The organism is Pseudomonas sp. G34 (assembly GCF_031119625.1).
Lineage (GTDB): Bacteria > Pseudomonadota > Gammaproteobacteria > Pseudomonadales > Pseudomonadaceae > Aquipseudomonas.
Genome location: NZ_JAVHZV010000011.1, coordinates 1 through 53,263, shown reverse-complemented (window position 1 = coordinate 53,263; position 53,263 = coordinate 1). Strand labels below are relative to the sequence as shown.

Below are 53,263 nucleotides of genomic sequence, written 5' to 3'. Positions count from 1 at the left end.
CGTATCGCCACGCGCAACCTGGAATTGTGCTTCCCGCAAATGCCGGCGGAAAAGCGCAAGCGCCTGCTCAAGGAAAATTTCGCCTCCACCGGCATCGCCTTCTTCGAGATGGCCATGAGCTGGTGGTGGCCGCGCCACAAGCTCGCCCGCCTGGCCCATATCGAGGGTATCGAGCACCTGCAGCAGGCCCAGGCGCAAGGCCAGGGCGTGATCCTCATGGCCGTGCACTTCACCACCCTGGAAATCGGCGCCGCCTTGCTCGGCCAGGTGCACACCATCGACGGCATGTACCGCGAACACCGCAACCCGGTGTTCGATTTCGTGCAGCGCCGCGGCCGTGAACGCCACAACCTGGATGCCACTGCCATCGAGCGTGAGGACGTGCGGGCGATGATCAAGGTGCTGCGCGCCGGCCGGGCGATCTGGTACGCACCGGACCAGGACTACGGCCGCAAGCAGAGCCTGTTCGCGCCGCTGTTCGGCATCCAGGCGGCGACCGTTACCGCCACCACCAAGTTCGCCCGCCTGGGGCGTGCCATCGTGCTGCCGTTCACCCAGATGCGCCTGCCCAATGGTGCGGGGTATCGGCTGACCATCCATCCGCCGCTGACGGATTTTCCCGGCGAGAACGAAGAGGCCGACTGCCTGCGGGTCAACCAGTGGGTCGAGCAGGCCATTGTCACGTGCCCCGAGCAGTACCTGTGGGCACACCGGCGCTTCAAGACTCGCCCACCAGGCGAGCCTAAACTCTACTGACCACCCGCAGCGGAATCGACGAATGAAGCAGGACGCTACCGGCCACCCGGCCACTACCGGGCTCATCCTTTCAGGCGGTGGCGCTCGGGCCGCGTACCAGGTCGGTGTGCTCTCGGCGATCGCCGAGCTGCTGCCCGAGGAGTCGTCGCACAATCCCTTTCCGGTCATCGTCGGCACCTCGGCGGGGGCCATCAACGCCGTGGGCCTGGCCTGCGGCGCGCTGCACTTTCGCGAGGCGGTCAAGCGCCTGGGCAGCGTGTGGCGCAGCTTCCATACCGATCAGGTGTACCGCAGCGACTGGCCTGGTGTGCTGCGCCAGGCCAGCCGTTTCATCGGCCACAGCATGCTCGGCCTGGGCAAGCAGGTACCGGTAGCGCTGCTCGACAGCTCGCCGCTGGCCAGGCTGCTCGAGCGCGAGCTGGATTTTTCCGGCATCGCCGCCGCGGTTCGCCACCGCCAGTTGCGCGCCGTGGCGGTGACCGCGTTCGGCTACGAGTCGGCCCAGGCGGTGACCTTCTATCAGGGCCGGGCCACCATCGACCCCTGGTTCCGGCATCGCCGGGTCGGCGTGCCGACGCGCCTGGCGCTGCCGCACCTGTTGGCCAGCACGGCGATTCCGCTGATCTTCGAACCGGTAAAGATCAACCGCGAGTACTTTGGCGACGGCGCGGTACGGCAGATGGCGCCGATCAGCCCGGCACTGCACCTGGGCGCGACCAAGGTGCTGGTGGTGGGCGTCAGCGGCAACCCGGTCGGCAACCAGGCCGGCGGCGCGCCCGTGCCGGTGCCCGGTGGGGTGCAGCCGAGCCTGGCGCAGATTGCCGGGCACATGCTCAACAGCACCTTTATCGACAACGTGGAAAGCGATATCGAGTTGCTCGAACGCCTCAATCAGCTCGGCCGCCTGGTGCCGGCCGAGCAGCGCAGCCGCACCTACGGGCTCACCCCGGTGGAAGTGTTGGTGATCTCGCCGAGCCAGCCACTGGACGTGATCGCCGCCCGCCATCGCCGGGAGATGCCGGCGGCGCTGCGTCTGTTCCTGCGCGGCCCGGGCGCGACCCGCGACGGGGGTGGCGGGGTGCTCAGCTACCTGCTGTTCGAGCCGGGTTATTGCAGCGAGCTGATCGAGCTGGGCTACCAGGACGCGATTGCCAAGAAGGCGCAGATCCAGGCGTTTCTCGGGCTCGTGCCTGCCTGAGCCGTCGATCCTGGGTATCGCTGCGCTCCACCCAGGCTACCTCTCTGAATGCACGGGCTTTCAGCCGAAGCGCTGCAGCTGCATTTCCTGCAGGCGGCTCAGGGTGCGGCGGAACGCAAAGCCCAGATAGCCCTCGGTGTACAGCGCGTCCAGCGCGACCGAGGCCTCCAGATATAGCGGCACGCGGCGGTCGTAGCACTCGTCCACCAGGGCAATGAAGCGCCTTACGGCATTGTCGTGAACAGACAGCGCCGGCAGCTGGCGGTCACCGGCAACCACCCGCTCGGCGGCGTCCTCGGTGCCGCGGGCGATCCTGGCAGGTTGCTGTTGGGCGCTGAGGGCGGGCACATCACCCAGCAAAATGGCCTTGAAGCGATCACACAACAGGATGAAATCCTGAGCGTAGAGAGGCTGCCCGCACAGCTGCTCGAAGCTGCAATACAGGACGGCCCGGCTGTGGCACTGCACAGCGATCAGCCGGTGGTTGATGGCCAGCGGTTCATGGCTGGCAGGCTCGCCCTCGCTCAGCGAGGCGAACACCGCGGGCAGAGCGCTTTGCTGGCCTGCCTGGCGAACCCAGTAGCGTTGCCGCACCTGGCCGGGGTGCTGGCGGTGATCCTGCTGGCCATCCACCGGCACCACCTGCATGTGCTGCAGCAGGGCGTCGATGGCGGGCAGGAAACGCTCGCGATTATGGCCGCCGGCGTACAGTTGTTCCGGCGGCTGGTTGGAGGTGGCGACCAGCACCACGCCTTCGGCGAACAGCGAGCGGAACAGGCGCCCCAGCAGCATGGCGTCGCCGATATCACTGACGAACAATTCGTCGAAGCACAGCACACGGATTTCTTTGCCCAGCTCCCGGGCCAATACCTGCAACGGCTCGGCGGTGCCGGTCAGCTCGAACAGGCGGCGATGCACCCAGCCCATGAAGTGGTGGAAATGCTGGCGCCGGGCGGGTACCTGCAGCGCGTCATAAAAGCTGTCCATCAGCCAGGTTTTGCCACGCCCGACCGGGCCCCAGAGGTACACCCCCTTCGCCAAGCCGCCACCATGCAGGGCCTCGTAGCAGCCCTGCAACTGCTCGGCCGCCCGCTGTTGAGCGGCGTCGCTGACGAAGCCCTGCTGTTCGACGGCGAGGCGATAGGCCTGCAGCGGCGGGTGTGCGTTGCGGCTCATGCGTCTGGCGCCTGGAAGATGGCTTCGATAGGGCGTTCGAACAGACGGGCAATCTTGAAGGCCAGGGGCAGGCTGGGATCATAGCGCCCGGTTTCGATGGCATTCACCGTCTGCCGCGACACGCCCAGGCGTTCACCCAGTTCGGCCTGGGACCAGCCCTGCCCATTGCGCAATTCACGCACCAGGTTGATCACCGGTAGCGCCTCCAGCCGAGCCACGCGCCGAAGCCCCAGAGGGCGGCGAGCAGCGGCCACACGAAAAACATCGACAGACGCGGAAAACCAGCGGTCTCCAGGAAGCCATAGCTGAAGGTGATCAGTGCCGTGCCGACGAACGCCAAGGCCAGGGCTTCCAGATGGATCGCCCGGGCCAGTTCGTCGAGCTGGCGGATCTGGCGGATTACCGTGACGGCCACGACGACCATCGGCACCACGGGGATCAGCGCACACAGCGTGCGCAACGCGCTTGGCGGCATCAGCGTCTGGGCCAGGCTGCTGATCGCCACGGCAACGACGTAAGCTGTTATTGCCAGGCTGAAATGCACCACGAAGCGTTTGGAGTCAGTCATTGGGCTTACTCGAAATGGAAAGTTAGCTTTACATTATGGCGGGGCGATTGCTTGGTCAAGCAAACTTTACATGGCGGGTCGCGGCAATCTCCGCGCCACGCGCAAACCCGCCCAGGGCGCCGGTCGGCATCGGCTGGCCAGCGTTGCCGATATGCACCGCCCACGGGTAGGCTGCGTGCCCCGTTACCGAGGAGTCAGCTGATGCTCATTCGCCCACGCCAACTCACCGATGATGCCGAGCTGCTGGCCATCTGGCACCGCGCGGTAGTGGCTACCCACGGCTTTCTGAGTGCGGCTGACATCCAGCGGCTGCATCGCCAGGTGGGCGAGCTGTACCTGCCTGCGGTGGCGGTGCATGTGTGCGTGGCCGAAAGCCAGCGGATACTTGGCTTCATCGGCCTCACCGGTAGCCATGTGGAAATGCTTTTCGTCGACCCCGATTGCCATGGCCAGGGTGTGGGTTCGCGCCTGCTGGATGACGCCCGCGAACGCTGCGGGCCACTGACCGTGGACGTCAACGAACAGAACCCGGCTGCTCACGGCTTCTATCGCCGCTACGGCTTCCAGGACACCGGGCGCAGCGAAAGCGATGGCGAAGGGCGGCCGTTTCCGCTGATTCACATGGCGTATCGGGGCGGCACGGCCTGAGCATCGACAGGCAGCCGGGTGTCGTGAACCCGGATCGATATAACTGTTATAAGCAAATTCTTACTCGGTATATGTCCTTTCGCTCCAGATGGTTATCCTGCGCCGCTGGCAAATGAGCCGACAACGGCAATTGGGGCAGGTATGGATTTTGGCGGTTTGGGCTTCGTCGTCGCGGGGCTGGTGGTTGGCTTTATCGTCGGCATGACGGGCGTGGGCGGCGGTTCGCTGATGACGCCCATCCTGCTGTGGTTCGGCATCAGCCCTGCGGCGGCGGTGGGCACCGACCTGTTGTACGCGGCGATCACCAAGGCTGGTGGAGTGTTCGTTCACCAGCGCAACCGCAATATTGACTGGTCGGTGACCGCCTGGCTGGCCGCCGGCAGCGTGCCGGCCGCCTTGCTGACGCTGCTGGCGCTGACCCTGATCCCGGGCGATCAGCACGCCACCAATCAATTGATCAGGCATGCGCTGGGCATCGTGCTGCTGCTCACTGCCACGGCGATCCTGTTCAAGAAGCAGCTGTTCGCCTTCGCCAGCCGGCATGCCGGGGACGGTTTCCACTTCAGCCCCGGGCGCCTCAATGGGCTGACCGTGGTGGTCGGCCTGGTGCTGGGTTTCATGGTCACCCTGACCTCCATCGGCGCCGGTGCCCTGGGTACCGTGGCGCTGTTCCTGCTTTACCCGCTGATGCCCACACGCCGCCTGGTGGGTACCGAGATCGCCCATGCCGTGCCGCTGACCCTGGTGGCCGGCCTTGGCCATGCCGGCCTCGGCAACCTGGACTGGGGGGTGTTGGGCTACCTGCTGCTGGGCTCGCTGCCGGGCATCTTCTTTGGCAGCCACCTGTCGGGACGCGTGTCCGACAACCTGTTGCGCCCGTTCCTGGCGATCATGCTGATGGTGATCGGCTACAAACTGGCGTTCTGAGCCGCCTGATCAGGGCATGAGTGGCATTCCTGCAAGCGTGGAGCGCGGATGCCGGGGTGGCTGCCTGGCGGAAAGGCCGAACGAATGACGGCGGGCGTCTGTCCCCAACAGACACACCCACGATCAGGAGGCAGCATGCGCATCCAGCTCCCAACCCTCGGTTTCGGTGGCGCGCCGCTCGGCAACATGTTCCAGGCGGTGCCCGAAGAGCAGGCCCAGGCGACCCTGGAAGCCGCCTGGCAGGCCGGCATTCGTTACTACGACACCTCTCCCCATTATGGCGCCGGGTTATCGGAACAGCGCTTCGGAAAATTCCTTGGCGGCAAGCCGCGCGACGAATTCGTGCTGAGCAGCAAGGTCGGCCGGCTGTTGCAGCCAGCCGACCAGCCCGAGAACGCCAAGCCCTTCACCCATGAGCTGGCCAACCGGCGGGTGATCGATTACTCGGCCGACGGTGCCCGTCGCTCCATCGAGAGCAGCCTGGAGCGCCTCGGCGTGGACCGACTGGACCTGGTGTTCATCCACGACGTTTCCGCAGACCAGCATGGCCCCAAGTGGCGCGACTACTTCGCCGAGGCCATGCAGGGCGCGGCAGTGGCGCTCACGCGCATGCGCGAGGAGGGCATGATCGGTGGCTGGGGGCTGGGCGTGAACCTGGTCGAACCCTGCCGCCTGGCGCTGGAGCAGGCCGACCCGGACGTGTTCCTGCTGGCCGGCCGCTACACCTTGCTCGATCACCACGAAGCCCTGGAAACCCTGTTTCCCGAATGCGCCCGGCGTGACGTTGGCATCGTGGTCGGCGGGCCGTTCAACTCGGGGGTGCTGGCCGGCGGTGAGCACTTCGAATACGACCGCATTCCCGAAGCGGTGCGCCGCAAGACCGAGCGGCTGCGCGCGCTGGGCGAGCAATTCGGAGTCGATATCCGCGCGGCAGCGCTGCAGTTCTGCCTGGCCCATCCGGTGGTGCGCGCGGTCATTCCCGGCAGCGCCACACCGGCTCGCCCGGCGCAGTACGTCGCTCAGCTGCAGGCGCGCATTCCAGCAGCCTTCTGGCAGGCGCTGCGCGAGCAGGGCATGCTGCCCGAGAATGCGCCGCTGCCGTGCTGATTCAGCCCTGCTGCTCGGCCAGCGCCTGCTGGTAGACCGCCAGGTCGCTGGCCGAGAAGCAGCAGAACAGCACCCTGTCGATGCCCGGATGCTGAGCCAGTGCCTCACGTACGGTAGCCACGGCCAGGCGCGCAGCCGCCTCGATGGGGTAGCCGTAGATGCCGCTGCTGATGCTCGGGAAGGCGATGGAACGGGCGCCGCCTTGCTCGGCCACGCGCAATGAGTTGCGGTAGCAGGCGCTGAGCAGGGCGGCTTCGCCCTGATCGCCGCCACGCCAGACCGGCCCCACGGTATGAATGATGGACGCGGCTGGCAATCGGTAGCCCCGCGTCCGCTTGGCCTCGCCAGTCTTGCAGCCCCCGAGCAGCCGGCACTCGTGCAGCAGCTCGGGGCCTGCGGCGCGGTGAATGGCGCCGTCCACGCCGCCGCCGCCGAGCAGCGAGGAATTGGCGGCATTGACGATGGCATCGACCTGCAGCGTGGTGATATCGGCCTGGATGGCTTGCATATCAGCGGTCATTGGTAGCGCTCCCGGTGTGGCGCATGGGCACTCCGTTTGCCGTGGAATCTCTGGGGTGATTGGCGAATAATGCCGGCATTGGCCTTGCGCCGTCCATGACAGGAACCCGCCTTCCCATGAGCGCTACCTCTTCACCTCTGGTGCTATCCATCCAGTCCCACGTCGCCCTTGGCCACGTCGGCAACGACGCCGCGGTGTTCCCGCTGCAGCGCCTGGGCTTCGAAGTGCTGCCGGTGCACACGGTGCAGTTCTCCAACCACACCGGCTATGGGCAGTTCCGCGGCCAGGTGTTCGATGCCGAGCATATCCGTGAAGTGCTTGCCGGTTTGCGTGATCGCGGCGTGCTGTCGAAGGTTTCGGCGGTGCTCTCCGGCTATCTCGGCGATGCCGCGATCGGCGCGGTGATCCTCGAGGCGGTGGACGAGATCCGCCGTGACAACCCGGGCGTGCGCTACCTCTGCGATCCGGTGATGGGCGATGTCGGCCGCGGCGTGTTCGTCAATGCGGCGATCCCGGATTTCCTGCGTAACCTGGCGATTCCCTGCGCCAACATCATCACCCCCAACCAGTTCGAGTTCGAGCTGCTCACTGGCAGCAAACTCGACAGCGTCGACGAGGCCGTGCGGGCGGCGCGCCAACTGCGTGGTCGCGGCCCCGACGTGGTGGTGGTCACCAGCCTGGCCACCCCGGACATCCCGGCGGACCAGCTGTGCACCCTGGCGGTCAATGGCGAGGGCGCCTGGTTGGTCAACACGCCGCGTCTGACGCTGCATCCGCTGCCCAACGGCATGGGCGATGTATTCTCGGCCACCTTGCTGGCGCGCCTGCTATCGGGCCACGCTTTGCCGCAAGCGCTGGAGCTGGCCACTGCAACGCTTTACGCCCTGGTAGGGGCCACTGCCGAAGGCTCCCGTGACCTGCCGCTGGTCAGGGCTCAGGAGCAGATCGTCGAGCCAGCGCAGCGCTATGCGGCCAGCGAAGTGGTGAGCCCATGAACGGATATACCTGGTGTGCAGCGGCGCTGCTGCTGAGCAGCGTGCAGAGCATGGCCTGCGAGGTGGATACGGCGGCGGCGGTTCGCGACCAGACCTATGGCAATTTGGTGATCCCGGTGCGGGTCAAACCGGGCGAGCGCTGCGTGATCCTCGATCAACTCAGCGAGGAGGGGCGCAAGACGCGCATGGAGCTGTGGGTGCCAGTGGAAAAAATGGGTAACAGCACGCCCAGGCTGGGCCGCTGGAAGCGTGAGTACAAGGTCGCCGGGGATATCGCCAAGGTCGACCGCTTCGTCTACCTGGCGGGCGACAAGGCAGGGGAGGACTCGGTGGTGTTTTCCTCTTTGCATGGTGGCAAAGAGCGGCGCGCCGTCGAATACCGCATCAATATCCAATGACCCACCGCGTTGCCCGTCAGCACTTGTGCGGGCTTTCGCTCTTCAGCTCTTCGCCGCTGTTGAGGTCGCGGATGATCACCGTGGCGTCCGGATGGGCCGAGCACATGGCATTGCGCACGGTGTAGATGCCGCTGCCTTCGGCGACCATGGTCATGTTCTGGGCCAGCGGCTGGCCTTTGGCATCCTGCAGCGACAGCTGGTAGGTGCCGGACAAGGTCATGCAGCCGGTGAGCAGGGCGCTGGTGATCAATACGGCGGTGAGGCGTTTCATGCGTTCTTCCTTGAGCAGCACAAGGTTCACCGGGCTGTCTGGTGAACCTTGCTTGAGGATTTACTGGGAGATCGCCAGCTTCGAGTCGCGTACACCCTTCATCCCTTCGGCTTCGTCGACCATCTCGAGACCTGCGCCGCCGACGAAAACACCCATCTTGATGTACTGGCGAACGAAGTAGTTCTTGCCGCCCTCGGCCTGGAAGGTCAGGGCGTTGTCGCTGAACTCCGACTCGGTGGAGAGCACGTGTTTTCCAGGCGTTATTTCCTTGTAGAAATAAACCTTGTTGGCGGTCTCGCCAATCACCTTGCCGTCTAGCGAAACGCTCTTCTTCAACGCCTTGCCCGCAAAGCTGTTGCGGTAAATGTACAGGCCTGCCTTGTCGGCAGCCGGTGCACTGAACTGCTTCATGGAGGCGTCCTGTTCAGCCGGTGCCATCGGAACCGAAGAGCAACCGGTCAGAACCAGGGAGGCGAGTAGGGCAGAGCCGAGCATCAGTTTTTTCAACACGATCATCATCCTTGTCTGTCTTACGAGGGGTTATCGAGCCAGAGGCTCATGCGAAGCGCGGCAGGCTATTTCAGCTGCCGACGCGGTGCTCGGTAAAGCGGTAGTCCGCCTGGCAATCGGCGGTCGGGTCGGCGTTGAGGTTGACGTACTCGACGGTGTTCGCATCGACGAAGCGATAGTCGTAGACCTCGGTGGTTTTCACGCCGTCGGTGGTCAGGTGGTTCTTGCCGTGGTGGGCCGTCCAGGTGCCTTGTTCGGTCTGGATCAGGCGCGTTCTCTGCGCGTCGGCAAAGAAGCTGATCTTGAAGCGGCCGTCGGCCCCGAAGCTGGAATTCCAAGCGAAGAACTGGCACGGACCATTCTTGTCGCGCATGCCTTGCCATTCGCCGAGCAGGCGCTGGTCCAGGGGTTGGGAGGGGAGGTTGGAGCAACCGGCGAGCAGGCCGGCGAGGCTGGCGCCGATTAACAGCGTTTTAAGCATGCTGATAGTCCTTGATCGAGACACATCCATGGAGGGCGATGCTGCGCCCTGACTTTGCAACCACAGTGGCGGCATAAGTTGACGGCCATGGTAGCGAAAAGTTCGCCATGCAAACCAGTGTGCAGGTCACGTCTGGTTTTTCAGTGGCGCAGGGCCAGGGCCTCATTGGCGATGCGCGAAGATTTGACAATCCTCTGTCCATTTCATAATTTTATGCCCACGCAAACGTTTGCGTATCGATAACAACGACAATAATCATGGAGTTCGCCCATGTCCGGTTTCCGTCCTGCCCGGCTCTGCGCCGCCATTGCCCTTGGTGCCGCTGCCCTTGTCAGTTTCTCCAGTGCCCATGCCGCCGAAGGTGATACGCCCCGCGTTGCGCTGGTCATGAAGTCCCTCGCCAACGAGTTCTTCCGCACCATGGAAGATGGCGCCAAGGCCTACCAGAAAGAAAACCCTGCGCAGTTCGAATTGATCGCCAACGGCATCAAGGACGAGACCGATACCTCCGCGCAGATCCGTATCGTCGAGCAGATGATCGTTGCCAAGGTCGATGCCCTGGTGATCGCCCCGGCTGACTCCAAGGCCCTGGTGCCGGTGATCAAGAAGGCCAGCGATGCCGGCATCAAGATCGTCAATATCGACAACCGTCTCGACCCTGAAGTGGTGAAAAGCAAAGGCCTGGACGTGCCCTTCGTAGGCCCGGACAACCGCAAGGGCGCGCGCCTGGTCGGCGAGTACCTGGCGCAGAACAAGCTCAAGGCGGGCGACGAAGTCGGCATCATCGAAGGCGTTTCCACCACCACCAACGCCCAGCAGCGCACCGCGGGCTTCAAGGACGCCATGGAAGCGGCCGGCATGAAGATCGTCGGCGTGCAGTCCGGCAACTGGGAAATCGACCGTGGCAACGCGGTGGCCTCGGCCATGCTCAACGAGTACCCCGATCTGAAAGCGCTGCTGGCCGGCAACGACAGCATGGCACTTGGCGCGGTATCTGCCGTGCGTGCCGCTGGCAAGAAGGACCAGGTGCAGGTGGTCGGTTACGACAACATCAACGCCATCAAGCCGATGCTCAAGGACGGTCGCGTGCTCGCCACCGCCGACCAGTTCGCCGCGCGTCAGGCGGTGTTCGGCATCGAGGCGGCGCTCAAGCTGGTCAAGGGTGAGCCCACCGGCGCGAAAGACGGCGTGATCGAAACTCCGGTCGAACTCGTGACCAAGCCGTGACCCATGCGGTAGTGGCCGGCGAGACCGTTCTCGCCGCCCGCAATATCGGCAAGACCTACGTCCAGCCCGTGCTGGGCGGGGTCGAGCTGGAGCTGCGCGCCGGTGAAGCGCTGGCGCTGACCGGCGAGAACGGCGCCGGCAAAAGTACCCTTTCGAAGATTTTCTGTGGGCTGGAGCAGCCGACTACCGGCTCCCTGAGCTTTCTCGGCCAGCCCTACGCGCCGGCCAGTCGCCGCGAGGCCGAGCGCCTTGGCGTGCGCATGGTGTTGCAAGAGCTCAACCTGCTGCCGACCCTGACCGTGGCCGAGAACCTGTTTCTCGACAACCTGCCCAGCCGTGGCGGCTGGATTGCCCGTGGCCGCCTGCGCGAGATGGCGCGTGAGGCCATGGCACGGGTCGGCCTGGAGGCTATCGACCCGGACACCCCGGTCGCCGCGCTGGGCGTCGGCCATCAGCAGATGGTCGAGATCGCCCGCAACCTGATCGGCGATTGCCGCGTGCTGGTGCTCGACGAACCCACGGCGATGCTCACCGCCCGTGAGGTCGACCTGCTGTTCGAGCAGATCCAGCGCCTGCGCGACGCCGGTGTGGCCATCGTCTATATCTCCCACCGTCTCGAAGAACTGGCCAAGGTGGCGCAGCGCGTCGCCGTGCTGCGTGACGGCCAACTGGTCGCCGTGGAGCCCATCGATCGTTACAGCAGCGACGAGCTGGTCACCCTGATGGTTGGCCGCGATGTCGGCGACGCCATCGACCTGGGCGAACGGCAGATTGGTGCGCCGCTGTTGCAGATCAGCAATCTCAGCCGGCGCGGCAAGGTGGACGACGTGTCGTTCAGTGTGCGGGCCGGGGAGATCTACGGCATTTCCGGGCTGATCGGCGCTGGCCGTACCGAATTGCTGCGGCTGATCTATGGCGCCGACCGCGCTGACAGCGGCCAGGTGGCCATCGGCAATCCGCCTGTGCCGGTGCGCGTGCGCTCACCGGCTGAAGCGGTAGGCCATGGCATCGCGCTGATCACCGAAGACCGCAAGGGCGAAGGCCTGCTGCTCGGCCAGCCGATTGCCGCCAACCTGGCACTGGGCAATATGCCGGCGGTCTCCCGGCACGGCGTGATGCGCCCGGCGGCGGAGCAGGCACTGGCGCAGCGGCAGATCGATGCCATGCGCATTCGCTGCAACGGGCCCCATCAGGCCGTGGCTGAACTGTCCGGTGGCAACCAGCAGAAGGTGGTCATCGGCCGCTGGCTGGAGCGCGACTGCCAGGTGCTGCTGTTCGACGAGCCGACCCGCGGCATCGACGTCGGCGCCAAGTTCGAAATCTACGGCCTGCTCGGTGAGCTGGCCCGCCAGGGCAAGGCGCTCGTGGTGGTGTCCAGTGACCTGCGCGAGCTGATGCTGATCTGCGACCGTATCGGCGTGCTGTCCGCTGGCCGCCTTATCGAAACATTCGACCGCGACGACTGGAGCCAGGACCGTCTGCTGGCTGCCGCTTTTGCCGGCTACCGCAGCCGCGAAGCCCTGATCGGCGATGTCGCACCCCCGTTACAGGAGCTTTGCCAATGACCACTCCGTCCGCCACGCCCGCCAAGCGCAGTGGCACGCACCAGGGCCTGGGCACCTACCTCGGCCTGGCTGGCGCGTTGCTGGCGATGATCGTGCTGTTCTCATCGCTGAGCAGCCATTTCCTGTCCTACTCGACCTTCACCACCCTGGCCAACCAGATTCCCGACCTGATGGTGCTGGCGGTGGGCATGACGCTGATCCTGATCATCGGCGGCATCGACCTGTCCGTCGGTTCGGTGCTGGCCCTGGCCGCTGCCGTGGTCAGCGTGGCGACCCTCGGCTTTGGCTGGGGCATCGTGCCGGCAGCATTGCTGGGCATGGCCTGTGCAGCACTGGCCGGCAGCGTCACCGGGATCATCACCGTGGCCTGGGGCATTCCCTCGTTCATCGTCTCCCTCGGCGTGCTGGAGATGGCCCGCGGCCTGGCCTACCAGCTCACCGACTCGCGCACCGCGTACATCGGCGACGCCTACGCCTGGCTGTCGACGCCGTTCGCCGCCGGCATCTCGCCGTCGTTCGTGATCGCCTTGCTGGTGATCGCTGCCGCGCACCTGCTGTTGACCCGCAGCGTGTTCGGCCGCTACCTGGTGGCCATCGGCACCAACGAAGAAGCGGTACGCCTGGCCGGCATCAACCCGAAACCTTACAAGATCTCGGTGTTCGCCCTGATGGGCCTGCTCGCCGGCCTGGCCGCGCTGTTCCAGATCTCCCGCCTGGAAGCCGCCGACCCGAATGCCGGCTCCGGCCTGGAGCTGCAGGTGATCGCGGCCGTAGTCATCGGTGGCACCAGCCTGATGGGCGGCCGTGGCTCGGTGATCAGCACCTTCTTTGGCGTGCTGATCATTTCCGTGCTGGCCGCAGGCCTCGCGCAGATCGGCGCGACCGAACCGACCAAGCGGATCATCACCGGTGCGGTGATCGTCATTGCGGTGATCCTCGACACCTACCGCAGCTATCGCGCCAAGCGCCGGGGCTGATTCGTCGTGGCCACCATCAAGGACGTCGCCGCGCGGGCCGGTATTTCCTACACCACGGTGTCCCATGTGGTGAACGGCACCCGGCCGGTCAGCGACCCGGTGCGCAGCAAGGTCGAGGCGGCCATCGCCGAGCTGGGTTACGTGCCCAGCGGCGTGGCCCGCTCGCTCAGGGTCCGGGCCACCGGCACCATCGGCCTGCTGGTACCGAACGCCAGCAACCCGTACTTCGCCGAGCTGGCCCGCGGCATCGAGGACCACGCCGAGCGCAACGGCTACAGCGTGATCCTGTGCAATTCCGACGACGACATCGACAAGCAGCTGCGCTACCTGCGCGTGTTGCTGGAGCGGCGCATCGACGGGCTGATCGTCGCCACCGTGGCCAGCGACGCGGCCTTCGCCCAGGCACTGGCGGGTTTGAAAGTACCGCTGATGCTGGTCGACCGTTCCCTCGATGGCGTAACGGCCGATCGCGTGCAGGTGGATCATGAGCGCGGCGCCTACCTGGCGACGCGGCATCTTCTCGAGCTCGGCCATCGGCGTATCGCCTGTATCGGTGGGCCGGCCAGTACCCAGGTGGTGCAGCTGCGTGCGGCGGGTTACCGCAGAGCCCTGGCCGAAGCCAAGGTCGAGGCGCTGCCGGTAGTCGATTGCGCTTTTACCAGCCCCGCCGGGCACGCCGCTGCCCAGGTGCTGCTGGCGGGTGATGATGCGCCCACGGCGATTTTCGCCGGCAACGACATGATCGCCCTGGGCGTGCTGCGCGCCGCTGCCGAGCGCAACGTGAACGTGCCGCAGCAGCTCTCGGTGGTGGGTTTCGACGACATCGAAGTCAGCCGCTACCTGCACCCGGCATTGACCACGGTCGGCCAATCCATCGGCCAGCTCGGAGAGACCGCTGCCGCCCGGTTACTGGCACGTATCCGCACGCCCGGCCTGGCCGCCGAGCAGCAACTGATCGAACCCACCCTGGTGTTGCGCGAGTCCAGCGCAGCGCCACTGACTTGAATAGTTCGAAGCGCCCACGCGTTTCGCTGACGTAGAGGAACACCGGTAATGCACGCGAAGGTAGTTGTGGTGGGCAGCCTGAACATGGACCTGATCGTCCGCATGCCGCGCTTTCCCGTTGCGGGCGAAACACTGGCCGGGCACGGTTTTGCTACCGCGGCGGGCGGCAAGGGCGCCAACCAGGCGGTGGCTGCCGCGCGGCTCGGCGCCACGGTAGCGATGGTCGGCTGTGTGGGCGACGACGCCCATGGCGCCGAACTGCGAGCCGGCCTGCTTGCCGAAGGCATCGACTGCAGCGGCGTGGCGACGGTGCCTGATGTAGCCACCGGCATCGCGACGATCCTGGTCGACGACGCCGGCCAGAACGCCATCGTCATCGCGGCGGGTGGTAACGGCGAAATGACCGCTGAGCGCCTGGTTGATCATGATGGTTTGCTGGCGGCGGCGGATATCGTCATCGCCCAGCTGGAAATGCCCATGGCCACCGTCGAGGCCACCTTGGCGCGCGCTCATGCACTGGGCCGCACGGTGATCCTCAATCCGGCTCCCGCGGTTGGGCCGTTGCCGGAAAGCTGGTACAGCCTGATCGACTACCTGATTCCCAACGAGAGCGAAGCCGCGCTGCTGACCGGCATCGCCGTCGACTCACCGCAAAGCGCCCTGCAGGCTGCGGAAAAACTGTTGGCCAGTGGTGCCCGCCGCGTACTGATCACCCTCGGCAGCCAGGGCGTTTTCTACGCCGACAGCGAGCGCCATCTGCACCTGCCGGTCGAGCCTGTGGTGGCGGTCGATACCACCGCCGCCGGTGACACCTTCGTTGGCGGCTTCGCTGCCGGTTTGGCCGAAGGCCTGCCGCTGGAAAGCGCCATCCGCCTCGGCCAGCAAGCCGCCGCCCTGGCCGTCACCCGGCCGGGCGCACAGCCCTCCATCCCTTATCGCCACGAGTTGCCCGCATGAAGAAGACGCCCCTGCTCAACGCCGAATTGTCCGCCGCCATCGCTCGCCTGGGCCATGGCGACATCATCGTCATTGGCGACGCCGGCATGCCGGTACCCGCAGGTACGCCATGCATCGACCTGGCGCTGACCGCCGGCGTACCGGACTTCGTCACTACCCTGAAAGTGGTGCTCAGCGAGATGCAGGTGCAGGGCCATCTGCTGGCCCGGGAAACCCTGGAAGTCGCGCCCCTGGCGCTCGAGGCCATCGAAGCGCTGACCGCAGCCGGGGAGTTGGGCGAGCGGCAACTGGTCAGCCATGACGAACTCAAGGCCGCCTGTGCCAAGGCTCGCGTGCAGATCCGTACCGGGGAGTGCCGGCCGTACAGCAATATTGCGCTGATCGCGGGTGTGACGTTCTAAGAAGCTGTTGACGATCTTCTTTAACGCGCCGCCTGGGCTGCTGCAAGGCAGAAGCAGACGTAGGGTGGATGACGCTCTTTTCATCCACCATTGCGATCGCAGAGCAGTGGACGGGTCGGGCCGCGTAGGTGAGGCGTCGTCCACCCTACGACTGCCGGCAGTTCAGCGATCTATTGTGGGAGCGGGCCATGCCCGCGATTCGCGCGCATGAACAACTAGGCGTCCCCGCCCGTTCCCACCATTCGTAGGTTACGCATCATCTGCGCGCATCCCAGGTAGACGTAGGGTGGATGGCGCTTTTTTCATCCACCATTGCGATCGTAAAGCGGTGGACGGGGCGGGCCGCGTAGGTGAAGCGTCGTCCACCCTACGCCTTTGGGAACGATTTATGCCGTAATTTTCGCGGGCATGGCCCGCTCCCACAGGTGTGAGTCTTACTGCCGCTTTCACTACCTTGCTGCTATCGCGCTCAACTCCAGCTCAGTATCGGCCAGCCCTCGCGTTCGGCATGCTCGCGCAGCACCGGGTCCGGGTTGACCGCGTGGGGTTTGTCGACCCGTTGCAGCAGCGGCAGGTCGTTGCGTGAGTCGGAGTAGAAGTAGGCGCCGTCCAGGCTTTCGCCGTGTTCTTCGAGCCAGGCATGCAGGCGGGTGACCTTGCCTTCGCGGTAGGTCAGCACGCCCCTGGTCTTGCCGCTGTAATGGCCGTATTCCTCGTGCAGGTCGATGGCCAGCACCTCTTCGACCTTGAGGCGTTCGGCGATGGCGCTGACCAGAAAATGCGCCGAGGCGGAAATGATCAGGATGCGGTCGCCGGCCTGGCGATGGGTGGCCAGGCAGCGGGTGGCGTCGCTGAAGAAGATCGGCTCGATCACGTCTTCCACGAAGGGCTCGACCACGAAGGCGACTTCCTCCGGCGTGCGCCCCACCAGCGGCGACAGGCTGAAGGTCATGTAGTCCTCCATGGCCAGTTTGCCTTCGGCGTACAGCGCCATCAGCTGGTGGTCCTTGGCGATGAAACTCTCGCCGTCGACCCAGCCCAGGGCGGCCATGTGCTCGCTCCACAGGCTGGCGCAGTCGCCGTTGATCAGGGTTTCGTCGAGATCGAAAATTGCCAGGGCCATGAGGGTCTGTTTTCCTTTCAGTACGACCGCGCCGGTGCCTATTTTTTTGCGAGGCAAGGCGCGAGCTGCGAAGTTTGGTGGGCCAAATGAGTCAGCGAGAAACGCAGTATCGCGAAAAAATAGGCCCGTCCCAAGGGGGTGCGCGGGAAGTTTCACCCGCTGTCGTGACACGATGTGGGGCTGGTCCAACCACTGCCTGCGTCTTGCGCCTAACCGGGTGAAAGTTCTCGCTGCAACGCGGCTTGTGCTGAAAGGTGAACAGACCCTATCCCACCTCTTTTACGGCGCTCGCCGCGATATCCAGTGAGATCGGGTGGCCGTTGGCGTGCAGGTCGTCGGCGCTGCGGTTGAGCACGTCGACCAGCAGTTCCACGCCGCCGGCGTCCACCCGGTAGCGGATGATATTACCGAGCAGGGCGTGGCTGCGAATGATTGCGCTGATCGGGCCCTGGCCGAGCACGATGGCTTCCGGGCGGATGGCCACCTGGCTGCTCAGCGGGCGGCCGAGCAGGCGGCTGGCGGTGGGCGCGTCGAGCAGGTTGTAGTTGCCGATAAAGCCCGCGGTGAAGGCATCGGCCGGCGCGGTGTAAAGGGTTTCCGCGTCGCCGCTCTGGACGATGCGCCCGGCGTTCATCAGGAAGATGCGGTCGCTCATCACCAGCGCTTCTTCCTGGTCGTGGGTGACGAAAATGGTGGTCAGGCCGAGTTCCTGCTGGATGCTGCGGATCTGCTCGCGCAGGTGTTTGCGGATGCGCGCATCGAGGGCCGACAGCGGCTCGTCGAGCAGCAGCAGGCGCGGGCGGGTGACCAGCGAACGGGCCAGGGCGACGCGCTGGCACTGGCCCCCGGACAGCTGATGCGGGTAGCGGCCGGCGAAGTCGCCAAGCTCGACCATCGCCAGGGCTTCCTGCACGCGCTGCGCAGATTCGGCTTTGCCGACCTTCTGCATGCGCAGGCCGAAGGCGACGTTCTGCGCGGCGGTCATGTTGGGGAACAGCGCGTAGCTCTGGAACACCATGCCGATGCCGCGCTTTTGCGGCGCCAGCGGCACCAGGTCGTCGCCGCCGAGCAGGATCCTGCCGCCATTGACCTCGGTAAGGCCGGCGATGCAGCGCAGCAGGGTGGATTTGCCGCAGCCCGACGGGCCGAGCAGGGTGACGAATTCGCCTTGCTGGATCTCGGCGTTGATGTCGCTGAAGATCGCGGTGCTGCCGTAGTTCTTGTGCAGGTTCTGGATGCTCAGGAAGCTCATGCCTTGTCCCTGTTCAGTCGATTGGCCGCCCAGGTGAACACCAGGACGAAAAAGAAGTAGGAGATCACCAGGGCGCTGTTGAAGTGGCCGCTGCTGTTCTTCATGTTGTTGAGGTACACCTGCAGGGTCTCGTAGCGCGTGCCGACCAGCAGGTTGGCGAACACGAACTCGCCGAACAGAAAGCTGAAGGACAGGAACAGCGACACCATCAGGCCCTTGCGCAGGTTGGGCAGCACCACCAGGAAGGCGGCTTTCCAGGTGCTGGCGCCGAGCAGGTGGGCGGCGTCCATGAGGTCACGCAGGTTGATGGCCTGCAGGTTGTTGGTGATCGCGCGGTACATGAACGGCAGGGCGATGGTGAAGTAGCAGCCGATCAGGATCCACGGCGTGCCGACCATGGCCAGCGGGCCGGAGCCGTACAGCTGCAGCAGGCCCACGGCGGAGACCACCGGCGGCACGGCGAACGGCAGCAGGATCAGCACGTTCATCAGCGCGTCGAGTTTGGGGAAGTGGTAATGCACCACGAACAGCAGCGGCAGGATCAGCACCACCGACAGCGCCAGGGCGCCGAAGCAGACCAGCAGCGACTGGCCGAAGGCTTTCAGAAAGCGCGGCTCGCCCCACAGCTGCAGGTACCACTTGAAGGTCAGGCCGTCCGGCAGGATGGTCGCTGACCAGCTGGTGGCCAGGGAGTAGAGCAGGGTGCCGGCCAGGGGCAGCAGCAGGATCAGGAACAGCAGCCAGACCACCACGCGGTGATAGAGGCTGGCTGCTGGGGCATCAGCGCGGGACATGGTAGCTCCTCCTCAGCAGCAACTGATGGACGAGGGTGATCGCCGCCATCAGGCCGACCAGGATCATCGCCAGGGCGCTGGCCATGTTCGGGTCGAGGGAAATGTCCCCGGAAATCATCGCGGCGATACGGATCGGCAGCACGTTGAAGTTGCCGGTGGTCAGGTAGTACACCGTGGCGTAGGCGCCCAGGGCATTGGCCAAGAGGATCACGAAGGTGCCGAGCAGCGCCGGGGTCAGCACCGGCAGGCCGATGTGCCGCCAGAACGCCCAGGTGCCGGCGCCGAGCAAGGCAGCCGACTCGCGCCAGTCCAGGCGCAGGGCGTCGAAGGCCGGGTAGAGCAGCAGCACACCGAGGGGAATCTGGAAGTAGGTGTAGAGCACGATCAGGCCGTTCTTCGAATACAGGTTGAAGCTCTCGATCAGCCCGGCCTGGATCAGCAGCAGGGTCAACGCGCCGTTGAAGCCGAGCAGGATGATGAACGCGAAGGCCAGGGGCACGCCGGCAAAGTTGCTGGTCATGTTGGAAAAGGCGATCACGAAGTCGCGCAGTTTCGAATCCACCTGGCGCAGCGAGTAGCTGCCGATGATGGCGATGAGCATGCCGAACAGGCTCGACCAGAAGGCGATCTGCAGGCTGTGCTTGACCGCCTGCATGTAGAACTTGGAGGCAAAGGCCTTCTCGAAATTGCCCAGGCCCCAGCCATCCGGCGTGTTCAGGCTGTTGAGCGCGACCCACACCAGCGGGGCGATCTGGAAGGCGATAAAGAACACCGCAAAGGGCAGCAGGCACAGCAGGGCCAGCCATTTGCCGCGCGGTTTGTGAGTGGCGCTCATCGCAGCAGCTCCCGGCACAGAGGTTTGTCATGGGCCACGCCGAGCAGCTCGCAGAGGGTGCCGCACAGCTCCAGCTGCTTTGGCGCGGCCGATTCGCTGAGGCTGAAGGCATCACCGAGCACGAACAGCGGCACTTCGCGCTCCTCGGCCAGCAGGCCGTTGTGCGAGCGGTCGTCGTTCATGCCGTGGTCGGCGGTCACCAGCACCTGGTAGCCGGCGTCGAGCCAGGCCTGCAGGTAATTGGCGAGCAGGATGTCGGCGACCCGCGCCGCGTTGCGGTACTGGCTGCTGTTCAGGCCGTGCTTGTGGCCGGCGTCGTCGATGTTCATCGGGTGCACCAGCAGAAAATCCGGCGCGTGCGCCAGGCGCAGGCTCTCGGCATCGTCGAACAGGTGCGAGTCGGGGTAGTGGTCGACGTAGTAGAAATGCCCGTGCTGGATCGGCAATTCGGCATCGCTGGTATGCCGGTCGCGGGCGGCCACGAAGGGCGCGCGGTTATACAGCTCGCTGATCCAGTGGTAGGCGGCAGCCGCCGTGCTCAGCCCGGCGGCGCGGGCGTAGTGGAACACGCTGCGCTCGCTGCTCAGGCGCACCACGTGGTTGTGCACGACGCCGCTGTCGATGGGCGTCACGCCGGTAAGAATGCACTCGTAGAGCGGCCGCGACAGTGACGGCAGTTCGCACTCGAGTTTGTAAAGGGCGGCACGGCCGGCGGCGCGATAGGCCTGCAGGTGGCCGAGTGCATGCCGAGCGACCTCGAAATTGAGGCCGTCGAGAATGACGAGGATGACCTTGGACGGCATGGGTGATCCTGGAGGAGTAGGGTGGATGACGCTCTTCTCATCCACCACTGGGATATCAAAATGGTGGACGGAGCGTCAGCTACGCGCCCCGGTCCACCCTACAAGGCTGAGGCCTGGATCACTCCATATTGATGATCACGTTTTCCTGCCACTGCTGCGGCAGGGCCTTGGAGGTCGCTTCCCAGGCGGCGGCGTCCTTGATCGGCTTGACCTTGGCGTACTGCTCGTTGGGCAGCAGCTTGGCCTGCACTTCGGCCGGCAGGGTCAGGTGCTCGGCGCGGATCGGTCGGGCGTTGCCCTTGGCCAGGTTGATCTGTCCGGCGTCGCTGAAGATGTACTCGCGGGCCAGCTTGGCGGCGTTGGGGTGCTTGGCGTACTTGTTGATGATGGTGGTGTAGCCGGAGATCACCGAGCCATCGGAGGGGATCAGCACCTCGAAGCGGTTCGGGTCGATCTGGTCACGGTAGGAGAGGCCGTTGAAGTCCCAGACGATGCCCACTTCCACTTCGCCTTTTTCCAGGGTCTGGATGGTCGGGTTGGCCAGCGACAGGCGACCCTGCTCGGCGATCTCGGCGAAGAAGTCCAGGCCCGGCTGGATGTTCTTCTCGTCACCGCCATTGGCGATGGCCGCTGCCAGTACGCCGTTGACCGCTTGGGCGGCAGCGCTGACGTCGCCGATGGCCACGCGGTACTTGCCGGTTTTCAGGTCGGCCCAGCTTTTCGGCACATCCTTGACCAGTTGCTTGTTGACGATAAAGGCGATGGAGCCGGTGTAGGCGAGCGCCCAGTGGCCGTCCTTGTCCTTGGCCCACTCGGGAATCTGCTCCCAGGTGCTGGGCTTGTAGGGCTGGGTCACGCCCTGCTGCACGGCGATGGGGCCGAAGGCGGCACCGACGTCACCGATGTCGGCGCTGGCGTTGTCCTTCTCGGCGGCGAACTTGGCGATTTCCTGGGCCGAGCTCATGTCGGTGTCCATGTGCTTGAGGCCGTACTTGTCGCTCAGGTCCTGCCAGGTGTCCTTCCAGTTGGCCCAACTGTCCGGCATGCCGACGCTGTTCACGGCGCCTTCTTTGCGTGCGGCCTGTTCCAGTGCAGTCAAATCCGTGTCGGCGGCCATGGCGTGGGAAGCCAGAGCGATGGCGCTGCCCATCAGCGATGCCAGTAGCAGTTGTTTCATTGGAAACTCCTTTGCGATGCGAGGTTGGTCTAGATCAGCAAGAGCCAAGCCAATGTAGGCGCTGCCAATGACAGTTTTGTGTCGGCAGGGCCGCTGGCCACTCATCGGCGTTGCGCTTAGCAGGCCATTGAAAAACGTAGGCGAGGCAGCTAGTGCAAGGCAAAAACAGCGGGAAAGCGCAATTTACGTGCTGTAAATGAGCATTTTGAGGCTGTTTTTAACGCAGCAATGGCAACGTAGGTAGTTTTTCAACGGCCTGGTTAGAGAGCGTAGACCAGCCCAAGGCATTGAATTGCCTGGCATGGGCCATGCTTGCAGCCTGGCTGTCATCTACCGGTCATGGCGCTTGCCTAGGCTGCACGATAGAAAAGCAGCCGCGCAGATGGCTGCAGCATGCCCCGTGATGGGGCTGGTCTAGTCCAAAAGGAATCAGGGTGATGCGCGATGACACGCCGCGGGCCGTTACCACCATCTGCCGCGCGTTGCAGGAGCAGATCGAGCACGGCCTGCTGCCCGCCGGCTGCAAGCTGCCGGCCGAGCGCCGCCTGAGCGATCTGTTCGACACCACCCGGATCACCCTGCGTGAGGCGCTGGGGCAGCTGGAGGCCGAGGGGCTGGTGTACCGCGAGGAGCGCCGCGGCTGGTTCGTGTCGCCCGCGCGGGTGGCCTACAACCCGTCGGTGCGCACCCACTTTCACGCCATGGTCGCCGAGCAGGGGCGGGTGCCGGCTACCGAGGTGCTGAGCGCGCGGCTGATGCCTGCCAACGCGAACATCTGCCAGCTACTGGGCCTGTCGGGGCTGTCGAGCGTCTACCAGATCCGCCGGGCGCGGCGCATCGACGGGCGGCTGGTGCTGTATGTCGAGCACTACCTGAACCCCGACTATTTTCCCGACATTCTCGACTTCGACCTGACCCGCTCGCTGACCGAGCTGTACGCCAGCGAATACGACGTGCGCTACGGCCGCGTGCGCTTCGACATGGTGCCCACCGCGCTGCACGCCGAGGCTGCCGCCGCGCTCAGGGTGGCGCCCGGCAGCCCGGCGCTGCGCATCACCCGGGTCAATCGCGACCAGCGCGGCCGGCTGATCGACTGCGACCTCGAGTACTGGCGCCATGACGCGATCCACATCAGCGTGGAAGTGCCGGATTGAGCGCAGCGAGCAATGATCAGCGGGTTTTCGAACGCCCGGCGAACTTCTGGATCAGGTGAGTCGCCCCGGACACGATCAGCAGATCACCCGCCAGTATTTGCGTACCCGGCGTGGCGTGCTGGAAGTCCTGATTGGCGCGTTTCAGGCCCACCACCGTCACGCCATGGACTTCGCGAATGCCGGATTCGGCCAGGGTCCGGTTGTGCGTCGCTTGCGGGGCGTGGATCTTGGCGATGGCGAACCCGTCATCGAACTCGATGAAGTCGATCATCCTGCCGCTGATCAGGTGAGCAACCCGTTCGCCCATGTCCGATTCGGGATACACCACGTGATGGGCACCGATGCGCTGGGCGATGCGCCCGTGCTCCTCGGTCAGCGCCTTGACCCAGATGTCCTTTATACCCAGTTCGGTCAGCGCCATGATGGTCATCAGGCTGGCCGCCAGGTCCGTGCCGATACCCACGATGGCGTGGGAAAAATCCGCCACGCCGAGCTGGCGCAGCACCATCACGTTGGTGGTGTCGGCCTGCACGGCGTGGGTGATCAGGTCTGCCCAGTGATGGACCGGCTCGGATTCGCGGTCGATGCCCATCACGTCATGGCCCAGGCGCATCAGCGACTGCGCCACGGAACTGCCGAAGCGACCGAGGCCGGCCACCACCACGCTGTCACCCTTGGAAAAGGCGAATTGCTCGGTAAACAGGAATTTAGCCGACAATGGGATGCTCCTCTGGGTAGCGATAAGGCATGCGGCGCTCACCCATGGCCAGGGAAACCGCAAGGGTTACGATGCCGACACGGCCAACATACATCAGCAGGGTCAGCATCAATTGACTCGATTCCGGCAGGTCCGCGGTGATGCCCGTGGACAGGCCGACCGTACCGAAGGCTGAGACCACCTCGAAGATCACCTTGTCGGTGGCGATATCGGTGGTGCGCAGGATGAACAGCGTGCCGATCACCACCATCGCGCTGCCCAGCACCAGGACGGTAATGGCCTGGCGCTGAGCCGCCGGGCAGATGCGTCGGCCGAAGGCTTCGGTATCACCACGGCCACGGATTTCGGCGACCACCATCAGCAGCAGAATGGCCACCGTGCCCACCTTGACGCCGCCCGCCGTGCCGGCGCTGCCGCCGCCGACGAACATCAGCAAATAGTGCAGCGCCCAGCTTTCATGGGTAAGGGCGCCAATATCGATGGAGTTGAAGCCTGCAGTGCGCGCCGATACCGAGGCAAAGGCCGCTGACAGCAGCTTGTCGCCAATGCTCATCGGCCCGAGCGTTGCCGCGTTGGACCACTCGGAAAACAGCAGGCCAACGAAGCCGCAGAGCAGCAGCAGCGCGGTGCCGCTGAGGGTCAGCTTGGTGTGCAACGACCAGTGCCGAGGATCACGGAAGCGGTTGCGCAGGTCGTGCAGCACCGGGAAACCGATGCCGCCGATGACGATTGCAGTCATCACCGGCAGCAGGATCAGCGCGTCGCTGGCGTAACGCATCAAGCTGTCCGGGTGGATGGAAAAACCGGCGTTGTTGAAGGCGGATATCGCGTGGAAAAGCCCGCTCCAGGCGGCGTCGCCCAGGGGCAGGTCGTAGGCCAGGTGCAACCTCAAGGTCAGCAGCAGGGTGATCAGCAGTTCCATGCCGAGCGTGACCACCAGCACCAGCTTGGCCACGCTGCCTACATCGCCGATGGCCAGCGTGCGTGATTCCTGTTGCGCGACCATCTTGGTGCGTAACCGAAACGAGCGGTTGACCATCAGGCCGAGCAGCGTCGCCAGGGTCATCATCCCGAAGCCGCCGAGCTGGAACAGCACCAGGATCACCACCTGGCCGAACCCCGACCAGTAAGTGCCGGTGTCGACCACCACCAGACCGGTGACACACACCGCCGAGACGGCGGTAAAGAAGGCAGTGACCCAGGGCGCACCGATGCCTTCGGCTTGGGCAATCGGCAGCATCAGCAGGGCGGTGCCCAGCACAATCACCAGCAGAAATACCAGGGCGACGATCCTGGCGGGATGCAAAAGAGCCTTCATGGACGGGAGACCAGGCAGGGCAGGAAATGGAAAGCAGGGCTTGCCGTCATTGGATGGCGCTTCGAGCAGTGGAGGTGGGGGATGCTACCTTCGCGCAGTCAGGGCGCGCAGCGCGTGGCGGTAAAAATTACGTTTTTTTTACGATGCACGAGCGCCGCACGGAGGGCCGCTGGCGCCGTGTTCAACCGGCTGTCGGGCGCCTGCCAGAAGGTCTTCGGGGCCTGTTGTCGAGGTGCCGGGCCGCGCGTAGAATCGCCGCCGCAGGCCATCCTCATACTTATAATTTCCCGCTCTCCGCATCGCCACTCCCCGCTTTCCATAGCGTTGGAGCGCGAGCTGCCGTGTGCGTGTTCGTCGTGTATGGGGTTGTTTTTTTCCGTTCGCTGCTACAGCCGCTCGCTGCCATTCAGGCCACGGGCGCAAAGGCCGTTGTAGGCAGCGTTCCCCCATGCGTGGACTTACCCGAATGAACACACCCGAGCAAACGCACAGCGGCAGCTGGCTGAGCGTGATCGCCCTGGCGCTGGGCGCCTTCATCTTCAACACCACCGAATTCGTGCCGGTGGGCTTGCTGAGCCAGATCGGCCACAGCTTCGAGATGAGTACCGCCAGCGTCGGCCTGATGCTGACCATCTACGCCTGGGTGGTGGCGCTGGCCTCGTTGCCGCTGATGCTGCTGACCCGCAATATCGAACGGCGCAAGCTGCTGGCCTGCGTGTTCATGTTGTTCATCGCCAGCCACATCCTGTCGGGCATCGCCTGGAGTTTCAGCGTGCTGATGGTCAGCCGTATCGGCATCGCCCTGGCCCATGCGCTGTTCTGGGCGATTACCGCTTCCCTGGCGATCCGGGTGGCGCCGGAAGGCAAGCAGGCGCAAGCCCTTGGCCTGCTGGCGACCGGCAGTGCGCTGGCCATGGTGCTGGGTATTCCCCTGGGCCGGGTGATCGGCGAGGTGCTGGGCTGGCGCACCACCTTCACCACCATTGCCGTGGTGGCAGGCGTGGTGGTGCTGTGCCTGATGAAGAACCTGCCGCTGCTGCCGAGCCAGAACTCCGGCTCGCTGCGCAGCCTGCCGGTGCTGTTCAAGCGCCCGGCGCTGGTTACCGTGTACGTGCTCACTGCGCTGGTGATCACCGCCCACTTCACCGCCTATACCTATATCGAGCCGTTCGCCCTGGAGGTCGCCGGCATCGCCGCCGACATGGTCACCGTTCTGCTGCTGCTGTTCGGTTGCGCCGGGATCATCGGCTCCATCCTGTTCAGCCGCTACAGCGGTCGCTTCCCCCGCGGTTTCGTGATCGCGGCGATCAGTGTGCTGAGCCTGTGCATGCTGCTTCTGCTGCCCGTGGCCCGCGAACACGCCTACCTGGCGACCCTGAGCGTGGTCTGGGGCATCGCCATGATGTGCTTCGGCCTGGCGCTGCAGGCCAAGGTGCTGAACCTCGCCTCGGACGCCACCGACGTGGCCATGGCGCTGTTCTCCGGCATCTTCAATATCGGCATTGGCGGTGGCGCCTTGCTCGGTAGCCTGGTGAGCAGCCAGCTGGGCGTGGCCAACGTGGGCATCGTCGGCGGCCTGTTGGGTATCGGTGGCCTGCTGCTGTGCTGCGTGACCACCTACCGTTTTTCCCGGCCGCTCAAGGTGCAGCCGCTGTAGGGCATCTCCAAGAACTACCTGCGTTGTCAGCACTGCGTTTAAAACAAGCTCAAAATGCTCATTTACAACTCGTAGACTCCGCTTTTTCGCTTGTTTTTGCCTTGTGCTGACTGCCTCGCTACGTTTTTAGAGGCTCCCCATGAGGGTTTCAGGTCTGCCGGCTCAGCCATTCGTCCCGGCTGAGCGCCCAGGTTTGCGAGGCTAGCCGGCCACAGACGTAGTCACTCTCGCCGGTTTCCACCAGGTGCATGCCTTCGCGTATGGACAGTCGCTGCGAGGCGATGTTGTCGACCGCCTTGGGCACCTGCATAAGCGGGCGCTGCAGCACCTCGAACCAGTAGCGATTGACCGCCACACAGGCTTCGCCCATCAGGCCCTGGCGTTGCCAGGCTGGGGCGATCCAGAAGCCGCGGTTGTTGCCGGGCGTGTCCATCAGGCTGACCACGCCGATCACCTGCTCGGGTTCGGCGATGGGCCGCAGCGTCCAGTGCCATTCACTGCCAGCGGCCATGGCGGGCAGGGCGACATCACGCAGGTAGCTCAACGCGCCATCGTCAGGGTAGGGCCAGGGCACCTGGCTATTGAGGTAGCGCACCACCTCCCATTGGGCGAACAGTGGCTGGATCTGCGCGGCGTCGGCCAGTTGCAGGGGCTGCAACAGCAGGCGTGGGGTATGGAGGCTGGGGAAGGGCATGCGGGCAATCCATGGCGAGGCGTAGCGACCGATAGTGCCGGGCGCCGCCTCGTTTGTCATGTCGACTCAGGCCGTAGCAAGGACGTGCGCCAGGTGCTCGCGGTAGCGTTGCACGTCACGCTCGACATCCGGACGCTTCATCACGTCCACGCACAGGAAGGTCGGCAGGGCGCTCATGCCCAGGAACGCCTGGGACTTGTGGAAAGGGAAGTAGACCGCGTCGACGCCCTTGCCTTCGAAGAAGTCGCTCGGGTCGTCGAAGGCCTGCTGCGGGGCGTTCCAGGTCAGCGACAGCATGTACTGCTTGCCGTGGATCAGGCCGCCGCTGCCGTACTTCTGCGACGCATCGGAGCGGGTGCGGCCGTCGCTGGCGTACAGGCTGCCATGGCCTTCGGTGAACACTTCGTCGATGTACTTCTTGACGATCCACGGCGCGCCCATCCACCAGCCCGGCATCTGATAGATCACCACGTCGGCCCAGAGAAATTTCTGCACCTCTTCGGCGACATCGTAACCGGCGTCGATCTCGGTGGTCTTGAACTCGAAACCGGCCCCGTCGAGGTACGCGGCAGCGGTTTCATGCAGGGTGCGATTGAGGCGGCCATCGGAGTGGGCGAATTGCTTGCCGCCGTTGAGGAGCAGAATCTTCTTCATGCTGGGCTTCCCGTAACTGATTGAATGGCGCCAGGTTACGGGCTCTCGCGGGGGCGAAAAATACCTGTATGCGCAAATCATTAGTGACTCGAATGCATGAATGCAAGGCGATTGTTTGCGCTAGGGTGTGCAGCACCGCCACCACCGAGCACCTTTCATGTACGGATTCATCCTCCACGCCCACACCCGCCCGGAACGCGCCGACGACTTCGAGCAGTTGTTCCGCGCCTACGTCGAGCCCAGTCGCGCCGAGCCGGGTTGTATCGAGTACCACATGCTGCGCGATGCCAGCGACCCGACGCTGTTCATCTTTTTCGAGGTCTGGCAGTCCCGCGAGTATCTGGCGGTGCACAACGCCTTGGCGCATATGCGCGACTTCCATGAGCGGCGCATGGACTACCTGAACCGGGATTTCGAGATCCGCGAAATCCACATGCTCAGCCCGTCGTCGGCCTTCTTGTCGCCTGGCAAGTAAGCCCTTCGTTCAGCCAGCGTGATCCGCTGGGGCTGGACAACGGCAGCGGCTGGCGCCATGGTCGCGTCTTTGTTCGATCGAGAGCGGTACATGACCAAACGCGTTCTGCTGTATGTATTGCTGACGATCGTTCCGGTGCCTGCCGCATTGGCCTGCGCGCCGGGTGAAACCCGGGTGTGCCTGGGCGGCTGCATCTGCGTGCCGGACCCCAACGGCGTGCTCGGCCCGATGCAGGAGCGCGCCGGCACCATCACCGCTGCCGCGCTGGAAGGCTGGATCCTGCGCTCGCGCGAATCGGCGTTGCGCCAGGGGACCCTGCCGATTCCGCCAGCGATCCGCCAACAGCTGCTGCCGTTCTACGCAGCCGAACTGCTCGACTCGGTGCGCTACAAGGTCGGCGACCTCGACGAGCTGAGCGCGGCCCGCAACGTGATGCAGAACCCGGATATCCGCGCGGTCACCCTGGTCGACATCATCGTGTTTCGCGACGCGCACATGGCCGAACAGGATGCCGCCCTGTGGGCCCATGAACTGCTGCACGTGCAGCAGTACCGGGAATGGGGTACGGCGGGCTTTGCGGCGCGCTACAGCCGCGACTTCAACGCCGTCGAGGCGCCGGCCTATCGGCGCCAGGCCGAAATCGCGCGGCTGTTGCGCGAGCAGGCGGGAAACTGAGGCGAAATCAGCGGGCGGTTCTGCCCCGTAGCGCGATGATGCACAGGGCGATAGCGGCCAGGTTCAGGCTCAGCGGGTTGAACGCCTGGGTCAGCAGCGCAGGCGCGACGAGTGCCACATCCACCAGCAGCAGCGTCAGCGCCGCCACTGCCGCCCACAGCGGCCAACGCTGCCGGCGCAGCAGCACAATAAGCAGCCCCAGCAGCACTTCGCCGCCACCGGCCACTGGCAGGAGATGGTGAGGCAAGCCATGGGCGTCGAGCAGCTGCAGTTCGCTGGCATCGCTGAACAGCAGCTTGGGCACCAGCCCGTGGTAGATGAAGATCGCCGCCACTGTCAGGCGTGCCAGCCAGGCGTCAGTCATGCAGGAAACGCTCGCGGTCTTCGGGGCGCGGCACCTGACAGTATGGGTAGCGGCCAAACAGGCGGTAGCGATTGCGGGCGATGGGGTCATAGACCCAGTCACGCAGGCGGCGTGGTAGCACCCGCGCCACCGTCGCCCAGCGCCACGGGGCTGGCAGCTGATGCAGGATGGCCAGAATGGCGTCGCTGCGCTGCAGGGCCCTGCCGCCCTCGACATAAAGGAGCGTGTCGAAGTGATCCAGCGGCATGCCGAACCAGGCCAGAATCGCCTGGCCCTGGGGCGACTGCACGCTGCACAGCTTGAGCTTGGCGGCGCGGTCATGGCGTATCAGAAAGCGGCTCCAGCCGTTGCACAGCTTGCATACGCCATCGAACAGCACGACGCGATCACCCGCCTGCAGGTGGGGTGGGTAAGCCATGAATGTTCTCCACGCTGATGACCTGGCCAGCGTAACGCAACCGAGCGCTGAGAACGATATTTCCCCGGCCTGCCTGCGCGAGATTCAGGTCGAGGCAGGCTAGGTGATCATCGCCAGCGTGGCCAAAAAGCCTGCATTTTTCCTTGGCACCACTGTCAGTTTGTCTGCGGATTCGCCCACCCTTGCGCGCGGCATGTTTTTGCTTCGCAAAACCCCGATGACCCCCGTACCTACCTTCTATGCTGGATGGCAGAGCAGCCTGCAATTTCTGGCTGAGCGGTCCTCAATAATTCGGCAGGGCAGCCGATGAATTTCAACGTGATTGCCTTTTGGAGTAAGAGCATGTTCGGTAACCAGTGGAAAAAACAATTGCAGGCCAAGGATGCCGAACTGTCGCTACTCCGACAGCTGTACCACGGCATCGAGACCGAGATGATCATGCTGACCATCGATCCCGATTTCCGGATCATCGATTCCAATGCCAACTTCTCACGCTTCATTGGCCACGGGCCCGAGCAGTTGGCCAATCGGCCGATGAGCGACATCGTGCCGGCGTACGTGAAGAACCTGCCGTGTTTCAAGAACTTGAGCGAGGCCATACGCACCGGGCGCTCGGTCAGTGATCGCTACCGGTTCCTACGCGCCGATGGTTCACTGGTGTGGCTTCAGGCCTGCTGGCAGCCGGTGGTCGATGAGCGCGGTGCGGTGCGCCGCGTTCAGTGCTTTGGCAGCGAGATCACCGAAACCATGAATCGCGCCCGTGAAAACGAGGATTTCATCAACGCCTTGCTGCGCTCCACGGCGGTGATCGAGTTCGACCTCAGTGGCCATGTGCTGACCGCCAACGACCAGTTCCTGCACGGCATGGGCTATAGCCTGGAACGCATCAAGGGCAAGCACCACAGCATGTTCTGCGAGTCCCAGGAAACCCACTCCGCCGACTACAAGCAGTTCTGGGAGCGCCTGAACCGCGGCGAGTTCATGGCCGGACGTTTCAAGCGTATCGACAGCCACGGCCGCGTGGTATGGCTGGAGGCGACCTACAACCCGGTGCACGACACCCAGGACAAACTCTACAAGGTGGTGAAGTTCGCCACCGTGATCACCGATCAGGTCAACCGTGAAGAAGAGGTCAACGACGCGGCGGGAATCGCCTACGGCATTTCCCAGCAGACCGACACCGCCGCCCAGCGCGGCGCCCAGGTGGTCACCGACACGGTGCAGACCATGCAGCGCATCTCCGAACAGATGGGCTCGGCCTCCGAAGGCATCGAGGCGCTGGGCAAGCAGTCGGTATTGATCAGTACCATGGTGCAGACCATCGGCAGTATCGCCCAGCAGACCAACCTGCTGGCGCTCAACGCGGCCATCGAGGCCGCGCGTGCCGGTGAGCAGGGGCGGGGTTTCGCGGTGGTCGCCGACGAGGTTCGGCAATTGGCCAGCCGCACCAGCAAGGCCACCGAGGAGATCGTCGGCGTGGTGCAGGAAAACCAGAAGCTGGTCGACGCCGCCGTGAGCGACATGGCCAGCAGCCGCCAGCAGGCCGAAGCGGGGCTGGAATTGGCCAACCAGGCGGGCGACGTGATCGTCGAGATTCGTCAGGGCGCCAAGCAGGTGCTCGGCGCGGTGGAGCGCTTTGCCAGCCAGTTGAAATAAGCGCGGGGCCTGATGACGAGCCGCGCGTCTCGTCGTCAGGCCATCGGCGGCAACCGTCGCTTCACGGTGGTCTTCTTGACGATGGCGGTGTTGGTCAGCGCATAGACGTTGATGTGGTCGAGGATCTCGTCGAGCTGCTCCATCGAGCGTACGTGAAGCCGGGCGATAAAGCAGTCTTCGCCGGTGACCTTGTCGCACTCGGTGAATTGCGGCGTGGCCTGGATCTGCCGCTCCACTTCATGCAGCTGGCCGGGCAGCGGGCGAATGCGCACGATGGCCTGCAACTGATAGCCGAAGGCACGCGGGTCGACCTCTACGCCATAGCCTTGCAACACGCCTTTCTCTTCGAGCTTGCGCAACCGTTCGGCCACGCTGGGCGAAGACAGGCCGCTGATCTGTGCCAGCGCCTTGAGCGAGCGGCGGGAGTCTTCCATCAGCGCGTTGATCAGTTGCTGGTCTTTTTCATCGGTCATCATCGATCCAAAGGCATTTTGCGAAATATGCCTTGATACTAAAGTCTGCCTGCGGTTTTTGCCTCCGTTTTGCCATGGAGCGGCTGCACGTCGCTCGCCATACTTTGCGCACCACCTGAAGGAGCGTATCGATGGACAAGCAAACCCACAGAGGCACGCTGGAAATGGTCGCCGCCATGCTGATTTCCGGCACCATCGGCTGGTTCGTTCTGTTGTCCGGCTTGCCGGTTCTGGACGTGGTGTTCTGGCGCTGTGTATTCGGTGCGCTTACCTTGTTGCTGGTCTGCGCGCTGCTTGGCCACCTGCGCCCTGGCCTGCTGAACCGCGTTACCCTGATGTTGGCCGTAGTCAGCGGGGTGGCCATCGTCGGCAACTGGCTGCTGCTGTTCGCCTCCTATTCCCGCGCATCGATTTCCATCGGCACGGCGGTCTACAACGTGCAGCCGTTCATGCTGGTGATCCTGGCGGCGCTGTTGCTCGGCGAAAAACTCACCCTGCAAAAGCTCGCCTGGCTGTCGGTGTCTTTCTTGGGGATGCTGGCCATCGTCAGCGCCCACGACAACGTCGAGCAGGGGGGTGACGACTACCTGGTGGGCATCGCCTTCGCCCTCGGCGCCGCCTTTCTATACGCGGTGGCCGCATTGATCATCAAGAAGCTCAAGGGCGTGTCGCCGCACCTGATCGCGCTGATCCAGGTCAGCGTGGGCGTGCTGATGCTGGCGCCAGTGGCCGACCTCGCCACGCTGCCCAAGGGCGAGCAAACCTGGTCGATCCTGCTTACCTTGGGTGTGGTGCACACGGGCGGCATGTACGTGCTGCTGTACGGCGCCATCCAGAAACTGCCGACCGCGCTGACCGGCTCGCTGTCATTCATCTATCCGGTTGCGGCGATTGCGGTTGACTGGCTCGCTTTCGACCATCAACTGACCGCGCTGCAGTGGCTGGGCGTTGCCGCGATTTTGCTGGCGGCTGCGGGGATGCAGCAGGGGTGGCGTTGGTATCCGCGCCAAGGCGCTGGGCTCAGTCCGAAGCCCTGATCACCATCTTGATAAAACGCGATGGCACCTGAATCAGTTGCTTGTCCTCGGCAGTGCGTTTGAAGAGCAAGCTGTCGCCCATCAGCCACACCACGTGGACGTCCTTCAGTGAGCACTGGTTATCGAACGCCAGGGCCATTTGCGCATCGTTGTCGCAGTAGCTGCTATCCAGAACGATGCGCTCGGCCTGGTAGTTGCCCAGGCCGATGGCGCGTACGGTTTTGTCTGGCAACGCGGTTAAGAGCCCGCTGTAGAAGGCGATCAGCAGGGCAAAGAAGGTGGCGAAGTGCAGGGTGAAGCTCCAGCCTGCTACGAAGCTAATTGCACAAATTCCTCCTATTACGCTGATCAATACGGGTGTTCCATAAACTACAAAAGCGCGCAGCAGATCGTTGTCTATTCGATCGATGCCGGTGGCAGCGTCACGAATGATCAAGAAGGTGAATAACGCGACGATGATGTTTGGGACATAGGCCGACCAGATGTAGCGCAAAAAACTGTAGGCCCTCAGCTCCAGCAATTTCTGCAACAGCAGCCCTGCGATCAGGGTGATCAGCGCAGGAGCCAGAAACATCGCATGTTGAAAAAGCGATGTGTACGCGAATGTCATATACATCACGCATAGCGTGCTGGCAGCGAAGGGTGCGACGTAAACCAGGCCAATCAGAATGCCGACGAACCGGTAGGTCTGTGTGTCATTGGCCGGCCTTATATAGCGCAGTTCTTCCTTGATGGGCGGCGAGTTGACGAATCCATAGTGCAGCCAGGCGCCGGGCACCACCAGCAGAAGTACGTAAGTTCCGACCAGGACGAAGCCGAGCACGGCTGCAGCCAGCAGCAGCGAGGAAAACTGGAAGAGGTCGAAGGTCGGGTAGAAGCCGTGCCGGTTGAAATACAGCAGAAAGATCGCGAAGCCGAATAATGGCGGGCAGAATTTGGCGACGGGGGAGGCGTACCGGCTGAAAAAGCGCTGCGAACGTTCGATGACCAGATCGATCAGTTCGTCGCTGTCCATCGAGGGCTTATCCAGCCAGCGCGTCATACGGCTACTTCCTTGTTGGCACTGTGAGCGGGCCCATCAGTGGGCCCGCCATATGGGTTTTCGGCTGCAACGCCGAGCATCGCGCGGCGTCGTCATGGTGCAACTGCGCGGTCGATCCAGTCAGGCAGATCGGAACCGCCCAGCCTTCACAGCACTCAGTGCGGCGCTTGCCGTCGTGCCGTTTTCAGCAGGTCTTCCGGGCTGATATGGCCGACCACCTGGGTGGCGGCGCTGCCCGGTTGTGGCAGGTCGAGGATATGGCCTTTCATCTTGCCGATCACGTGCATCTCGCAGGGCTTGCAGTCGAACTTCAGGGTCAGTACTTCATCGCCGTGCACCAGTTGCATGGGCGCGACCTTGGTCTTCACGCCGGTCACGCCCTTGGCCTGCTTGGGGCACAGGTTGAAGGAGAAGCGCAGGCAGTGCTTGGTGATCATCACCGGCACTTCGCCTTCTTCTTCGTGGGCCTCGTAGGCCGCATCGATCAGTTGCACGCCGTGGCGATGGTAGAACTCGCGGGCCTTGTGGTTGTACACGTTGGCCAGGAACGACAGGTGCGACTCCGGGTACACCGGCGGCGGGTTGCTCTCGGCCTTGCGGCTGCCGCGTGGGTGGGCGGCCACGCGGGCTGCGGTCAGCGCTTCGATGGCCTCGCGGCGCAGGCTTTTCAGCTGCGAGTTGGGCACGAAGAACGCCTGGGGGGCGTCCAGCTGCACGCCCTGGGCGTGGTAGATGGTGGTGCCCAGCTGGGTGAGCAGGTCGCGCAGGCCTTCGAGGGCCTGTTCCGGCTTGTTGGCGACACCGAACGGGCCGGGCAGGGCGACCTCGACGCTGATGCCTTCTTCGCTGGTGGCGGTGAGCGTGAGTGCAGCTTCGCGCAACTCGGCCTTCCAACTGACGCCGATACGGCGTTCGGCGCTGGTGCGTTGCAGCGCCTGCTGCCAGTTGTGGTCGAGGTTGCGCGAGAGCGGATGATTGGGGCGCAGGCGGAACATGCCCTCAGGCATTTCGTTGGGCTCGACGCGGTAGCGGTAGCGCTTCTCGCCGTCTTCCTCGAACTCCGCCTTCAGCTCGGCGATGTTGGCGCGGAAACCGACCACCTCGCGCTTGACCAGCACGTTGAGGCCGTCGCCGTTGGACAGCGGCTCATGGGTGACGGCGATCAGGTCGCGCTTGTTGACCTTTTCGACCTGGCCTACCAGCAATCCGGTGAAGGTTGGCGAGTCGAAGGCGCCGATATCCACCTTGCGCTCGGTGACGAAGTAATCGGTGCTGCCGCGATGGAAGGTCTTGTCCGGGTCGGGTACGAAGAAGTGCGCGGTACGGCCGCTGGAGGCACGTGCCAGGTCCGGGCGGTCTTCGAGGATGGCGTCGAGTTCGCGGCGGTAGTGGGCGGTGATGTTCTTCACGTAGGCCACATCCTTGTAGCGGCCCTCGATCTTGAACGAGCGCACGCCGGCCTCGACCAGGGCGCGCAGGTTGGCGCTCTGGTTGTTGTCCTTCATCGACAGCAGGTGTTTCTCGTAGGCGATCACGCCGCCCTTTTCATCCTTGAGGGTGTAGGGCAGGCGGCAGGCCTGGGAGCAGTCGCCGCGGTTGGCGCTGCGCCCGGTCTGCGCATGGGAGATGTTGCATTGGCCGGAGAACGCCACGCACAGCGCGCCGTGGATGAAGAACTCGATGGCGGCATCGGTTTCATCGGCGATGGCGCGGATTTCCTGCAGGTTCAGCTCGCGGGCCAGCACCAGCTGGGAGAAGCCGGCCTGGTCGAGAAACTTGGCCCGGCCCAGGGTGCGGATGTCGGTCTGGGTGCTGGCATGCAGTTCGATCGGCGGAATGTCCAGGTCCAGCACGCCCAGGTCCTGCACGATCAACGCATCCACGCCGGCGTCGTAGAGCTGATGGATCAGCTTGCGGGCCGGCTCCAGCTCGTCGTCATGCAGGATGGTGTTGATGGTGGTGAAGATGCGCGCGTGGTAATGACGGGCGAACTCCACCAGCCTGGCGATATCGCTCACCTCGTTGCAGGCGTTGTGCCGGGCACCGAAGCTCGGGCCGCCGATGTAGACGGCGTCGGCGCCATGCAGGATGGCCTCGCGGGCGATCTCGACGTCGCGGGCAGGGCTGAGCAGTTCCAGGTGGTTCTTGGGCAAGGACATGGTTTTTTCTTTATCAGGCGACACGGGCAAGGGGCGCATTGTACCGGGCTGCCGCCGCCTCGGCACCCGCGATGTGCCGGACGGCTGGCGAGGCTGTCGGCGGCAGGGCATCTGTGGGAAAGTAGCGGCCTTTTTTCAGAGGGGCGTTTGCGATGGATAACAGAGGGCTCGAAAAGCTCGATCAGTTGTTGCTCAAGTACGGCAACGACGACTCGATTCTTTCCGCCAGCGAGCTGGACGGCTATTTCGCGGCCATCGTGTCCGGCCCGCGGCAGGTCGACCCCGGCACCTGGTATCCCCACATCTGGGCTGAGCAGTTGCCCAAATGGGCCAACGACAAGGAAGGCGAGCGCTTTACCAAGCTGGCCGTCGAGCTGATGAGCGAAGCCGCCTATATGCTTGGCGAGGAGCCCGATGACTACGAGGCGATCTTCCTGGCGGACGACAAGGGCAAGGGTGAAAAACTCATCGTCTCGCAATGGTGCGCGGGTTACCTGCGCGGCGCCCAGGTGGCCGGCTGGATCGACGCCGAGCTGCCCGACGTGCAGGCGGCCGCCCTGGCGAGCATCACCCTGCACGGTAGTGAAGAGGGTGTGGAGGCGCTCAACGCCATGTCCGACGAGGCGTATGACGCCTCGGTCGCCAGCGTCGAACCAGCAGCGCTGGCGCTCTACGACTACTGGCAGCAGCATCTGGAGCCACTGCTGCCGGTACGCCGGGAAGAGACCAAGGTCGGCCGTAACGACCCCTGCACCTGCGGTAGCGGCAAGAAGTACAAGCAGTGCTGTCTGCGTGCCTGAAACCGCTCATTCAGGATGAGCAGGGCGCGGCAGCGGCTCATTACCGCTGCCGAACAGCTCCACGGCATCCTGCATTTCCAGCCACCAGCTCTCCTGCCAGCGCAGCAGCTGCAGCTGCTGGTCATGGGTGCTGAGCTGGTGACGCTGCGGTTTGCCCGCATGGCCGAGCTGCGAAGCCAACACGCAGTTGCACAGCCAGTCGTGGAGGCGAGCGGCGCGGCCTGGCGGGCTGTGATGGCTGAGCTGAAGCACGTTGCGCAGATCGATCATCGCCTGGGGTGACGCCTCGTTACCGAACAGGATGCCGCTGGGCTTGCAGTGGTAGAGCAGCGCCGCCTGGCTATCGGAAAAGCACAGCACCGCACAGATGGCCTCTGCACAGAACCACAGGCGCCCATCGGCGCTGGCGTGAACGGCGATTGGCCGCCCCTCGAAGTGAAATGATCTTGCGTAGTTCATGGCACCTCCTTGTGCATGATCAGCGTCACAGCGCCCGTGATGAAACCATGAATTTAATTTATAATTAAACCGTATGTTCAATCAAGCATGGAAGCGGAATTTAACGTCCGCCCATGACCGAGAAAACCGAATTTGCCCAGCGCCTGCGCGATGCCATGCTCGCCGCAGGCTACCCTGATCGTCCCGCCGTGCTGGAGCGGGAGTTCAACTCCCGCTACTGGGGGCGCTCGGTGACGTTCCAGGCCGTGTCGCGATGGCTGCGCGGCGAGGCCATTCCCTCCCAGGACAAATTGCAGGTGCTGGCCGACTGGCTGCGTGTCGAACCGCAGGCGCTGCGTTTCGGCGAGCGCGCAGCCATGGCCGTGCGCGAGCAGCGCGGCCGCTGGGAAGATCCGCAGTTCTACCCCGAGCGAGAAGCCATCGAAGCCTTTCTCGCCCTGCCTGCCGGGCAGCGCAAGGTGGTGCGTGATGTGATCATGACCTTCGCGCAGACAGCCAAGCGCCCGGATACCGCCGAGTAAGGCAGTTGCCCTCAGCGTGAAACGCCCATTGGTGGCAACTGAGCCGATATCGCTGAATGGACATTGGCCAAAGGTGGCGCGGTGCCTGGGATGGAAACGGGCCGCTGGGGGCTTCATCACGGCCCGCTGACCGCTCTGCCGGAGTCGACCGACTCCAGCAGCCCTCGCCCCGCTCTAGTTCAACAACTCGCCAAATGCCTTGTCCGCTTCCAGCACGGCGGGCAGGGCGTCGAACAGCTTGGCCAGATCCACTTCCTCGAACAGCGGGCCGTCCAGATCCTGTTTGGCAGCATCGCTCAGGCCATGGGCCTCCAGGCTTTCCTCGACGTGGATGGCCTGGGCCACCAGGCGCGCATACTGGCCGTCGCCCGGCGTCTGGGACGGTTTGTTCTGGTAGGCGATGGCGTTCTGGATCAGCGCCGGTAACTGCCAGCGGCGTGCCAGCTCGGCGCCGACTTCCGGGTAGCCGAAGCCCAGCTGCATGGTTTCCTCGGCGGCGTGGGCCGCGGCTTCACGTTGCGGGTGGCGGTTCAGGCGCCGGGCGAAGTCCGGGGCGCCGGTCTGGATCAGCAACTCGCCGATGTTGTGCATCATTCCGCAGGTAAAGGCGGCGTCCGCGTCGAGCTTGAGCTGCTTGGCCAGGGCGCGGGCGATGCTCGCCACGCGGAAGCTGCGCAGCCAGAACTTTTTCAGGTTGAAGCCGGTATCGACCTTGAAGGCACCGGTCATCGCCGAAGCCAGCACCAGGGTGCGCAGGGTGTTGAAGCCCAGGCGCATGGCGGCGTCCTCGACGCTGCTGGCATCGCGCGAGCCGCGAAAGCGCGCCGAGTTGGCCAGGCGCAGTACCTTGGCGGCGACCACCGGGTCACGCTCGATATTACGCGCCACGCTTTCCAGGTTGGTGGTGGGGTTGTCGAACTGCTGGATCAGATCCTGGGCGACCTTGGGGACGGTGGGCAGGGTGTGCAATTCGGCGAACAGGCTGGCGATATCCATATGAAGCTCCTGGGGGAAAACCGGGGGACTATATGGAGTTTCAGCATAGCCGCGCTGTTGGCGCGTGCCAGCTCTACAGCTGGGTTTTCGCCTCGGCAAACGAGATTGCCGACGAGAAAAAACCCGGTGTTTCAACGCCAGGCCGTGCTCAGCCGAGGGCCGCAGCCTCATCGCTGACCACCTGGTTGCGGCCCGCGCGCTTGGCCGCATAGGTGCGTCTGTCGGCGGCGTTCATCAGCTCGTCCAGGCGCTCGCCGTCCTGGCCGAGGCTGGCCACGCCGGCGCTGAGGGTCATCTGCATGGGCGTCCCCTTCACGTACAGAGGCGTGCTGGCCAGGCATTCGCGCAGTTCCTCGGCGATTGCGGCGGCCTGGGCGGCGGTGGTATTGGGCAGCAGGGCCGCAAACTCCTCGCCGCCGAGCCGGCACAGCAGGTCGGTGGTGCGCAGGCGCTGCGACAGCACATAGGCGAAATGGCGCAGGGCCTGGTCACCGATTTCATGGCCGAAGCGGTCGTTGATCTGCTTGAAGTGGTCGATATCCAGGTAAACCAGGGCCAGCGGCGCGTCGTTGCGCTGGGCGTGGCCACGCTCGCGGGCGAAGACCTCGGTCAGCTTGGAGCGGTTCGCCAGGCCGGTGAGGTAGTCGGTGCTGATCAGTTCGATCAGGCGCTTCTCGGTCTGGGCGCGGGTGTGTTCGTAGGTGTGCGAGAAGATGGTGATGGCCAGGGTGGCCATACCGATGTCGAGCAGAAAGCCGAGATTGTCGCTGGGGTTTTTCTCGGTGTAGTACTGGGTGTACAGGTACAGGCCGAGGCTGACGAACAGGATCGAGCCGAGCAGCCCCAGGCGCAGGCCGAGCAACAGGTAGAGGATGATCGGGATGGTCTGGATCCAGGCGAAGATACCCACCGAGGTATTCGGGTTGGCCAGGGTTGCCATCATCACGCCGAGAAAGGGCACCAGATAGACGATGGTCAGGGGGCGCAGGTAGCGAGTGCGCTCGACCACCACCAGCATGTACAGCGACAGCAGCGTGTAGACCACCTCGATGCTCACCAGCAGCCACAGCCCGCGGGTGGCATTGAAGATCGAGAACAGCACACCGAAACACATGGTCACCCAGAGCAGGGTCTTGAACATCCTGCGCCGGGACTGATCGTTGTGATCGATTGGAGCCAGCATCGAAACGTCCTTCGGGTCGCCTTGGCGCACGCCGTTGTCGGCGTGTCCTGGCGGCTGCGCCGTTTGGTAGGAGAGGGGAAGTGAGTATGGGGGCAATTCTGCACGAAGCTGGCCCTGTGCTACTAGGGATATTTGCGCGTGCGCACGCTGCTCGAGGCCTGTGCATCGCCAGCGTCGCGGCCTGGCGTCGCCGAAGCTTTCACCAGTAGCTGCTTGCCCAGGGCCCGGCCGCTATGGGGGCGTGGGGGAGCAGTCGTGGTGTTGGCTGGCCTGGTCTATCGGCACCATCGAGTGACGCGTGTCGATCAAGCCCGGCCTGCCCAGGCTTGATCGCTGCCGTTCACACCAGCGTCGCGCCCCGGGCGTTGACGAAGATCGAATAGAGCGCGTGGCTGCTGGCCATGAACAGGCGATTGCCTTTCTCACCGCCAAAGCACAGGTTGGCGCAGCGCTCCGGCAAGGCGATATGGCCGATGGCCTTGCCTGCGCTGTTGAACACCCGCACGCCGTCGAGCTTTTCCGGCTCGCTTTCTGGTGAGCCGTTGCTGCCCCAGCCGCACCACAGGTTGCCGAATTCATCGCACTTGATGCCGTCCAGGGCACCGGTGTCGGTGGCTTCGATGTGTTTGCGGCGCTGGCCGAGGGTGCCGTCGTCGTTCACCGGGTAGGCCCAGACCAGACGGTTGGGCTTGGCACGCCCTTCGACGATGTACAGCGTCTTCTCGTCCGGCGAAAAACAAAGGCCATTGGGGCCGCCCAGGTCGTCGGCCACGCGGCTGACCTGGCCGCTGTCGCCGTCGATGCGGTAGACGCCATGGGGCAGCTCGGGCTCGATCTTGTAGCCCTCGTAGAAGTTGCCGGTCTGGAAGGGTGGGTCGGTGAACCACACCGAGCCATCGCGCTTGACTACCACGTCGTTCGGCGAGTTGAAGCGCTTGCCGTCGAACTTGTCGGCCAGCACGGTGATCCGCCCGTCGTGTTCGGTACGGGTGATGCGCCGCCCCAGCTCCTGGGTGGTAGAGCCTTCGCAGGCGATCAGGCGGCCCTGGGTGTCGCGCACCAGGCCGTTGGCATAGTTCGACGGTTGGCGGTAGACGCCCAGGGTCTGGCTGATCTCGTCCCAGCGCATGATGCGGTTGTTGGGAATGTCGCTGACCAGCAGATAGCGGCCGTCACCGAACCATACCGGGCCTTCGGCCCAGCGCAGGCCATCGGCGAGCTTCTCCACGCTGGCATTGAACAGGCGCAGTTGCAGGAAGCTGTCATCGAGCGCCTTTACGGCATTGTCCGGGTAGCGCAGGCCAAGCGGTTGGGCGGCGCTGGCCAGTTGCGGCAGCAAGGAGCCGGCGCCTGCGGCAGCGGCGGAGCAGAGCAATGAGTGCTTGAGAAAGCGGCGGCGTGAATGGCCAGGTTGCGGGGTGTCGTTCATGTCATGTCCCTTCTTGTTATTGTCGGGCCGAAACGGCGCTAACAACCTACAAGATGTACGACAACCATGGAAGACCTTATCGTGGCTTCAGGGAGAGTGCCGACAGAGTATCTATATATCTAATTGATATTTAACTATTTTTATCGATGGTGCAGCGCTTGATGGGTGCCAATAAGCCCCTTGGTTATCCGATGACTTGTTGATTGGCCACTGCAGTCGCGGTGGCCACAAGCGTTGGAGGGTCAGGCGAACACGAAGTACTTGCGCACGGTTTCGACCACTTCCCAGGTGCCTTTCATGCCTGGCTCGACGACGAAGATATCGCCGGCCTTGAGGTGGATCGGCGCCATGCCGTCCGGGGTGATGATGCAATAGCCTTCTTGGAAGTGGCAGTACTCCCATTTCACGTATTCCACCCGCCATTTACCGGGGGTGCAGATCCAGGTACCCATGATCTTGCTGCCGTCGTCGCTGGTGTAGGCGTTGAGGTTGACCGTGTGCGGGTCGCCCTCGAGACGCTCCCATTTGCAGGCGTCGACGACGGGCATTGGCTGGGTGTCGCGCAGTACGGTAATCGGTTTGTTGGCCATGAGCGGCTCCTGGTGTTGGACGAAGGTGGTTCACCTTAGGGCCCGTGCTGACTCCCCGGTTGTCTGGGGTCGACATGGGCGTGCGTATTCGCGCTGCCGGCTCAGGCCTCAGGCCGGCAAGGCGGGGCGGGCGCGCAGGGTGAAACCGGCATGCACCACCAGCGTGGCGATTACCAGCGCACCGCCGTACAGCGTGGCCTGGGCTGGCACCTCGCTCAGGAAATACCAGACCCACAGGGTGCCCAGCACGCTTTCCAGCAGGTAGAACAACGCCACCTCGGCGGATGGCAGGTAGCGCGTCGCGCTGTTGATCAGCAAGGTGGCCAGCGGCATCTGCAGCAGCCCCATCATCCCCAGCGCCAGGTAGCTGGCCTGATCGAGCCCGAAGGGCTGCGCCTTGGGCAGGGCGATCAGCGCGGCGACCAGCCCGCCAAGGGCGATCAGCGGCATGCGGGCCAGGCTGGAATGGCGGCGCAGCAAGGTGAGGTTGGCGCCCAGCGCCAGCGAAGACAGCAGCGCATAGCCGTTGCCCAACAGGTCGCTGGTGGAGAAGGAGCCGGCGAATACCAGCACGATGCCCAGGGTCGCTACGCCGATCGCCAGCCAGGTGCGTAGCGCCACTGCTTCACGCAGGAAGAAGCGCGTGAACAGTGCGGCGAACAGCGGCGCCGTGCTGAGAATGACCACCACGTTGGCTACCGTGGTGTGGATGACCCCCAGCACGAAGAAGATCGAGATCAGTGCCAGCAGCACGGCCGAAACGGCACTGGGTAGCGGCTTGGCGCCCAGGCTTGCCCGGCTTCTGGCTGACAGCGAGAAGGCGCCCAGGGCGATGAACATCAGCAGCCCGCGCCAGAACACGATGCTCCAGCCATCGGCGTTCACCAGGCGCACCAGCAGGCCATCGAAGCTGAGCAGCACGATGCCGCTGGTGACCAGCAGCAGGCCGCGCGCTGAGTCTTTCATCCCGGCTCTCCTTGTGGTTATTGAACCCTGTCTGGATGATCGCCCCACTTTGGCGCATTGGCCTGCCCAGATACGTCGCCCGGGAGGGTGTTCACGACCTCGCCACAGGCCGGCGGAACTGCCGCCGGGTTTCTGCAGCCAGGCCGGAACTTGTAATTTTGTCGTTCACTCCAATATATCGATTCAGCGGCGCCGGGCGCCGCGCGGCACCTTGAACAGGGATGTGCATTTCTCTATTGCTCAAGCGAGGCACCCATGAATTCCGACGAGCAAACCCTGATCGATGGCCTGTTCACCCGCCTGCAAGAGGCCGAGCACGAGGGCGGGCTACGCGATGCCGACGCCGAGGCGCAGATCAGGCGTCATCTGGCCCGGCAACCTGCGGCGCCGTACTACATGGCCCAGGCCTTGCTGATTCAGGAGGCCGCGATCAAGCGCCTGGACCAGCGCGTGCGGGAACTGGAAGCCCAGACGGCCGATGCGCAGCGCCAGCGCTCCGGCAGTGGCGGCTTTCTTTCCGGGCTGTTCGGTGGCGGCCAGCCGGCCAATGCGCCGCAGCCGAGCCAGCGGCCGAGCGGCTGGGGCGAAACGCGTTTTTCCCAGAATGCTCCGGCTGCGGCGGCCGCACCGGCGGCCATGCCTGGCGCGGCGCCGGTGGTGCAGGGTGGTGGTTTCATGCGCGGCGCATTGCAGACCGCAGCCGGTGTGGCCGGTGGGGTCGTGGTGGCGGATCTGCTGACCAGCATGTTCCATCACAACCAGCCGCAAGAGATCGTCGAAGTGATCCGCGAAGACGCGCCCATGCAGGACAGCTTCGCCAGTGACCTGGGTGATGCACCGTACGCCAGCAACGAAGCTATCGATAACAACGACATCGACACCGATGCCTTCGACAGCTCGGACTTCTTCGACGACGACAGCATGTTCAGTTGAGGCCCGGCTGGCGCGCCAGCTAGCCCGCCAGCAGCTCGGCATTGGCGGTGCGATCGACCAGGCGCAGGCGGTCGCGCCCGCCGCGCTTGGATTGGTACAGCGCCACGTCGCCCTGTTCGATCAGCGCCGCCAGGCTGGCCGGGGGCTGGTCGTACAGACTGGCACCGATGCTCAGGGTCACCGCTTCGGGCGTGGCGAACGCCTGCGCAGCGGCGCTCTGAAACTGCTGGCGCAGCAGGTCAGCCAGGTCGGTGATGCGCTGGGGGGACGCATCCCGGAGCAGTATCACGAATTCATCGCCACCCAAGCGCGCCGCCAACGCCCCTTCGGGCAAGGCCCGGCGAATCATTTCGCCCAGCACCACCAGCAACCTGTCGCCGGCCGCGTGGCCATGCAGGTCGTTGACCTGTTTGAAGTTGTCGATATCGATCAGCAGCAGCGCGCCGGGGTGTGCAGCGGATACACCGTTGAGCAGGCGTGGCGCCCGTGCCTCCAGGGCGCGGCGGTTGTACATGGCGGTCAACGGGTCGCGCGCGGCCAGGCGCTCGATGCGCTTCTCGCGGCGATAGCGCACGGTGCCGGTCATCGACAGGGCGATCAGCATCAAGGCCATCACGCCTTCCACCAGCGATATCTGAATGATCTCGCCGCGAAAAGCGGCCAGATCGATCAAGGTGCCGGGCATCAACACCGGAATGGTCTTGGCGATATAGAACAGCCCATGGCCCAGTAGCACGAAGCGCAGCTGAGCCGCCCCGGCGCCCAGTGAGGTGCCCTGCGGGCGCAGCAGGAAGCTGGCCCGGATGGTGATCAGGGCGATCAGCAGCGAATTGACCAGCAGCATGATCTTCGACCACTCAGGGCCTTCCGGCAGCAGCAACATCGCAAGCCAGATCACCACCACCAGCAACCAGGCAGGCGATAGCCGCGTTTCGGTAAAGCGCGCCACGCCGGCGAAGAACAGCCAGTGCGAAATGATCAGCAGGCCGTTGGCGAACCAGATGCCGACCAGCAGCAGGCCGCTGCTGCGCAGCAGGGCGAGGGTCGAGCCGATACTGATGAGGGCAAAACCGGCGCTCCAGAACAGCAGCGCTGGCTCACGAACGGTTTGCCACTCGATGGCCAAGTACAACGAGGCCGCCAGGGCCAGGGCGATGGTGATCGTCAGCATGGTTAGGGGGTCGAGCGCCATGTTGTGCTGGGCCTGGGTAGATAAGGGTCGGAAGCCAATGGTATGGGTTTGAGCGTAGCCGGCAGGCGTGAAAATGGTTGGCTGGGCGTGGGCCATGAACGACCTTCGAGCTACGGCCTGCCGTGCCTGGGCGGCCGCTCAGCCGGCCCGTGGCCTGACCGTCAGGCTGATCATGCGCGTGACCACCAGACCGATGTACATCACCCCGGCGAACTGCTCGAGCATCACCAGCGCGCGGGCGAAGGGCCGTAACGGGGTGATGTCACTCAGGCCAACCCCCGACAGCACGGTAAAGCTCAGGTACAGCAGTTCCATCCAGGTGCGTGGTGCCTCCGGGTTGATCTGCGCCCCGAAGCTGCCAGGGCTGAGCAATTGGCACACCGAAAAGGCATGGGCGAAGGCCCAGGCCAGCAGGGTGAAGGTGGCACCCACGGCGAACAGCTCGTCGGTGCTGGCGCGCTGGTCTTCCATCATGTAGGCGATCAGCCCGCCAGCGGCATAGAAATAGAAGCTCGACTCCAGCGCCGCCAGCAGGATCGACAGCGCGGTGTTGCTCTCGAACTCCACGGCCACGGTCAGCGCCAGGATGCACGCCGCCTGGGTGAAGGCGATCCACTGGATGTTCGGGCTGCTGCGCACCATGCGCAGCGACATCACCAGCACCACGATGCCAAAGGCGCCGACGATGGCCCGCCCCTCGGACAATTGCTCCATGAAGGGGTAGAGCACGATGCCCAGCAACTGCACGAACAGCAGGCTGGCGGATGGGTAGCGGAGCAGGTAGCTGTAAGCCTTGGGCATCAGAGTCGACCGGGCGGGGGAATTGGGCAGCGGGGGCGCCATTTTGCCGGGCAGTCTAATGGATCGCCAGCGCGGCGTAAGCTGCCGTTCGCCGCGATTAGTTCCAGCGCCGTGGGGGATTTCAGCTATGATCCGCGACCCTCGAAAACACCTCCGTCATGGCCAGGTTCCGATGCCCGTCAATGCCCTTTATACGGACCTGTCCGACTATTACGACCTGATGTGCGCCGACATCGACTACCAGGCGCAAAGCCACGCCGTGCAGCGCCTGCAGCAGCTGTTCGGCAACGGCGGCACGCGGCACCTGGATCTGGCCTGTGGTACCGGCCCCCACGTGCGCCACTTTCTCGATGCCGGCTTTCACAGCAGCGGCCTGGACATCAACCAGCCGATGCTCGACAAGGCCGCCATTCGCTGCCCCGAGGCACATTTTGCCGTGCAGGACATGTGCAGGTTCAGCCTCGCCGAGCCGGTCGACCTGATCACCTGCTTTCTCTACTCGCTGCACTACAGCGCGACCACCGAGCGGCTGGCGGCCTGCATCGCCCAGGTGCATCGAGCGTTGCGGCCCGGCGGCCTGTTCTGCTTCAACGCGGTGGACCGCACCCGTATCGACAATCGCCTGTTCGCCGCGCACACCGTGCAGAATGCGGCGGGGCATTTCACCTTCAGTTCCGGCTGGCATTACAGCGGCGCGGGCGAGCAGCAGGCTTTGCGCCTGCGCATCGACAAGATCGCGGGCGACGAAACCCTGACCTGGCACGACGAGCACCCCATGGTCGCGGTGAGCTTCGCCGAGCTGCAGGCGCTACTGGAGCCGCAGTTCGACGTGCATGTGCTGGAGCACGACTACCAGAAGATCCTGCCGATCAGCCAGGGTGCCGGCAACGCGCTGTTTGCCTGCGTGAAGCGCTAGCAGGCTGGCTGGACCTTGTGCGCGCCGGTAAGGCGCCCGGTGCTGTTCCAGGGCCTGCCAAGGCGCATTTCGAGCGGCCCGCAAGGTCTGCTGGGGCTGGCCTGTAAAACGGCCTTTTTGTGTCGAGGCGCGCCCTGCTTTTAACCTCATCTGCTGGAGGCGTAGTGCTGTAATGCTCTGACGGTCCAGCACGACGTCTGTGTACCCGAGCGGAGTCGATCGCGTCACCCCTGAGCAGATGGACCCGTTCGTCAAGGACCTCACCGCCTATCGGCTGGAGCAGGTGATGGGCGACTGGCGTCCTCGCGACGAGATTGTCGATACCGCCATGTCGCGCCTGTGCAAGCGCTGGGAATCAACGAAATCGGCGGTCTGCCCGCTCTGGTCGGGCGCTGAGGCTGCAAGCGTCACACCGCCTCGGCAAGCGGCGGTGCGACGGCCTGCCGGCGGGTGATAGTTCTGCTTCGACGAATCGGATCCACAAGGTGATTTCATGAGCGACAAGCAAACAAAAGATGCTCGGCCGCTACGCAGCGCCCGCTGGTTTCGCAAGGATGACCTGCCTGGCTTCGTGCATCGCTCAACCCTGGCGGCCGCCGGCTGGAGTCGCGAAGACCTGATGACGCGGCCGGTGGTCGGCATTCTCAACACCTGGTCCGATATCAACCCGTGCAATCTCAATCTGCGCACGCTTGCCGAGGAGGCGCGGGTGGGGATTCTCGAGGCGGGCGGTATCCCGTTCGAGGTGCCGCTGATGTCGATCAGCGAGAACATCATCAAGCCGAGCTCCTTCCCGTTTCGCAACCTGCTGGCCATGGAGGCCGAGGAGACCATTCGCGGCTATCCGTTCGATGCGCTGGTGCTGCTCGGCGGCTGTGACAAGACCCAGCCAGCCCTGCTGATGGGGGCCGCCAGCGCAGGCGTGCCGTTCATCTTCCTGGCCAGCGGCCCGGCCACCCCTCGCTCGGCGACTGGCGGCAACCTGGCCAACGCCACCGGCGTCTGGCGGCTGGTCGACCAGCTGCGTGCGGGAGAGCTTTCCGCGGGCGATTTCGCCGCGTTCGAGCGCAGCGTGATGGGCACCGCCGGGCACTGCGCGGAAATGGGCACCGCGTCGTCGATGGCGGTGATCTGCGAGGCCCTGGGGGTGTCGCTGCCCGGCAGCAGCCTGGTGCCGGCGGTCGACCGCCGTCGTCATCAGCTCGCCCGCGAGGTGGGGCGTCGTAGCGTGCGCCTGGCCACCGATGGCAGCCCGCGCCCGAGCGAGGTGCTCGATGCGCGCGCCTTCGACAATGCCATCACCCTGCTGTGCGCGGTTGGCGGCTCGACCAACGTCATCATTCACCTGCTGGCGCTCGCCGGGCGCGTCGGCGTACCGCTGACCCTGGAGCGCTTCGACGAGATCGCCAGACGCGTGCCGTTGATCGCCAACGTCCAGCCCGCCGGCGAACACCTGACCGAGCGGCTGATGGCCGCCGGTGGCGTACCAGCCCTGCTCAAGACCCTCGAGCCCCTGCTGCATCTCGATGCACGCAGCGTCGACGGCCGCACCCTCGGCGAGATCATCGAGACGGCGCAGGTCTGCGACAGCGATGTGATCCGCCCGCTGGACAAACCGGTCAAGCCCGGCGAGACCCTGGTGGTGGTCAAAGGCAACCTGGCGCCGGACGGGGCGGTGATGAAGACCTGTGCGGCGGACCCCAGGCTGTTCCGTCATCGCGGCCGGGCGGTGGTGTTCGAAGACGTGCAGACGATCGCCGACCAGATCGACAATCCCGACCTCGGCATCGACGAGAACAGCGTGCTGATCCTGCGCAATGCGGGGCCGGTGGGCGCGGCGATGCCGGAGTGGGGCATGCTGCCCTTGCCGCGTCACTTGATGGCGCGCGGCGTGCGCGACATGCTGCGCATCTCGGATGCGCGAATGAGCGGCACTGCCTATGGTGCCGCCGTGCTGCACGTGTCTCCCGAGGCAGCGGTCGGCGGACCGCTGGCCCTGGTGCAAAATGGCGACATCATCGAGCTCGACATCGCCGAGCGGCGACTTGAGCTTTGCGTCGACCCGGCGGAACTCGAGCGGCGCCGCCAGGCCTGGCAGCCGCCGCTGTCCCGGCACGTGCGTGGCTACCGCAACCTGTACAACCAACACATCGAGCAGGCCCATCTGGGCTGCGACTTCGATTTTCTCCGTGGCGCCAACGAGGAAACCCTGCCTGAAGGGCTTTTCGATGGCTGGGTAGGGGGCTGGTAGGACTTCAATATGAGCATTCTTTATCGATCCGACGCCGCACGCGCCCCCGCCTGGGTGCGCTACTTCGCCGAACATGCTCCGGACCTCGACTTCCGGGTCTGGCCCGATGCCGGTGACCTCGACGAGGTCGAATACCTGATCGCCTGGCAGGCACCGGCGGATTTCATCGCCCAGCTACCGCGGCTGAAGGTGTTCTTCTCCTCGGGAGCCGGTGTCGATCATGTCGATTTTTCCGCCATCCCCGCGCACGTGCCCATCGTCAGGATGGTCGAGCCAGGGATCATCGACGGCATGGTGGAGTATGTGTCCCTCTGCGTGCTGGCCCTGCACCGCGACTTCTTCGACTATCTGCAGGCGAAGGCGGCGCGTAGCTGGGCCCCGCTGAAGGTGCTGCCGGCCTCGGCGCGCACCATCGGGGTGATGGGCATGGGCTCGCTTGGCAGCGCCGTTCTGCAGCGGCTGGCGAGCTACGGCTTCGACCTGCGCGGTTGGAACCGCTCGCGGCGTGAGCTGCCGGGCGTGGAGAGTTTCGCCGGCGCGGAGCAGCTGCAGCCCTTTCTCGCCGGCTGCGATGTGCTGATCTGCCTGTTGCCGCTCACCCCGGCGACCCGGGGCATCCTGAATCGCGAGCTGTTTTCGCGGCTGCCTGCCGGCGCGGCGCTGATCAATGTCGGGCGCGGTTCGCACCTGGTCGACGCCGACCTGCTCGAGGCGCTGGATTCCGGGCAGCTGTCGCGCGCGATTCTCGACGTGACCGAGCCCGAGCCGCTGCCTGTGGAACATCCTTTCTGGGCCCATCCGCGGGTATTTCTGACCCCCCATGTGGCGAGCATGACCCAGCCGGAATCGGCCGCGCCGATCCTGCTGGAGAACCTGCGTCGACATCAACGCGGCGAGCCGCTCGAGGATGCCATCGACCGCTCTCGCGGTTATTGAAACGCGGCCCATGGCGGTGCCGCGATTTCCATGCAGCACGCCAGCGAGGACACTCCGCAAGGCATGGCAACGGGCGTTCCTCACCGGACGCCGGTTTTGCGTTGATGCCGGGCGCACTTTCACGCACCTTGGTTGGCTGCGCAATTAGTGAAGGGTCGGTGTAAGCCGTTCGGCAACCAGCTGACGAGCCTGGTGGGCCAGCTGATCCAGGTGATAGTCGCGCTGCTTCTCGGCTTCGCTCATGGCCTTCTTGCCGTTTTGTTTGAGCAGGTACGCGTGGATCTGCCGCACCTCGGTGGACTGGAATACCGGCGTCAGATCCTGCACGGCCCGGGCAATGCCGCGCCGGCGATGGCTGGCGGCCACGGCCATATAGGCGAGGGTGCAGGCGGCTGCGTTGTCCTGGCCAAGATCACCGAATTGGTGACGGTATTCACCGAAATCACCCTCTGCGACCACAAGCGCGAAGACTTCGCCACGTTCGAGTCCAACATCCACCTGGTTGACGAAGTGCTCGAATGCCACCTGATCAGTGGCGGCTACGACTACCTGGTGCGCTTCATGACCCGCAGCATCCAGCACTACCAGTACATGATGGAAGTGTTGCTGGACAAGAACATCGGCATCTCCAAGTACTTCAGCTACATCGTCATCAAATCCCCGGTGCACAAGGATGGCGTGCCCCTGCGCAAGCTGCTGAGCCAGCAGTAGGGCGCTCAGCTGGCAGCGCTTTTCACCTTTGCCGCCAGTACGGCCGCCTGGATCGCCGCCAGGCTGTGCTTGGCCGCTGGCGACTCGAACAGCGCGCTTTCGACCAGCGTGTAAAAGCGCTCGCCGTTGTGCAGGGTGAACTCCACGAAGGCCAAGTGCTCGCTCCATGAGCGATAGCGCCGCACCATGAACAGGCTGTGCTTCGAGGTCACAGAGTGCAGGCTGCTCAGCGGTATCTGCCGATGGCCGCTTTCGCTGGCAAAGATCAGTTCATCGTTGTGAATAGAGGCCGTCCCGGCCTTGTTCAACCGCCGCCATTCCAGCGCGAACCGCCACCCCATAAGCAGCAAGCAGCCGCCGACCAGCAGAAGCTCAGGCAGCCGCGTGGTTGGCGCCTTGAACAGCACCAGGCCACCGATTGCCAGGAGAATGGCCAGGGTGATGGAGCGGTAGAAGTACACGTTGTGAAAATCGGGGAAGGTCAGAAAACGGATGTCCATGGCGCTATTCCTTGGCTGCGCACTGGGCGAGTGCGCACAGTGCTGGGCTGATCCTGCGGTATCTGTACCCGAGCCCGACTGCAACGGCGTGGGGCATCGTCAGCGAGCCGCTGGTTCTAACGAGCGCGCTTGCCCTCGAAACGCCGGGCGAGGGCTCCCATCGCCAAGCCGCCGACGATACCAACGGCGCCACAGGTCCAGCCCATGGAGCGATCAGTGACGAAGCCGACGTTCTTCACATAGGCCGGTAGGCCAAGCAGCCCGGTGAAAAGCAGTATCGCGCTCGACAGCGCAATCAGGGCGATGCCGCCTGCTCGCCAGGTATCGCTAGGAATGCCGGTTTTTCGGCAATAGGCGTATGCCAGGCCCAGCGGCAGCACAAGCTGGGTGGTGAAAAAAATGATTGCGTTGCCGGTTTCGCTCATCGCAGGCCGCTCCAGGTTGGCCTGCTCAGCATAGGGTATCTGGCGGCCACGCCGCGTGACCGGTCACGCAAACCGGGCGTAGGGCCGGGGCTTGGTGGGCGCGGCTTTCATCCGCCGTTCGGGGGGCTGCTCTCGCAGAACGAGTCGCGCGGGCAATCTGCGCGTATCGGCACAGGCCCGGCGTACTCAGTGAAGGGTCGGTGTAAGCCGTTCGGCAACCAGTTGGCGAGCCTGGTGGGCCAGCTGATCCAGGTGATAGTCGCGCTGCTTCTCGGCTTCGCTCATGGCCTTCTTGCCGTTTTGTTTGAGCAGGTACGCGTGGATCTGCCGCACCTCGGTGGACTGGAATACCGGCGTCAGGTCCTGCACGGCCACCAGACCATCGGAGCGCTGGTCGCGGGTGTTCATCAGCACCTGCGGCCCTTGCGCGGCCAGCACCTGCAGGCCCATGGCCTCGAACATCGGTACCTTGCCGGCCACGCAGGCCAGTTCCAGGTGCGGGTGGCGCTCGATGATGCGCTGCAGCATGGCCCGGGCAATACCGCGCCGGCGATGGCTGGCCGCCACGGCCATATAGGCGAGGGTGCAGGCGTCGGCGTCATCCTGGCTGGGCAGGTACAGGGCGAAACCCAGCACCACGGCAGGGTCCTGATCATTCAGGGCCAGCAGCAATTGTGCAGGGCTGTGCGCCTCGCCGTTCATGGCCTGCAGGTACAGGTGCACCTCATAGCCGATCACGTACTGGTACAGCTGGAACAGCGGGTTGCTGGGCGTCAGCGGCACCGGGCTGATGTCACTGAAATAGTCCACCACCATCTGCAGCACCTGGGCTTTGAGGGACTCGGGTGGCGTGGCATCGAGGTGGGTGAGGGTGAACATTGGGCTAGCTCTTGAAAAAACGGCGATCGGCATTGTAGCGCGTGGGGCAGGTGGGCTGCTCCTCGGGTAACATGGCGGCGCATTGAACACCGACCCAGAAGGGCCTTATGGCAGCCTCGAAACGAAAATATGCAGGCATCGAGCGCGAGCTGATTCGCACCCTGACCGACGCCTGCGAAACCGCAAAGAGCGAAATCGTCGGCTTCCAGTGGCTCACCCATGACGTGGACTACCAGCACCTTCCACAGAGCCTGATCGTCACCTGGGTATTCGACGCCGAGGCCAACAGGGCGAGGGCACTCGCCGGTGCGGAGAAGGCGAGAATGCTGGAACTGACGTTGGCCGCTTTCGAGCAAGTGGGTATCAGCGTGTCCCGCATCGCCGACCATGTGGCATTTTCGGTCGAGCGGCCGGCAAGGGGCCAACGTGGCCAAGGACATTGAAAACCCCTGCGTGTCGCTGTGCCAGCTAAACAGCGAACTGTGCGTCAGCTGCGGCCGCACCCGCGAAGAAATCCGCAAATGGCGCGGCATGAAGCGCCCGGAGAAGATGGCCACCGTGCAGAAGGCGGCGACGCGGATGAAGGCGATTGCCAGGAAGAAGGGCAAGG

61 protein-coding genes and 3 pseudogenes (1 of these 64 cut by a window edge) are annotated in these 53,263 nt (G+C 64.4%); 30 read left to right on the top strand and 34 right to left on the bottom strand.

The genetic code is table 11. From position 1 onward, the window contains the following. Together QYS36_RS09920 and QYS36_RS09915 are read left to right on the top strand one after the other, a co-directional pair. A protein-coding gene (locus QYS36_RS09920) for a lipid A biosynthesis lauroyl acyltransferase (protein ID WP_308839324.1) crosses the window boundary here: on the top strand, nt 1-756 show its 3' portion. It extends 165 nt beyond the left edge of the window; the window shows 756 of its 921 coding nt (coding positions 166-921); its start codon lies off the left edge, out of view; the stop codon is at nt 754-756. Between the two features lie 22 nt (nt 757-778). Continuing rightward, nucleotides 779-1,954, top strand: a complete 1,176-nt coding sequence (locus QYS36_RS09915) for a patatin-like phospholipase family protein (protein ID WP_308839323.1) — start codon at nt 779-781, stop codon at nt 1,952-1,954. Between the two features lie 60 nt (nt 1,955-2,014). Here QYS36_RS09915 and zapE read toward each other — a convergent pair whose 3' ends face one another. From zapE to QYS36_RS09900, 3 genes are read right to left on the bottom strand one after another with little or no spacing between them, the layout of a single operon-like run. Then, nucleotides 2,015-3,130, bottom strand: coding sequence for a cell division protein ZapE (gene zapE / locus QYS36_RS09910; RefSeq protein ID WP_308839322.1), 1,116 nt, complete (start codon nt 3,128-3,130; stop codon nt 2,015-2,017). Continuing rightward, nucleotides 3,127-3,324, bottom strand: a complete 198-nt coding sequence (locus QYS36_RS09905) for a helix-turn-helix transcriptional regulator (protein ID WP_308839321.1) — start codon at nt 3,322-3,324, stop codon at nt 3,127-3,129. The genes zapE and QYS36_RS09905 overlap by 4 nt, the downstream gene beginning before the upstream one ends. Continuing rightward, nucleotides 3,321-3,698 carry a hypothetical protein gene (locus QYS36_RS09900; RefSeq protein WP_308839320.1) on the bottom strand — a complete coding sequence of 126 codons (378 nt, stop codon included), beginning with the start codon at nt 3,696-3,698 and terminating at the stop codon, nt 3,321-3,323. The genes QYS36_RS09905 and QYS36_RS09900 overlap by 4 nt, the downstream gene beginning before the upstream one ends. A gap of 201 nt (nt 3,699-3,899) precedes the next feature. On the opposite strand from QYS36_RS09900, the gene QYS36_RS09895 reads away from it, so the two are divergent. From QYS36_RS09895 to QYS36_RS09885, 3 genes are all read left to right on the top strand, one after another. Continuing rightward, on the top strand, nt 3,900-4,346 hold the full coding sequence (locus tag QYS36_RS09895) for an acetyltransferase (RefSeq protein WP_308839319.1): 447 nt from the start codon (nt 3,900-3,902) through the stop codon (nt 4,344-4,346). A 141-nt stretch (nt 4,347-4,487) separates the two neighbouring features. Then, nucleotides 4,488-5,273: a sulfite exporter TauE/SafE family protein gene (locus QYS36_RS09890; RefSeq protein WP_308839318.1), complete on the top strand. Its 786-nt coding sequence runs from the start codon at nt 4,488-4,490 to the stop codon at nt 5,271-5,273. A gap of 135 nt (nt 5,274-5,408) precedes the next feature. Then, on the top strand, nt 5,409-6,380 hold the full coding sequence (locus QYS36_RS09885) for an aldo/keto reductase (protein WP_308839317.1): 972 nt from the start codon (nt 5,409-5,411) through the stop codon (nt 6,378-6,380). A gap of 1 nt (nt 6,381) precedes the next feature. On the opposite strand, the gene QYS36_RS09880 is transcribed toward QYS36_RS09885, so the two are convergent. After that, nucleotides 6,382-6,888, bottom strand: coding sequence for an O-acetyl-ADP-ribose deacetylase (locus tag QYS36_RS09880; RefSeq protein ID WP_374990439.1), 507 nt, complete (start codon nt 6,886-6,888; stop codon nt 6,382-6,384). Between the two features lie 128 nt (nt 6,889-7,016). Here QYS36_RS09880 and pdxY point away from each other — a divergent pair, with 128 nt between their 5' ends. Both pdxY and QYS36_RS09870 read left to right on the top strand, forming a co-directional pair. Next, nucleotides 7,017-7,895 (top strand): pyridoxal kinase PdxY, encoded by an 879-nt coding sequence (pdxY, locus tag QYS36_RS09875; protein ID WP_308839315.1) that lies wholly within the window; start codon nt 7,017-7,019, stop codon nt 7,893-7,895. Further along, nucleotides 7,892-8,293, top strand: coding sequence for a hypothetical protein (locus QYS36_RS09870; RefSeq protein ID WP_308839314.1), 402 nt, complete (start codon nt 7,892-7,894; stop codon nt 8,291-8,293). Before pdxY ends, QYS36_RS09870 begins: the two co-directional genes overlap by 4 nt. A gap of 16 nt (nt 8,294-8,309) precedes the next feature. Here QYS36_RS09870 and QYS36_RS09865 read toward each other — a convergent pair whose 3' ends face one another. The 3 genes from QYS36_RS09865 to QYS36_RS09855 form a co-directional block, all read right to left on the bottom strand. Continuing rightward, on the bottom strand, nt 8,310-8,564 hold the full coding sequence (locus tag QYS36_RS09865) for a hypothetical protein (RefSeq protein ID WP_308839313.1): 255 nt from the start codon (nt 8,562-8,564) through the stop codon (nt 8,310-8,312). Between the two features lie 60 nt (nt 8,565-8,624). After that, the gene (locus QYS36_RS09860) at nt 8,625-8,975 is read right to left on the bottom strand and encodes a DUF2846 domain-containing protein (protein WP_308839312.1); all 351 of its coding nucleotides are present in this window, start codon (nt 8,973-8,975) and stop codon (nt 8,625-8,627) included. 169 nt (nt 8,976-9,144) lie between these two features. Beyond that, on the bottom strand, nt 9,145-9,555 hold the full coding sequence (locus QYS36_RS09855; RefSeq protein WP_308839311.1) for a hypothetical protein: 411 nt from the start codon (nt 9,553-9,555) through the stop codon (nt 9,145-9,147). Nucleotides 9,556-9,825: 270 nt separating this feature from the next. Here QYS36_RS09855 and QYS36_RS09850 point away from each other — a divergent pair, with 270 nt between their 5' ends. Genes QYS36_RS09850 through rbsD form a run of 6 tightly spaced genes read left to right on the top strand, consistent with a single transcriptional unit; the run spans nt 9,826 to nt 15,687 of the window. Beyond that, nucleotides 9,826-10,782 carry a sugar ABC transporter substrate-binding protein gene (locus tag QYS36_RS09850; protein WP_308839310.1) on the top strand — a complete coding sequence of 319 codons (957 nt, stop codon included), beginning with the start codon at nt 9,826-9,828 and terminating at the stop codon, nt 10,780-10,782. 11 nt (nt 10,783-10,793) lie between these two features. Then, nucleotides 10,794-12,347: a sugar ABC transporter ATP-binding protein gene (locus tag QYS36_RS09845; RefSeq protein ID WP_308839341.1), complete on the top strand. Its 1,554-nt coding sequence runs from the start codon at nt 10,794-10,796 to the stop codon at nt 12,345-12,347. Beyond that, entirely contained in the window at nt 12,344-13,324 is a 981-nt protein-coding gene (locus QYS36_RS09840; protein WP_308839309.1) for an ABC transporter permease, read from the top strand. The genes QYS36_RS09845 and QYS36_RS09840 overlap by 4 nt, the downstream gene beginning before the upstream one ends. A 6-nt stretch (nt 13,325-13,330) precedes the next feature. After that, nucleotides 13,331-14,329 (top strand): LacI family DNA-binding transcriptional regulator, encoded by a 999-nt coding sequence (locus QYS36_RS09835; protein ID WP_308839308.1) that lies wholly within the window; start codon nt 13,331-13,333, stop codon nt 14,327-14,329. 48 nt (nt 14,330-14,377) lie between these two features. After that, nucleotides 14,378-15,286 carry a ribokinase gene (gene rbsK, locus QYS36_RS09830; RefSeq protein WP_308839307.1) on the top strand — a complete coding sequence of 303 codons (909 nt, stop codon included), beginning with the start codon at nt 14,378-14,380 and terminating at the stop codon, nt 15,284-15,286. After that, nucleotides 15,283-15,687 (top strand): D-ribose pyranase, encoded by a 405-nt coding sequence (gene rbsD / locus QYS36_RS09825; RefSeq protein WP_308839306.1) that lies wholly within the window; start codon nt 15,283-15,285, stop codon nt 15,685-15,687. The genes rbsK and rbsD overlap by 4 nt, the downstream gene beginning before the upstream one ends. A gap of 469 nt (nt 15,688-16,156) precedes the next feature. On the opposite strand, the gene QYS36_RS09820 is transcribed toward rbsD, so the two are convergent. The 6 genes from QYS36_RS09820 to QYS36_RS09795 form a co-directional block, all read right to left on the bottom strand. After that, a complete protein-coding gene (locus QYS36_RS09820) occupies nt 16,157-16,810 on the bottom strand; it encodes an HAD family hydrolase (RefSeq protein ID WP_308839305.1) in 654 nt (217 codons plus the stop codon). A gap of 265 nt (nt 16,811-17,075) precedes the next feature. Further along, complete coding sequence (locus QYS36_RS09815; RefSeq protein WP_308839304.1) at nt 17,076-18,062, bottom strand: ABC transporter ATP-binding protein; 987 nt, start codon at nt 18,060-18,062, stop codon at nt 17,076-17,078. After that, the gene (locus QYS36_RS09810) at nt 18,059-18,856 is read right to left on the bottom strand and encodes an ABC transporter permease (RefSeq protein ID WP_308839303.1); all 798 of its coding nucleotides are present in this window, start codon (nt 18,854-18,856) and stop codon (nt 18,059-18,061) included. Before QYS36_RS09810 ends, QYS36_RS09815 begins: the two co-directional genes overlap by 4 nt. Next, nucleotides 18,843-19,691 carry an ABC transporter permease subunit gene (locus QYS36_RS09805; RefSeq protein ID WP_308839302.1) on the bottom strand — a complete coding sequence of 283 codons (849 nt, stop codon included), beginning with the start codon at nt 19,689-19,691 and terminating at the stop codon, nt 18,843-18,845. The genes QYS36_RS09810 and QYS36_RS09805 overlap by 14 nt, the downstream gene beginning before the upstream one ends. Continuing rightward, entirely contained in the window at nt 19,688-20,494 is an 807-nt protein-coding gene (locus QYS36_RS09800) for an alkaline phosphatase family protein (RefSeq protein ID WP_308839301.1), read from the bottom strand. Before QYS36_RS09800 ends, QYS36_RS09805 begins: the two co-directional genes overlap by 4 nt. 118 nt (nt 20,495-20,612) lie before the next feature. Next, on the bottom strand, nt 20,613-21,671 hold the full coding sequence (locus tag QYS36_RS09795; RefSeq protein ID WP_308839300.1) for an ABC transporter substrate-binding protein: 1,059 nt from the start codon (nt 21,669-21,671) through the stop codon (nt 20,613-20,615). A gap of 437 nt (nt 21,672-22,108) precedes the next feature. Between QYS36_RS09795 and QYS36_RS09790 the strand changes: the two genes are divergently transcribed. After that, entirely contained in the window at nt 22,109-22,825 is a 717-nt protein-coding gene (locus QYS36_RS09790) for a UTRA domain-containing protein (protein ID WP_308839299.1), read from the top strand. A gap of 16 nt (nt 22,826-22,841) precedes the next feature. On the opposite strand, the gene QYS36_RS09785 is transcribed toward QYS36_RS09790, so the two are convergent. Continuing rightward, the gene (locus QYS36_RS09785; protein ID WP_308839298.1) at nt 22,842-23,543 is read right to left on the bottom strand and encodes a TrkA family potassium uptake protein; all 702 of its coding nucleotides are present in this window, start codon (nt 23,541-23,543) and stop codon (nt 22,842-22,844) included. Continuing rightward, the gene (locus QYS36_RS09780) at nt 23,533-24,861 is read right to left on the bottom strand and encodes a potassium transporter TrkG (protein ID WP_308839297.1); all 1,329 of its coding nucleotides are present in this window, start codon (nt 24,859-24,861) and stop codon (nt 23,533-23,535) included. Before QYS36_RS09780 ends, QYS36_RS09785 begins: the two co-directional genes overlap by 11 nt. Nucleotides 24,862-25,327: 466 nt before the next feature. Here QYS36_RS09780 and QYS36_RS09775 point away from each other — a divergent pair, with 466 nt between their 5' ends. Beyond that, nucleotides 25,328-26,518: a sugar transporter gene (locus QYS36_RS09775; RefSeq protein ID WP_308839296.1), complete on the top strand. Its 1,191-nt coding sequence runs from the start codon at nt 25,328-25,330 to the stop codon at nt 26,516-26,518. Between the two features lie 148 nt (nt 26,519-26,666). Here the strand turns inward: QYS36_RS09775 and QYS36_RS09770 are convergent, their stop codons facing one another. Continuing rightward, complete coding sequence (locus QYS36_RS09770) at nt 26,667-27,212, bottom strand: GNAT family N-acetyltransferase (RefSeq protein WP_308839295.1); 546 nt, start codon at nt 27,210-27,212, stop codon at nt 26,667-26,669. 66 nt (nt 27,213-27,278) lie between these two features. Continuing rightward, the gene (locus QYS36_RS09765) at nt 27,279-27,866 is read right to left on the bottom strand and encodes an NAD(P)H-dependent oxidoreductase (protein WP_192425298.1); all 588 of its coding nucleotides are present in this window, start codon (nt 27,864-27,866) and stop codon (nt 27,279-27,281) included. 157 nt (nt 27,867-28,023) lie between these two features. Here QYS36_RS09765 and QYS36_RS09760 point away from each other — a divergent pair, with 157 nt between their 5' ends. Together QYS36_RS09760 and QYS36_RS09755 are read left to right on the top strand one after the other, a co-directional pair. Further along, complete coding sequence (locus QYS36_RS09760; protein ID WP_308839294.1) at nt 28,024-28,341, top strand: putative quinol monooxygenase; 318 nt, start codon at nt 28,024-28,026, stop codon at nt 28,339-28,341. Between the two features lie 90 nt (nt 28,342-28,431). Continuing rightward, nucleotides 28,432-29,016 (top strand): DUF4157 domain-containing protein, encoded by a 585-nt coding sequence (locus QYS36_RS09755; RefSeq protein WP_308839293.1) that lies wholly within the window; start codon nt 28,432-28,434, stop codon nt 29,014-29,016. 7 nt (nt 29,017-29,023) lie between these two features. On the opposite strand, the gene QYS36_RS09750 is transcribed toward QYS36_RS09755, so the two are convergent. Both QYS36_RS09750 and QYS36_RS09745 read right to left on the bottom strand, forming a co-directional pair. Further along, nucleotides 29,024-29,380, bottom strand: a complete 357-nt coding sequence (locus QYS36_RS09750) for a DoxX-like family protein (RefSeq protein ID WP_308839292.1) — start codon at nt 29,378-29,380, stop codon at nt 29,024-29,026. Next, nucleotides 29,373-29,798, bottom strand: a complete 426-nt coding sequence (locus tag QYS36_RS09745) for a thiol-disulfide oxidoreductase DCC family protein (protein ID WP_308839291.1) — start codon at nt 29,796-29,798, stop codon at nt 29,373-29,375. The genes QYS36_RS09750 and QYS36_RS09745 overlap by 8 nt, the downstream gene beginning before the upstream one ends. A 306-nt stretch (nt 29,799-30,104) precedes the next feature. Between QYS36_RS09745 and QYS36_RS23950 the strand changes: the two are divergent. Beyond that, a pseudogene (locus QYS36_RS23950) lies at nt 30,105-30,917 on the top strand (PAS domain-containing protein); the annotation flags it as partial. Further along, on the top strand, nt 30,897-31,454 hold the full coding sequence (locus tag QYS36_RS23945) for a methyl-accepting chemotaxis protein (protein ID WP_374990438.1): 558 nt from the start codon (nt 30,897-30,899) through the stop codon (nt 31,452-31,454). The pseudogene QYS36_RS23950 and the gene QYS36_RS23945, both read left to right, overlap by 21 nt. A gap of 35 nt (nt 31,455-31,489) precedes the next feature. Here the strand turns inward: QYS36_RS23945 and QYS36_RS09735 are convergent, their stop codons facing one another. Next, nucleotides 31,490-31,927 carry an Lrp/AsnC family transcriptional regulator gene (locus QYS36_RS09735; protein ID WP_308839289.1) on the bottom strand — a complete coding sequence of 146 codons (438 nt, stop codon included), beginning with the start codon at nt 31,925-31,927 and terminating at the stop codon, nt 31,490-31,492. 131 nt (nt 31,928-32,058) lie between these two features. On the opposite strand from QYS36_RS09735, the gene QYS36_RS09730 reads away from it, so the two are divergent. Next, nucleotides 32,059-32,964 carry a DMT family transporter gene (locus tag QYS36_RS09730; protein ID WP_308839288.1) on the top strand — a complete coding sequence of 302 codons (906 nt, stop codon included), beginning with the start codon at nt 32,059-32,061 and terminating at the stop codon, nt 32,962-32,964. Here QYS36_RS09730 and QYS36_RS09725 read toward each other — a convergent pair. Both QYS36_RS09725 and QYS36_RS09720 read right to left on the bottom strand, forming a co-directional pair. After that, nucleotides 32,948-34,006 (bottom strand): hypothetical protein, encoded by a 1,059-nt coding sequence (locus QYS36_RS09725; protein ID WP_308839287.1) that lies wholly within the window; start codon nt 34,004-34,006, stop codon nt 32,948-32,950. The genes QYS36_RS09730 and QYS36_RS09725 overlap by 17 nt on opposite strands. A gap of 155 nt (nt 34,007-34,161) precedes the next feature. Next, complete coding sequence (locus tag QYS36_RS09720; protein ID WP_308839286.1) at nt 34,162-36,165, bottom strand: U32 family peptidase; 2,004 nt, start codon at nt 36,163-36,165, stop codon at nt 34,162-34,164. Nucleotides 36,166-36,317: 152 nt separating this feature from the next. Here QYS36_RS09720 and QYS36_RS09715 point away from each other — a divergent pair, with 152 nt between their 5' ends. Further along, nucleotides 36,318-36,965 (top strand): YecA family protein, encoded by a 648-nt coding sequence (locus tag QYS36_RS09715; RefSeq protein WP_308839285.1) that lies wholly within the window; start codon nt 36,318-36,320, stop codon nt 36,963-36,965. 6 nt (nt 36,966-36,971) lie between these two features. Here the strand turns inward: QYS36_RS09715 and QYS36_RS09710 are convergent, their stop codons facing one another. After that, nucleotides 36,972-37,424 carry a BRO family protein gene (locus QYS36_RS09710; RefSeq protein ID WP_308839284.1) on the bottom strand — a complete coding sequence of 151 codons (453 nt, stop codon included), beginning with the start codon at nt 37,422-37,424 and terminating at the stop codon, nt 36,972-36,974. Nucleotides 37,425-37,537: 113 nt separating this feature from the next. On the opposite strand from QYS36_RS09710, the gene QYS36_RS09705 reads away from it, so the two are divergent. Beyond that, entirely contained in the window at nt 37,538-37,945 is a 408-nt protein-coding gene (locus QYS36_RS09705; protein WP_308839283.1) for a transcriptional regulator, read from the top strand. A 174-nt stretch (nt 37,946-38,119) separates the two neighbouring features. Here QYS36_RS09705 and QYS36_RS09700 read toward each other — a convergent pair whose 3' ends face one another. From QYS36_RS09700 to QYS36_RS09680, 5 genes are all read right to left on the bottom strand, one after another. Beyond that, nucleotides 38,120-38,941, bottom strand: a complete 822-nt coding sequence (locus QYS36_RS09700; protein ID WP_308839282.1) for an HDOD domain-containing protein — start codon at nt 38,939-38,941, stop codon at nt 38,120-38,122. A 148-nt stretch (nt 38,942-39,089) separates the two neighbouring features. Next, on the bottom strand, nt 39,090-40,124 hold the full coding sequence (locus QYS36_RS09695) for a GGDEF domain-containing protein (RefSeq protein WP_308839281.1): 1,035 nt from the start codon (nt 40,122-40,124) through the stop codon (nt 39,090-39,092). A 340-nt stretch (nt 40,125-40,464) separates the two neighbouring features. Beyond that, nucleotides 40,465-41,553, bottom strand: a complete 1,089-nt coding sequence (locus tag QYS36_RS09690) for an SMP-30/gluconolactonase/LRE family protein (protein WP_308839280.1) — start codon at nt 41,551-41,553, stop codon at nt 40,465-40,467. Nucleotides 41,554-41,795: 242 nt separating this feature from the next. Then, nucleotides 41,796-42,143, bottom strand: a complete 348-nt coding sequence (locus QYS36_RS09685) for a cupin domain-containing protein (RefSeq protein WP_308839279.1) — start codon at nt 42,141-42,143, stop codon at nt 41,796-41,798. Nucleotides 42,144-42,251: 108 nt separating this feature from the next. Further along, complete coding sequence (locus tag QYS36_RS09680; RefSeq protein ID WP_308839278.1) at nt 42,252-43,109, bottom strand: DMT family transporter; 858 nt, start codon at nt 43,107-43,109, stop codon at nt 42,252-42,254. 255 nt (nt 43,110-43,364) lie between these two features. Here QYS36_RS09680 and QYS36_RS09675 point away from each other — a divergent pair, with 255 nt between their 5' ends. Then, a complete protein-coding gene (locus QYS36_RS09675; protein WP_308839277.1) occupies nt 43,365-44,042 on the top strand; it encodes a DUF2076 domain-containing protein in 678 nt (225 codons plus the stop codon). 19 nt (nt 44,043-44,061) lie between these two features. Here QYS36_RS09675 and QYS36_RS09670 read toward each other — a convergent pair whose 3' ends face one another. Together QYS36_RS09670 and QYS36_RS09665 are read right to left on the bottom strand one after the other, a co-directional pair. Beyond that, nucleotides 44,062-45,234 (bottom strand): GGDEF domain-containing protein, encoded by a 1,173-nt coding sequence (locus QYS36_RS09670; RefSeq protein ID WP_308839276.1) that lies wholly within the window; start codon nt 45,232-45,234, stop codon nt 44,062-44,064. A gap of 138 nt (nt 45,235-45,372) precedes the next feature. Further along, nucleotides 45,373-46,035 (bottom strand): ion channel, encoded by a 663-nt coding sequence (locus tag QYS36_RS09665; protein ID WP_308839275.1) that lies wholly within the window; start codon nt 46,033-46,035, stop codon nt 45,373-45,375. A 172-nt stretch (nt 46,036-46,207) separates the two neighbouring features. Between QYS36_RS09665 and QYS36_RS09660 the strand changes: the two genes are divergently transcribed. The 4 genes from QYS36_RS09660 (at nt 46,208) to QYS36_RS09645 (ending at nt 50,138) form a co-directional block, all read left to right on the top strand. Beyond that, nucleotides 46,208-46,951, top strand: coding sequence for a class I SAM-dependent methyltransferase (locus tag QYS36_RS09660; RefSeq protein WP_308839274.1), 744 nt, complete (start codon nt 46,208-46,210; stop codon nt 46,949-46,951). Nucleotides 46,952-47,189: 238 nt separating this feature from the next. Then, nucleotides 47,190-47,405, top strand: a complete 216-nt coding sequence (locus tag QYS36_RS23940; RefSeq protein ID WP_374990436.1) for a hypothetical protein — start codon at nt 47,190-47,192, stop codon at nt 47,403-47,405. Between the two features lie 39 nt (nt 47,406-47,444). Then, nucleotides 47,445-49,202 carry a dihydroxy-acid dehydratase gene (locus QYS36_RS09650; RefSeq protein WP_308839273.1) on the top strand — a complete coding sequence of 586 codons (1,758 nt, stop codon included), beginning with the start codon at nt 47,445-47,447 and terminating at the stop codon, nt 49,200-49,202. A gap of 9 nt (nt 49,203-49,211) precedes the next feature. Further along, nucleotides 49,212-50,138: a glyoxylate/hydroxypyruvate reductase A gene (locus QYS36_RS09645; protein ID WP_308839272.1), complete on the top strand. Its 927-nt coding sequence runs from the start codon at nt 49,212-49,214 to the stop codon at nt 50,136-50,138. A gap of 144 nt (nt 50,139-50,282) precedes the next feature. Here QYS36_RS09645 and QYS36_RS09640 read toward each other — a convergent pair. Continuing rightward, a pseudogene (locus QYS36_RS09640) lies at nt 50,283-50,543 on the bottom strand (GNAT family N-acetyltransferase); the annotation flags it as partial. Between QYS36_RS09640 and QYS36_RS09635 the strand changes: the two are divergent. Continuing rightward, nucleotides 50,541-50,849, top strand: a pseudogene (locus QYS36_RS09635) (Lrp/AsnC family transcriptional regulator); the annotation flags it as partial. The pseudogenes QYS36_RS09640 and QYS36_RS09635 overlap by 3 nt on opposite strands. 5 nt (nt 50,850-50,854) lie before the next feature. Here the strand turns inward: QYS36_RS09635 and QYS36_RS09630 are convergent. The 3 genes from QYS36_RS09630 to QYS36_RS09620 all read right to left on the bottom strand — a co-directional run bounded on the left by QYS36_RS09630 (nt 50,855) and on the right by QYS36_RS09620 (nt 52,653). Then, nucleotides 50,855-51,349, bottom strand: a complete 495-nt coding sequence (locus QYS36_RS09630) for a hypothetical protein (protein ID WP_308839271.1) — start codon at nt 51,347-51,349, stop codon at nt 50,855-50,857. Between the two features lie 116 nt (nt 51,350-51,465). Next, nucleotides 51,466-51,774: a hypothetical protein gene (locus tag QYS36_RS09625; RefSeq protein WP_308839270.1), complete on the bottom strand. Its 309-nt coding sequence runs from the start codon at nt 51,772-51,774 to the stop codon at nt 51,466-51,468. Between the two features lie 186 nt (nt 51,775-51,960). Then, nucleotides 51,961-52,653, bottom strand: a complete 693-nt coding sequence (locus tag QYS36_RS09620) for a GNAT family N-acetyltransferase (protein ID WP_308839269.1) — start codon at nt 52,651-52,653, stop codon at nt 51,961-51,963. Between the two features lie 107 nt (nt 52,654-52,760). On the opposite strand from QYS36_RS09620, the gene QYS36_RS09615 reads away from it, so the two are divergent. Beyond that, complete coding sequence (locus tag QYS36_RS09615; protein ID WP_308839268.1) at nt 52,761-53,096, top strand: hypothetical protein; 336 nt, start codon at nt 52,761-52,763, stop codon at nt 53,094-53,096. Beyond that, nucleotides 53,080-53,263 (top strand): DUF1289 domain-containing protein (locus QYS36_RS09610; protein ID WP_308839267.1); only part of this gene is annotated, 184 nt, incomplete at its 3' end. The genes QYS36_RS09615 and QYS36_RS09610, both read left to right, overlap by 17 nt.

Coding starts and splice junctions, on each gene's coding strand:
- QYS36_RS09805 (WP_308839302.1), bottom strand. CDS start 19,691: ATGAGCGCCACTCACAAACCGCGCGGCAAATGGCTGGCCCTGCTGTGC.
- QYS36_RS09630 (WP_308839271.1), bottom strand. CDS start 51,349: ATGGACATCCGTTTTCTGACCTTCCCCGATTTTCACAACGTGTACTTC.
- QYS36_RS23940 (WP_374990436.1), top strand. CDS start 47,190: ATGGACCCGTTCGTCAAGGACCTCACCGCCTATCGGCTGGAGCAGGTG.
- QYS36_RS09775 (WP_308839296.1), top strand. CDS start 25,328: ATGAACACACCCGAGCAAACGCACAGCGGCAGCTGGCTGAGCGTGATC.
- QYS36_RS09790 (WP_308839299.1), top strand. CDS start 22,109: ATGCGCGATGACACGCCGCGGGCCGTTACCACCATCTGCCGCGCGTTG.
- QYS36_RS09750 (WP_308839292.1), bottom strand. CDS start 29,380: ATGACTGACGCCTGGCTGGCACGCCTGACAGTGGCGGCGATCTTCATC.
- QYS36_RS09675 (WP_308839277.1), top strand. CDS start 43,365: ATGAATTCCGACGAGCAAACCCTGATCGATGGCCTGTTCACCCGCCTG.
- QYS36_RS09695 (WP_308839281.1), bottom strand. CDS start 40,124: ATGCTGGCTCCAATCGATCACAACGATCAGTCCCGGCGCAGGATGTTC.
- QYS36_RS09650 (WP_308839273.1), top strand. CDS start 47,445: ATGAGCGACAAGCAAACAAAAGATGCTCGGCCGCTACGCAGCGCCCGC.
- QYS36_RS09690 (WP_308839280.1), bottom strand. CDS start 41,553: ATGAACGACACCCCGCAACCTGGCCATTCACGCCGCCGCTTTCTCAAG.
- QYS36_RS09670 (WP_308839276.1), bottom strand. CDS start 45,234: ATGGCGCTCGACCCCCTAACCATGCTGACGATCACCATCGCCCTGGCC.
- QYS36_RS09795 (WP_308839300.1), bottom strand. CDS start 21,671: ATGAAACAACTGCTACTGGCATCGCTGATGGGCAGCGCCATCGCTCTG.
- rbsD (WP_308839306.1), top strand. CDS start 15,283: ATGAAGAAGACGCCCCTGCTCAACGCCGAATTGTCCGCCGCCATCGCT.
- QYS36_RS09815 (WP_308839304.1), bottom strand. CDS start 18,062: ATGAGCTTCCTGAGCATCCAGAACCTGCACAAGAACTACGGCAGCACC.
- QYS36_RS09895 (WP_308839319.1), top strand. CDS start 3,900: ATGCTCATTCGCCCACGCCAACTCACCGATGATGCCGAGCTGCTGGCC.
- QYS36_RS09645 (WP_308839272.1), top strand. CDS start 49,212: ATGAGCATTCTTTATCGATCCGACGCCGCACGCGCCCCCGCCTGGGTG.
- QYS36_RS09745 (WP_308839291.1), bottom strand. CDS start 29,798: ATGGCTTACCCACCCCACCTGCAGGCGGGTGATCGCGTCGTGCTGTTC.
- QYS36_RS09685 (WP_308839279.1), bottom strand. CDS start 42,143: ATGGCCAACAAACCGATTACCGTACTGCGCGACACCCAGCCAATGCCC.
- pdxY (WP_308839315.1), top strand. CDS start 7,017: ATGAGCGCTACCTCTTCACCTCTGGTGCTATCCATCCAGTCCCACGTC.
- QYS36_RS09735 (WP_308839289.1), bottom strand. CDS start 31,927: ATGACCGATGAAAAAGACCAGCAACTGATCAACGCGCTGATGGAAGAC.
- rbsK (WP_308839307.1), top strand. CDS start 14,378: ATGCACGCGAAGGTAGTTGTGGTGGGCAGCCTGAACATGGACCTGATC.
- QYS36_RS09870 (WP_308839314.1), top strand. CDS start 7,892: ATGAACGGATATACCTGGTGTGCAGCGGCGCTGCTGCTGAGCAGCGTG.
- QYS36_RS09820 (WP_308839305.1), bottom strand. CDS start 16,810: ATGGCCCTGGCAATTTTCGATCTCGACGAAACCCTGATCAACGGCGAC.
- QYS36_RS09915 (WP_308839323.1), top strand. CDS start 779: ATGAAGCAGGACGCTACCGGCCACCCGGCCACTACCGGGCTCATCCTT.
- QYS36_RS09625 (WP_308839270.1), bottom strand. CDS start 51,774: ATGAGCGAAACCGGCAACGCAATCATTTTTTTCACCACCCAGCTTGTG.
- QYS36_RS09880 (WP_374990439.1), bottom strand. CDS start 6,888: ATGCAAGCCATCCAGGCCGATATCACCACGCTGCAGGTCGATGCCATC.
- QYS36_RS09850 (WP_308839310.1), top strand. CDS start 9,826: ATGTCCGGTTTCCGTCCTGCCCGGCTCTGCGCCGCCATTGCCCTTGGT.
- QYS36_RS09665 (WP_308839275.1), bottom strand. CDS start 46,035: ATGCCCAAGGCTTACAGCTACCTGCTCCGCTACCCATCCGCCAGCCTG.
- QYS36_RS09860 (WP_308839312.1), bottom strand. CDS start 8,975: ATGAAGCAGTTCAGTGCACCGGCTGCCGACAAGGCAGGCCTGTACATT.
- QYS36_RS09680 (WP_308839278.1), bottom strand. CDS start 43,109: ATGAAAGACTCAGCGCGCGGCCTGCTGCTGGTCACCAGCGGCATCGTG.
- QYS36_RS09710 (WP_308839284.1), bottom strand. CDS start 37,424: ATGAACTACGCAAGATCATTTCACTTCGAGGGGCGGCCAATCGCCGTT.
- QYS36_RS09615 (WP_308839268.1), top strand. CDS start 52,761: ATGGCAGCCTCGAAACGAAAATATGCAGGCATCGAGCGCGAGCTGATT.
- QYS36_RS09885 (WP_308839317.1), top strand. CDS start 5,409: ATGCGCATCCAGCTCCCAACCCTCGGTTTCGGTGGCGCGCCGCTCGGC.
- QYS36_RS09810 (WP_308839303.1), bottom strand. CDS start 18,856: ATGTCCCGCGCTGATGCCCCAGCAGCCAGCCTCTATCACCGCGTGGTG.
- QYS36_RS09730 (WP_308839288.1), top strand. CDS start 32,059: ATGGACAAGCAAACCCACAGAGGCACGCTGGAAATGGTCGCCGCCATG.
- QYS36_RS09770 (WP_308839295.1), bottom strand. CDS start 27,212: ATGCCCTTCCCCAGCCTCCATACCCCACGCCTGCTGTTGCAGCCCCTG.
- QYS36_RS09755 (WP_308839293.1), top strand. CDS start 28,432: ATGACCAAACGCGTTCTGCTGTATGTATTGCTGACGATCGTTCCGGTG.
- QYS36_RS09720 (WP_308839286.1), bottom strand. CDS start 36,165: ATGTCCTTGCCCAAGAACCACCTGGAACTGCTCAGCCCTGCCCGCGAC.
- QYS36_RS09900 (WP_308839320.1), bottom strand. CDS start 3,698: ATGACTGACTCCAAACGCTTCGTGGTGCATTTCAGCCTGGCAATAACA.
- QYS36_RS09620 (WP_308839269.1), bottom strand. CDS start 52,653: ATGTTCACCCTCACCCACCTCGATGCCACGCCACCCGAGTCCCTCAAA.
- QYS36_RS09865 (WP_308839313.1), bottom strand. CDS start 8,564: ATGAAACGCCTCACCGCCGTATTGATCACCAGCGCCCTGCTCACCGGC.
- QYS36_RS09660 (WP_308839274.1), top strand. CDS start 46,208: ATGCCCGTCAATGCCCTTTATACGGACCTGTCCGACTATTACGACCTG.
- QYS36_RS09890 (WP_308839318.1), top strand. CDS start 4,488: ATGGATTTTGGCGGTTTGGGCTTCGTCGTCGCGGGGCTGGTGGTTGGC.
- zapE (WP_308839322.1), bottom strand. CDS start 3,130: ATGAGCCGCAACGCACACCCGCCGCTGCAGGCCTATCGCCTCGCCGTC.
- QYS36_RS09760 (WP_308839294.1), top strand. CDS start 28,024: ATGTACGGATTCATCCTCCACGCCCACACCCGCCCGGAACGCGCCGAC.
- QYS36_RS09780 (WP_308839297.1), bottom strand. CDS start 24,861: ATGAAGGCTCTTTTGCATCCCGCCAGGATCGTCGCCCTGGTATTTCTG.
- QYS36_RS09840 (WP_308839309.1), top strand. CDS start 12,344: ATGACCACTCCGTCCGCCACGCCCGCCAAGCGCAGTGGCACGCACCAG.
- QYS36_RS09725 (WP_308839287.1), bottom strand. CDS start 34,006: ATGACGCGCTGGCTGGATAAGCCCTCGATGGACAGCGACGAACTGATC.
- QYS36_RS09715 (WP_308839285.1), top strand. CDS start 36,318: ATGGATAACAGAGGGCTCGAAAAGCTCGATCAGTTGTTGCTCAAGTAC.
- QYS36_RS09855 (WP_308839311.1), bottom strand. CDS start 9,555: ATGCTTAAAACGCTGTTAATCGGCGCCAGCCTCGCCGGCCTGCTCGCC.
- QYS36_RS09705 (WP_308839283.1), top strand. CDS start 37,538: ATGACCGAGAAAACCGAATTTGCCCAGCGCCTGCGCGATGCCATGCTC.
- QYS36_RS09700 (WP_308839282.1), bottom strand. CDS start 38,941: ATGGATATCGCCAGCCTGTTCGCCGAATTGCACACCCTGCCCACCGTC.
- QYS36_RS09765 (WP_192425298.1), bottom strand. CDS start 27,866: ATGAAGAAGATTCTGCTCCTCAACGGCGGCAAGCAATTCGCCCACTCC.
- QYS36_RS09800 (WP_308839301.1), bottom strand. CDS start 20,494: ATGCCGTCCAAGGTCATCCTCGTCATTCTCGACGGCCTCAATTTCGAG.